Source organism: bacterium (assembly GCA_021372515.1).
Classification (GTDB): domain Bacteria; phylum Gemmatimonadota; class Glassbacteria; order GWA2-58-10; family GWA2-58-10; genus JAJFUG01.
Genome location: JAJFUG010000057.1, coordinates 1 through 56010 on the forward strand (window position 1 = coordinate 1; position 56010 = coordinate 56010).

Below are 56010 nucleotides of genomic sequence, written 5' to 3' on the forward strand. Positions count from 1 at the left end.
TTTCGCCCGCTGGGCCCTGCAGAAATACGAGCACCCGAAAAAGGTCCAGAGCCTGGGCGGTTTCTACGCTTTCGACAGCGAGCAGGAGACCCCCAACACCCAGATGTCGGTGCTGGAGTACGCGGACGGCAAGATCGTGCAACTCGAGGTGCGCGGCCTTTACACCAACAAGGAGGCCGAGGAGAACATGGGTGTGCTGTTTTTCGGCACCGAGGGCTGGATGAAGCTGGGACGGGGCGCCTGGAGCACCTATTTCGGCCGTAAGGATGAGCCGGGGCCGACCAGCGACAATTATAAAGAGGCCACCAGTGGGTACAAGGCGCATGATGTCCGCGCGGTGGAATACAGCCCGCATTTCGAGAATTTCATCCAGGCCGTGCGCTCGCACAGGCGCGAGGACCTGAACGCCGAGATTCTGGAAGGGCACCTTTCGGCCACGATGTGCCATCTGCCCAACATCGCCTACCGTCTGGGCCGCACGGTGGAGTTCGACTCGGCCACCGAGACTTTCCCGGGCGATGCCGAGGCGCAGGCCATGGTCAGCCGCGAGTACCGGTTCCCGTATGTGGTCCCGGAGAATGTCTGAGCCGCAGCATGATGATAGCATTTTTCCGGACCGGGAAGCTTGAACATATCGTTAGGAGCTCTTCGGTAATGCCAACAACATCAAGCTGGTTTATTTGGGCGTTTTTGTCTGCTGTATTCGCTGCGTTCACGGCTATTTTCGCAAAAATAGGGCTTTCCGGAGTAGACTCTGATCTCGCTACTCTAATTCGTACCATGGTCATCATGATCGTGCTTGCCGCATTCGTGTATTATGCAGGAAAGTGGAGCAATCCATTCAAACTTGCCTCTACTACATGGTTATTTTTGGTTCTCTCCGGTTTGGCGACAGGCGCGTCCTGGGTATGTTACTTTCGAGCACTGAAGATCGGCGACGCATCGAAAGTTGCCCCTGTAGACAAGTTAAGTCTGTTGCTCGTTGCGGTTTTCGCAGTTTTATTCCTCGGTGAACGGCCCTCGGTCAGAGAATGGTCTGGAATTCTCATGATAGGAGCAGGTGTTTTAGTACTGGCGCTCAAAAGGTGAATATATAAGAGATCAAGGCGGATATTTTGGTCTTGATTTTTAGCTGCCGGATAGTTAATTTATTAGCCTGTTTTTGAGACCGACGTGCGCCCGTAGCTCAATTGGATAGAGCATCTGACTACGGATCAGAAGGTTAGGGGTTCGACTCCCTTCGGGCGCACCACTTTACGCGACTGACACGGGATTTTGGATAATGAGTGTGTCAGCAGCGTGTCAACGAGACCCCGGATTGCCCTCCGGGGTTTCGCTTTTCTCACCCGATTCTGCATTGTTTCTCCAGCGCCTTGTGCCCCTTTTTCCGGGCGGTATAACGCTCAGTAACAACCACGCTCTGCTGTCCGAGCAGGGCCTGAACGTCTCGGATATCAGCGCCATTGTCGGTGAGCTGCGTAGCGAACACATGCCGCAGGTCGTGGAAAGTCAGCATCTTCCGCTGGCCGCTTTCGGTCAGGACGGTCAGTCCGAGCGCCTTGACCGCGGCTTTGAACTCACTCACCTTCCAATCAACCAGGTAACGTCCCCCGCTCGGCCCCTGAAACACCCACCCTTCGGTACGATCCCCGATAGCCTCCCGGAGGATCGAAACAGCCCACTCGCTGGCCGGAAAAGTGCGGGCAAGACCGCCCTTCGTGTGACGCACACTGTATTCCGCCCCTCCGATATCCCGCAGCCTGACATCCTCCACACGCAAGCCGAGTATTTCATCCTTCCGCCTGCCGCTCGCCAGTGCAAACCGCACCACCAGGCTTTGCACCGGCTGCTTGATCGCTCCGACCAATGCGGCTACCTGCTCGCTCGTCAGCCTGACCTCTCGGCGATTGCGGACTCGCGGACACTCCAGCCGTTGCAGGGGATGATTCGGCATCATCCCTTCGTTTACCGCCCAGGTGCACATCGCTGTCACCAGCATCACCTCGGTATGGATGGTCGAAGCCGCGGCCCCAGCCGCTTGACGAGACCTCATGTACTGCCTCATCCTCGGATGACCGACCTCGGACAACCGCAGTGCCGTTATTCCGTGCGCTTCAAGATGAGCCCTGCTGGTGCCATAACTGACGAGAGTTTTGCCTGATACCTCGCCGCGCTTGGCATCCAGGAACCGAGAGTAAAGCTCGGCCAGCGTAATGTCTCGCGCCTCTCGATCTTCTTTTTCTCTGACTTCGCGTATCAATTCTGTCTCGGGATCGAGTCCGCGAGATAGCCAATCGTTGAAACGGATCATCATGCGCTGAGCGTATTCGTCATAATTGCCGACCGACAACCGCCTCCGCCGCCTGTTCGGTCCCGGAGTGTAGTAGACAAGTTGCAAGCTATTGTCCCTTCGGACTATCCTGCACGGACCCTGCATGTCATTCCTCCCCGCAGGATGGCCCCGCAGGTGAAATATGTTGCCAGGAACGGCGAGAGGCAAGCGGATCAGCCCGCCATCCGTTGGATGAAATTACGCGGAACGCGCTGTTTGCGGGCATCGGTGCCGCCGCCAGCGATCCATGCTTCCAGATCGGATCGCCGCACCCGCGCCATCGGCTTCTTGCCGCGGCCGGGAATCCGCATCACGGGCAGGCCGTAAGCCTCCCACCGCTTGATGGTGGTGTTGCTGACATTGTACTCTCGCGTGATTTGCGCGAATGAGAGAAGTTCTGTCGGTTTCATGCGTTCACCACCTTCTTTCGTCCGTCTTTGAGCTGAGCCCTCCACATCAGAATATAGCGGAAGACTCCCTCGTCTATTCCTTGCATCGAGCAGGGCGTTTTTCTTATTCTCAAGCCCGACCCAGTACCGTTAACCTCTATCACGCCGGATTGTGCAGGAAGTCGGTTGATTTCGTCATCAGACAACAGGCCATTAGGGACAGCGAAGAAGAATTGATTACAGTAATGCCAGTAGTCCGGCCACTTATGATCGCCGAAGAAGTCACTCCGCGATACTTTGATCTCATAACAGATTGCACGTCCGTCCGTCCAACTCCTGCGCAGCACCCACACATCCATAATGGCCGCGGATTGTTTAAGCAGGTCTCTCAACATCCATTTATCGGCGTGTCCGCGCTCATAAACACCTTCCCACCTCGAACCAGAAACAAGTCTCGACAGGACGGGATTTCCTGGACTCATCAACCATTCGAGATAGGTCTGGTCCCAAGCGGAACCCCATGTCCCGCCCGTTTTGCACTGAGTCACGCAGAAATCTTTCCAGTGCTTGTCAAGAATGAGCTTTTCGATCTCGGGCGCTGTCATATGTCTACCTTGCTGCTGAACATCAACCGTAGTTGATCGCCCTGAATCTCGATCATCTCAACCCCTCCGGGTATTCTTTCGGCCAATCGCCCGGCCCGGCGTTGTCCTTCACGAAGAGGGGAACTCTATACGTCTTGGCTGTTTCCACCAAATCGGCAAGGTCTTCGGTGGGCGGTTGTATCGCCCGCGGCCCTGTCAGTCCACCGACAATCAACCAGTCTGCCGTGGCGATCCATGAATCAATCAACACATCCGCACCGGCATTGCTGAGGCGACCGAGCCAGGGTTCCAGGGAAATGAATTGTTGACCCGCCGGGGCTTTGTGCAGCCAATTAACCCGCTTAAGCTCGAAGTCGTGACCCTCCATCGTTCCGCCTGAAACGCTCGTTCCACACCAGCAATTGCTTGGTATGATCGGCGCGAACTGCCGATACCGAATCGGGTTTTTCGTCAGGAACAGGTACTTGTGCCAATGGGCCTCGCGGCAAATCGTCAGCACCTGCTCTATCCATTCTCTCGGCACCCACTCGCCCCACATGTCGCCGGTCGAGCCGACAAAGATCAAGCGACTCTGTCGGGTGGAGAAGGGTTCAGTCAGTCGCCCCTTGTGCAAGCGCGGCTCCATCGGGTTCTTCTCGAAGCGCCCCTTCACCCTGGGGACATAGCAGTACGGGCAGCCATGCTTGCAACCGGTGATCGGATTCCAGGTGAAATGACACCATTCGATTTTCCCTGCACCCTGGGGATTCATCCTTCGACCGCCTTTATCGAAAGAGCAACCCACCCCGGCTGGAGCCCCCACTTCGGCTCATCCAGGATGTGGGTCACCTGGACAATCAGTTGTCGCCCGGTGAATTTTTCTATCTCAGGGCTCCACTCCTGAAGGAGGAGATTATCGCCCACTCGATAATGCCGATCATCCTTCCGTAGATCGCAGGTCTTGCGGCCGTCGCGGATTTCCTCGAAAAACTCCGGCCAGCATTTCAGTTCATGAACGGCCATTAATCTCCTCCGTTTGGAGTTGTTCCATGACTTGTTCTCTGGTTCTCCGGTCGACAATCATCAGCTCTCGACCATCTTCAAGGGCGATATTGCCGGGGATACGGCCATGCCCACAGCATGAAGCCACGGTTTGGATGTTACCCTCATTGAGCGCCCTGACAAGCGGAGCAATACACGCATCAACTTCAACGTGCGTCGTTCCGCGGCTGGTCGTATGAGCAAGCATTACTACCACCACTTCGCCCTGCTTACACATCACCACCTCCAGTCCAGCAGTTGAGCGTTCATCGGCGCGTACAGCGGGTGCCGCGGCGCGCCGCACTTGGTCAGGCTCAGGCTCTTAACCGCGGGTGCTGCATGTTCCAGTTCCAAATCCCCGAATATCTGTTCGATTTCCTCTTTCCGGGCCTCGCACTCATTAGGTAGGTGCGCGCCCCAGGCCAGCACCAACAGTTCGGAATTCCGGGCCGCGAACTGAACCCAGTCGTCGTTCTTGTAGTGCGTGGTCACGCCCTCGATCTGGCCATCGTATGACTCCAAGTGCTTCTTCAACTCCCGCGGCGAGCTGGATCGGTAGGCGAACAGGTTGACCACGAACAACCGGCCGAATCCCCATTGCCGGGCGAATCCCAGGCATCGGCGGATGGTCGGATCGTCCTTGCTGGCGTTCGCCGTCGAGGGATTCAGCATCAACCAGGTGACCGTTTTCGGTGTTCTGGGAAACAAAACGTTCTGTTCCGGCAACTCAAGCCAGCGCCAGAGGAAGAAGCGATAAACTCCATCCTTCGAAATCACCGCTCCAAACGGCCTATGATCGGTTTCAGCGCATTGAATCATTGCCTATTCCCCGCATGGAAAAGCAACATCTGTCTTTCCGCGTCGCATTGCAGCCGCACGCTTTCCTCGGCCCTGCTTTCGGCTTCCCATCGGCTCAGGCCGCCGTCGTACTCCATGATCGCCGCGCGTTCCTTGTAGCGTTCGAGCACGTCCGGCGGCCAGTTGCCGATGAACTCCGGGAGCTTATTTTCGTCAGGTTTCCTCAACTTGACCTTCAAAAGCCATGATCATCTCGCCGATCATCCGTGTGATCTGCGGCACTACAGCGTTTCCCACCGCTCCGGCCCGATAGCGGTATACCCTACCTCGTATCCCATCATCCACTCCAATAAACTGATCGGCGGTCTCCATCCAAATCGGAGAGCATTGTCCCTGGTGCTTTTTGAGTATCGCTTCTGCGTAATACGAGAAATCCCCCAGCCACGTTTCCCCATGGACCTGGTTGGAGTGGGCAATGATATACAGTCTTTCTCTCTCATGGGGCGCTCCAAGTTCGTAAGCTGGTATAACACGCCAGAAAGCATCATACCCGCTTTCGGCAAAGCCCCTGAGAATCTCAGCCCCTCCTCGAACAAGCAGAGCTGCGGAGTTTTCAACAACAACCCATTGCGGTCGAAGCTCGCAAATGATTCGCAACATCTCAAACCATAAGCAGCTTCGCGCCCCCCAGATTCCGGTTTTAGGGCCAGCTTTGGAAATATCCTGGCAGGGCGGTCCTCCGCAGACAATCCCGACATGATCAAGGTTTCGCCGTCCGCATTTCCTGACATCGATCAATCTCCTCGCATCCGGATTATGCCTTTCGAGGACAGCCCTGCAAAATGGGTCGATTTCCACTTGCCACTTCACCGGGCCAAGCCCGGCCGCCAACAATCCCTTTTCCATACCTCCAATTCCGCTGAACAGACTGCCAATAGTCAGGTTCACTCAGATTTCCTCATACTTCGGCAGCAGCTTGTTCAGGCTCCCCTCGCTGAAGCTCTCGGCCAGGGTCTTGTCGCCGTTGACCATCAGGTACGGCAGGAAGACCTGCTCGGGCTTCACCTGTTCGGTGGCGATGATCGAAAGCTGACTGTGGAGCCAGTCGCGCAGGATGCGCCAGGCCACCCGGTACGCCTCGTTCTCGAAGTCCGCCCTGGTCTTCTGGTACCGGCTCCGGGTCTCTCGGTAGTCCTGCCATATGTACTCGTGGACCTTCTCCCACTTGAGCGGCAACCGGAAAGGCGTCGGGCCGTGGACGGTCTGCATGATGAAGCCGACTCCGACGGTTCTTTTCCCCTCGTTCATGAAGGCGATCCGATCCGCGCCGAAGTCCACCAGCATTTCGTGAACCTCGCCGATCGATTTCGAAGCCTCTACCGTTGTCGAATAGTTCCGGAGCTTCGGGTTAGGCATTCGACACTCTCCGGTCGAGAAGTTCTTCCGCCTTGAGCATCCGCACCGCGGCCAGTCCCATGCAAATTGCGTCAGCCGAGTCCTGGGTGAGCGGGCCGCCCTGGGTCTGGAGATCGAGCGCGGCCTGAGCGAGGATGAAGGCCCCGCGCTTGCGCTGCTTGCGCTTGCCCTTCAGCTTGAGCCGGGCCTGCCAGGTCTGAGCCAGGATGACCCTGACTCTGTCCGGCGGGATATGCCCGGCCACCATCCCGAGGATGCGGCCCTTGCTTTCGGCGACGCACAGCGCGGCGTGGGGGTCGTTCCCGACGTACTGATCTTCCACGGCGACCCACTGCGCACGCTCGGCCAGAGCGCGGATGGTCTCCGGGAAGTCCGGGGCCACCTGGCGCAGCACTCCGAATTCAACCACGCGCTCACTGGCGAGGTCGATCAGCGCCCAGCCGGTCTTGCACCCGGGGTCGATGGAAAGCAGCTTGCCGGTCATCGCACCCCCGCGAGCTCGGCCTCGGGAAGCAGGTCTTCGACGGCCTGGGGCTTGAACAGGTCAAGCTCCTGCTGCTTGAAAATCCTCCCGAGGTGCGCGTCTTCCTTGATCACGTCGTGGAACCGGGTCCACTCGGCCACGAAGCCCTCGAACTCGTGCCGCTCCAGGCACCAGACCAGGTTGTCGTTCTTCCCGATGTGGCAGAGCTGGTGATACACCTCGCGCTGGCGATGCACGATGTCCAGGAGCTTCCAGCGAGTCCAGTCGACCGTTATCACGAAGTCGTAGCGGATCAGGTCCTGGAGCCGCGGCATAATCCTGTAGCAGCTGGCCATCTTATCGCCGGACATCTCGTGCTGGAACTGGTAGTAGATGCGGGCCTCGCGGCGCCACTCCATTTCCTTGCAGAGCGAGAAGATGTCCTTCGCCAGGGCTTCGACTTCCGGCGCGGCCATGAACTTGACGTTCTCGTCCGGCCAGTTGGCGAGAGCCGCCTGACCGAACTTCGCCTTGTACTGGCAGGTCTGGCACACGCCGTTGACCATGTTGCCCTCTTCGCCGCACTGCGAGCAGCGGCGGCCTGTGTTGATCGGGGTTACGGGTGTCTCTTTCATGCTGTCCCCCTGGGATTTCGGTTATCGGTTCGCTCGACTGCCGCGCCGATAGGATTCGAGATTGAATTCGATCACGCTGCTGCCGCGATTCAGGTCGAATAGCCGGTCGACTATCCGCTCGTCCGCAAATTGCGGCAGGTCTTTCTTCCTGCAGTTGGTCGTCATGATCGTGGGCCGGTAGTGCTCGTAGCGATGGTTGACGATCCGGTACAGAAGCACTCTTTCGGCGTTGGTGTCGAACTGCACGCCGATCTCGTCCAGCACCAACAGGTCGGCCTTCCAGAGCTTTTCAAGGGTCTGCCGCTCGGTCTCTCCCTGGCCGCGCCAGCCGTCCTTGATTCTCGACACCACCTCGATGAACTGATCGAAGATCACCGTGGCCTGATATCGCTCCATGATCTCGTGAGCAATGGCCGCGGCGAGGTGTCCCTTGCCAGTCCCGCAGGGGCCGAAGAAGAGCAGGCTCGTTCCGCGCCTCTGTTGTTCCGGCCAAGATTCAGCGTAGTCGCGGCAGAACTGGTATATCTTTTCCGCTCGAGGACTGAGCCGTTCGAAGTTGTCGAACCGTGCATCGCGGAAGCATGGAGCTAACATCGCTTCGATTCGAGCCTGAAGCCTCTTCTGCTTTTCGCCTTGTTCTCTGGCTCTCAGAAATTCCGCTCGCTTCTCAGGCTCGCACACCGCGCAAGGAATCCGAGTGCCGTCGGGCATGAGATCATAAAGGCCGCAGCTGCACTCAGGCGCGTCAGACGAAAAGCTCTCGCGGGAGTTCCGAGGGGGCGTCATCGCCAGCACGTTGTTGATCGTTTCTCTGTCCACCGTTGCCCTCGTTCAGGCGTTCAAGGTCTCGGTCAAGCCAGGTCAGCAGGTCGTTGCGTGGTTCTGGCGGCAGGTTCTGACCCTTCCCCTGCCGCCTCTTTTCAGCCAGAGCATGACGGCTGTTCCTCCAGCGCTCAAGGCAGCTTGTCAGATCGAGCCGCTCGTATTTCGGGTTGGCTCGTATCCGGGTGCTGAACCACGCTCGTTCTTCTTGTTCGTTGACCGTCCAGTAGCGCACCGACCGGATCGCTTTCAGGTAAGCTTCCGTCAGTTCATCCCTGCCGTCGCTGCTGCCTGCGACCGGTGGCCTGGTAGTAGATGCTACAGACTGCGAGATTAGATTAGGGGTTGTAGAAGTCTCTGTCTTTGAAGATGAAGAAGAAGATGAAGATGAAGATACAGGCGTTACATCAGCGTTACAGTCGCGTTTCAATCCCTCTTCCTCTGCCTCTTTACCTCTGTGCCTCCTGACTCTAATCCTTGTCTTTTCAAGCTCTTGGGCTTCTCGATACATCCGGCGATTTATCAGCGTTACCTCACCGTTACACTTCGTTACAGCGTCGGAATTTTCGACCTTTCTGCCGTTAAGCATTGCATCGCAGACCTTCTTGTCGATAATCTCCGAGATCACTTTCTTGGCCTCTCGGACAGTAACCCCGAGCATGTGGCCGTATCCATCCCAGGTGATCGACAGACGGCCTCGAGGTGATGCGTCCCACATGAAGCAAAGGATATCCGACCAGGCACCCTTTGCCGCCAGTGACAGCGCCCGGGTGTCCTTGAGGTAATCGCCAACGTAGAACTGGAATGCCGGTGCCTTGCCCAAGATGCCCTCGACTACCTGGAATAGGTCTCTGCGTACTCGGCTTCCTTAGCCTCGATGAATTCCCGGATGGCCTCTTCCGTGATCACTCCACCCTCTGGCGACATCTGAGCAATGAACGCCCACTTGAAAACCTGATACCACCGCTCGGCTCGTTCTTCTCCCAGGTAGTCGGTCAGGATAGACAGCGCGCAGTCTGCCGGGCCGCTGCCCCCATATCCCCAATTCAGGCCGGTGGGGCTGTGCTTTACCACATGCCGGACAGTGTAGTGGTGCGGATCGCGAGTATCGTCTTCGCATATCACTGCGGGACCGTAACAATCTCGTAACAGTCTGTAGGATTTCATCGATTCCTCACGCCGCATCGTGCAGTTTGCGCATCTCGAAGAATCCCTTGTACTCGGGGTATTCCTCGATCAGCAGCCGCACGTAACGGCTCGTATAGCTGTTGTTGATCTTGAACCCTTCGCCGTTCCTGGACTTCATGTAGACTTCCCAGCGGACGCGCTCCATGATGGCTTTCGCTCCGATCCGCCGGCCAGAGTCCAAGGCGCGCCGGGCAAACTCTCGGAACAGAGCGTAGACTCGAGGATTGCGAGAATGAAATTCCTGAAACCGTTCCTCGATGGTCTTCGGGAAAAGCGACTTCTGTTTCTCCATGGTGACCTCGATTTCAAGGGGGCCAGGCTCCGGGCCGGATTGTCCGGCCGTTGTAGCTGAAAGGACTATCCCCCAGTGCTCACGCGCGAAGCCCGCCGGAACCTGGCTGTTTTCATTCCTCCGCCGCTACTTCTACCGTCTCAGTAAACGGCGCGGGAATCCCGACCTTCTCACAGAATGCCGCAGTCGGTTCGCCATACGCCTTGATGTAGAATTTCAGGGCGACCTCACTGTCTCCACTGGCGAGTTTCAGGTATTCGTCGAACCTATTGATGTCTCTTTCCAGGTTCCAGATGCGCCCGCTCGCGGCTTCCCTGTCCTCCACCATCCACTCGATAGCCCGTTCCCGTGCTGCATGCTGCTCGTCGAACTCCTTCTTGTCCTTTTCCCACTGCCGGATAGCTGCCTCAGAGGCTTCGATGGCTTGCTTGTGCTCGGCCGCTTCGTCTCTGGTCAGGATGCTTCTGATCTCCATCCGAACCTCAGAAGCCGGATCACCAATGACCCGAGTGTAAGAAGGCCCGCTGAGGTACCCCAAGTCTCTGCGCTTGGATTTGTTGATAAGCTCGACGACAGCCATCGCCTCATCCTTGTCCACGAATGTCTCTCCACAGACTTCGTAGAACGTGTGCTTAGGGTCCACCCGATACTTATCCGGCCTCGGGCCGGGATCGATGGGGCGCAACGGCGCTCCTGCCTCAGCGCAGGCGAGATCGCAGTAGTATTGAAACTGCTCATCCGTCAGGTCGTGCTTCTCCTGGTCGGTCAGTTCATCATAGGGTCTCATGACGATTCCTTATCTTTGACTTTTCAGAGGATGGGACGGACAGCTTTCGCCGCCGTCCCCCGCATTCAACTGAACCGCACTTTCTGGTTGACCTTCACGGCCACACCCGGGACTTTATCACTGGTCTTGATCCGCGTGTCCGGGTCTTCCTTGCCTTCCTTGTCGATGTCCTTCTTAGCCTGGACCTTGTCCACCTCGCGGTCGAAAGCGATGTGGTTCTCGGTCAGGAGAAGGACCACCTTGCCCCTGAACTCCGCGCCGCGCTCGTCGGATTCCGGCATCTTCACCGTCACCTGACGGATGTACTCTGGCGGGACGCGCCCAGGCTCCACGACCTCGGTCGACTTGCTCTCGCTGATGCGCGCCTTGTTCAGCCCGTCGCTCAGTTCCCTCACGTCCATCATGCGCATGGCCTGAAGCACGTAGTTCTCGAAGAACTCGTTGCTGCGTTCCAGGCGCTTGCGCCGGGCGGACAGTCCCTTGCCGATCTCGGTGATGCGGTCTTCCTCGCCCTTGATGGCCGCTATCTCCAGCGAGCGTTGGAGGCACAGGCGGGCGATGTTCAGAATCTTGGCGTCCGCCACGTCGATGATCTTGTCCAGTTCGTCCTTGATCTGGCCGAGAAGAGCTTCCTGCTCTTCGGAGATCACGCCTTCGGCTTCCTCGACGTCCTCGAGGATGGCATAGTGCTGGTTGGCGAGATTGGTGTAGGCATCCGTCAACTCGTAGAGTTTCGGCGCCGTGGCTTGGTTGGTCATGGTCATTTCCTCACTGTCTTCTCAGGCAGGGTTGCCTTGAAGTTGTTGGCAAATTCGAAGAATTCTTTCTGAAGATATTCAGGCAGAGACTTGATCGAAGCTCCGTATTGCGCCTTCCACTCGTTAACTTCCTCGACCGATCTGCATTCCTGGAGGCTGCTTTTCAGATCGTTGCAGCGGATATCCGCGGCGTCTCCCTGACTGTTCTCATTGACGACCTCGGCGGGGACTTCCTGGGGCCGCTCTCTCCGCCCGACCGTCGAGCGGTCCATGTCCTCGATATCCTGGGTGAACCGGTGGTGCAGCCGGGTAGCCGAGATCACCGCGGCCACGTAGGCCCTCTTGCGTGCCATCTTCAGGATGGTGTTGTCCAGTTCCCAGGCCGGCAGGGTGATCGGGACTTCCCAGGCGATATAGGTCTTGCCCTTTTTGGAGGTTTTCTCCACCCGCTGACCGGTGCGCTTCTGTTCCTCGGTCGCTTCCCAATCGACCACGGTGTCGACCTTGTTGAGCGTCTTGCGGTACTTTGACTCGGCGGAGTTGCAGGAGCCGATGCCCGACCCCATGAACTCGCCGTTGCGGTTCTGGAGAGCACACTTGACCACGTAGCGGATAAAGCCATCGGTCGTGGTCTCGGAGAGGATTTCGAAATCCGGGTAAATCCCGAACAGTCGGCAGAGCTTGTCGGCTCCGGGCTGAAGGAGAGTCGGCTTATCGCCGCACCCGGGGATCACTCCGAAATCGCCGTCCGCCTCTCCCTCTTTCGAGGCGACGAGGCAGCGTTCGACGAACTTGTTCATCTCCGCGATCTGCGTCTCGATCTGCTCGACGCTGCAGGCGAAGACCGGTTGAGCCTGAAGCTCTGTCGCTTCGGGCTGTTTCATCACTGCGGTTTTACTTGACATCATGCGCGTCTCCCTCTATTGTAGAAATGGATGTTGGAATCTGGCCCGGACCCAGGGGTGCCACCCTGCCGGGCCTTCTTTATGCTGCCGTGTCCTGCTCTACTTCCTGTTCCTGCTCCTGCTGCCGCTTCTTCAGGCCGTCTTTGATGCCTTCCTCGACAGCCTTTTCCGTCAGCGCCAGGACTTGATTGCAGTACTCCAGATAGTCCATAGCTCCCCTCGCTCTCCTTTCAGTTCAGGCTCACGACCGGCCGAAGGTTGTACGGCATGATCGGCCCTGGGAAATCGAGCAGATAACCGCCGAAGAAATGAATCATCAGCTGATGGCAGTTGTAGTCCGGGATGAACAGCGGTTGACACTTGCCCCTCTTGATCAGGCAAAGCACAGTTGCACCTCCTTGCCCCCGGCCACAGCCTCGCATGCCGCCATGACATCGAATCCGGCGGCGATGGCTTCCTCCCACTCCCGGCGAAGCGCCGCGGCTTCCCAGGGCGAGATTTGCCCGTCCCTGAGTGCGTCCATGAGCACGGCCCCGGCCTCGCCAGTCTCGCGGGCATGATTCGCGGCGGCGTCGTAGACGTTCGACACTCGCCCGGCGCGCGGAGGGACTACCAGCACCCCCTTCGGCACCAGGGCTTGGAGCACCCGGACATCACCAGTGGCGCGGTAGAGCAGTTCGGCGCGATGCGCAGGGAAATCCTGGCCTTCGATGTACTTGTACAGTGTCCAGAAGCTGAGGCCCATCGCCCGAGCGATTTCCTTCACGTCGCGCCCGGTCATGACCTGGACGACCATCTCATTGAGCCGCTTCTGGAAGTCGTCCTTCAGCTTATCCAAAGTCAGCCTCCTATTTGGATTGCGTAATGATTGACAATCCCTGATAATGGGGTAGAATTAAGAAGCTACAGCGATTTGCTCGTCGGTGACGCCGTACTTTCGGCAGACCCAATCGATGCCTTCACGGATGTAAGGAGCCATCTCGTTGTCCTGTCCGTTCGCTTTCTCGCGGGCCAGGTTTTCGAGCCTCTTCTTTAGTCCGTAGGGAATCGTGGTCGTGATCGGAACCAGGGTGTTTGCAAGCTCTTGGTTCATTTTTTCGGCCCTCGTGGTTAAGTATGTATGTGCGTCTGAGTCTATGTTAATAGCCGTTCGGCTAATTGTCAAGCCCATTGGTGTGATTTTATGGCAGAAGTTGAAAAAAGAATCCGATCAGTTGTCGGGGAACTGAATCTGAGAAGCGAAAAAGCTCTCGCTCGAAAGGCGGGTGTTCACCATACGACGTTGTCCAATTTCTTGTATAAGGGAACCGGGCACGTCGATACACGAAATAAGATTCAGGAAGCAATAAAACCGATAAATCTCGAATGGGTATTATCAGGAGAAGGCGATAAATATCTTGACAAGCCAACCGAGATAGCTGTAGAATCAAGCGAAAATCGTGGCGATGAACAGCAGCTTGAAGAAATCGTGCGTCGTGTAATCCGTCAGGAGATTCGCTACTTCCTTGAAGGCAAGGTCAAGCTGGCCGACAAGGATCACCTGAACAATCTCCTGGACCAAGCCATTGCACGAGAGCAGGAGCTTGAGCGCGAGCTCGAGCTTGAAAGGCGCCGCCGCATCCCTGACCTCGACCGTTACCGCAGAAACAAGGAGACCATCCAAGCGCTGAAGGAGAACCACCCGGAGTATTACATCTCCGAGGATGACGAGGAAGACTTCTGCATCAACCACCTCGGATTCTACGGTGGCGTACTCTCGACCAATGTGATGGGTGAGATCGAGCGGTTGAGAGAGAGAAGGCGGCTGGTTGACAATGTGAAGGACTTGTTCGGGCAACAGCCGGAGTTGGCGAAGAAACTGCTGGTATTATTAGAACAGACGGAAGGATTGGATCGCCTGAAGTATCTTTGATAACACCTGCTTTTTATCTCTGCACGCTGACCTGCATCATATTTTCTGGAGGCCCCATGCGTTATGCTGTTGCGGTCTTCGCTCTCGCCCTTCTCTGTGGATGTGTCTCGGCTCAGGTGACAATGCTCGGGGGAAATCAGAAGCTTGCTGCTATCGCTCCTGAGCAAGTACAGGTTTTTATGAGCCCCAATGACATTTCTGTACCATACGACAAGGTTGCGGTCATTCATGCCCAGGGAGGATCAGGTTTCACTACAGAACAGGGTATGATCAAGAAAGCGCAGAAGGAAGCTGCAAAGATCGGGGCTAACGGCATTATCGTAGAAACTATTAAAGAGCCATCTTCTGGAGCGAAAGTCGCAGGAGCAATTTTTGGAATCCAACCAGAACGCCGTGGTCAGATTACGGCGATAAGGCTTAAAGAGAAGCCGGCCGATCCTAAATAATCATTCTTCCCAGGCAGGATTAATCGGAATAGGCGATTTCCCGGAAATCGCCAGGATGGGTTCTCGATATGGGAATCAAAGAGTTCTTCTCAGCCAAACCTCCCAAGAAGCAGCCAAAGCCACCCATTCCACTTGATGATCAAAACCAGCCACCCGCTCAGATTAATGCGGCTCGCGTAGGCGACCGCACTGCCGATGAACTGCTCGGTATTTGTAAGGGGCTCATGGCCGACGGCGTAATCAATCAGCAGGAAGCTCTTTATCTAAAGACGTGGCTGACTTCCAATCGAGAGTATACTGATAGCTGGGTTGTCCGGCGCATTGATAGCCGAGTCTCACAAATGCTTGAAGACGGGAAGCTCGATTCATCAGAAAGCAAAGAGCTTTTCAGGCTGCTTGGGCAGATTACCGGAGAACAGAGCATCACCGAATCTGTAGCCAGCTTCACAACCTCTCTCCCGATAGACAACCCTCCCCCAATGATCGAGTATCCTGGGAAAATCTTTTGCCTCACCGGCAATTTCGCCTATGCCACTCGGCCGTTCTGCGAACAGGAAATCCTCGACAGGGGAGGCGAGACGAAAAACACGATCAGCAAGAAGGTCAATTATCTCGTGGTGGGTTGCATCGGTAGCCGAGACTGGATTCACTCGACGTACGGCAGGAAGATCGAGAAAGTCATCCAGCTTAAAGAAAGCGGTTGTAGGATTGCGGTCGTATGTGAAGATTACTGGGTTGACTCTCTGACTGATTATTTACCTAAATAAGCAACGGCGGCATTAAAAAAGGAATCCGAAAATGGCAACAACAAATTATTTAGCATCGTTTTCAATTGCTGTTATAGCTGGTATCGTTGCTATGATTATGTATCTATTATTGAAAGAGGTTTATATAAAAATAATTCGCCCTGAGATTGAAAATCTATCGTACAAAGGAGCGATGATAGAGGGCAAATGGTCAGCCAAGTGCAATTATGAAGCTGGACCAAGCGAAGAAACATGGGAAATAAAAAGAATGGGACACCACATTAAGGGCATTATAAACGTTATACAAGGAACCGATAAAGGCACCACATGGGATATTGAAGGCGACATATTTAACGATCTTGTTACAATTGTATATTCAGATCACAATAAAAGAAAGATAGATCGCGGGTGCTTTGCGTTGTATATTTCAGATTATGGTGACAAGTTGAAAGGGATTCAAACTTACTATGCCGGAAAAGAAGAGTTCAAATCTACTACATATGAATGTGTCCGATAATCAATTTTTACGTTCATTGATAAGATAACATGCATTGTTCCACAAGGTTCGAGACATAACCGAAGACCCACTCCGCCAGGCCGATGGAGAGATGCCTTTATATTTATGATACATCAGGATGATAGATGACAATCACAGAAAAAATAAGCATTGGATTGTTGATTATACAAATCATCACGTTTGTCGCTATCCTGGCGACATTAATCGTCTATTATCGTCAACTTCGTACTATGGAAGCACAGCTGAGAGCCTCTTCAGGAGCAAACTCCCGACTCTTGCATGTCGAACTAATCAAGTTGGCAATTGATAAACCTGATTTGCTCCGTGTTTGGCATGCAAATCACTCAGAGCTTTCATTGGAAGACTTCAGGGCACATCTCTTTGTAAATCTCCACCTTTCAAACCTCGAAGCTTTCTTAGCACAAAAGGCGTTCACGAAGGAAGAGGTGGAAATAGCACTGAAGCATCATTCAGCGAACCCATACTATCGTGCGTTTTGGCATAGAGTAAGTAAACAGCAATGCGGGTGGCGCGATTCAAAAGATGAGAACACGCAATGGTTTTGTCGTCTATGTGATCGTATTTTTGCAATCTGAGGGATTCAATAATATAAACAAGCGTTTAATCCAAAAGTCTACGAACTTAAAAATCAAATGCCCTTCCCTAAAGTCCGTGTCATAACCGCCGACCTCCTTACCCAGGCCGGAATCACCTCTCCACCGATAGACCCTGCTCAAGTCGCAGCGTTTTTAGGGATTTTGATTGAGACACGGCCCGGATATCCGGCTCTCTCCGGCATTGAGCAGGATGGGCCGCAGACTCGCATCATCATTCGTGCCGGACTGCGGCCCGAGCGGCAGCACTTCCTCGTGGCGCACGAGGTCGGGCATGTGTACTGGCAGGACAATGAGCATCATCGCGGTGATCCGTCTCTCGGCGGACGCCTCGAATACTTTTGCAACAAGTTCGCCAGCTTGATGCTGCTGCCTTTCGAATGGTTCAACGCGGACGCAGCCGAGACCGGCCATGATCTCTTCGCCCTGAAGCGCATCTATTCGACCGCCTCCAATCAGCTGATCGCGCGTCGGATCGTTAGCCTGCGCCCGGCTATCGCAACCGTGTTCGATGACGACGGCAAGGAGAAGCGAGTCACGGAGAGATTCAACGGCTCCGGCCCCCAGGACAAGAAGCTCACCAAAGCCGAGAGCCAGGTAATCAAGGAAGTCTGCGGGACAGGTTCGGTGATCGAGAACATCGGCACGATCAAAGAGAAGGGGCAGTTCGTCCGAGTGAAGGTCAAGGGCTACCCGATCTTCGAAAACGGCTGGAAGAGAGTTATCACGTTCATGGAGCCGGAAGAGACTGCCGGATTCGAAGACGGAGAGTTTGAAGGAGATATCTATCCGTTTCCGGAGTACTGATATTATCTGAGTCAACCATCAATTCTTCACCAAGTGGAGCGCTGCATATGAGAAAGGTTGAGTTGGATAAACAGTCTATACTTTATTACATCAGTCTTGTTGGTGGAATTGCATCTATATGTTCCCTCGTCTATTCCATTGCAAGTATTGCTGCTATCGACGAGCAAAGAAATGTCAGATATATGATTACCGCTTCAATTATTTACATTTTTGCTTTATTCTGTCTTCAGTTCTATATGATGTTTAAAATGAATAAATTGTCTTGTGAAAATTTAAAAGCCAAGAGCATTCTTTCGAAACTCGATTCATTAAAGAGAAGTTACCAAGAAATACACAGCATTAGCCATCAATTTAGAGACTGCATGATGGAAAATAAGACAACAGACGTTGAAGCATACAAGTCTTTTTGTATTAGCGTATTGGATAATACAAGAACTCTTTTTCAAGATGTGCATGGAGTGCGTTGCTCTACTTGTATTAAGATTTATTCTAAGAATGAAAACGCGCTTTGGACATTTGTCAGGGATTCAGGCAGCATAGCAAATAGATCGCTTTTTGATAACCAACATCCTGTCACTTTGGTTTCGGATAATACTGCTTCTATGCAGATTATAGAAGCACATCAGCCGCACTATCTTTCTAACGACTTAGAACAAGAAGTAGAGGCGGGTAGATATATTAATAATCGATCAGATTGGAAAAGGTATTATCTCAGTACTATTTGCTTGCCAATTAGATATTTTAACCCCAAAACAAAGGATATTAGCTTAATCGGGTTGTTGTGCATTGACTCGCATGAAAGGAATCATTTCGACGAAGACTATAGTATTCAAATGGGAGCTTGTATAACCGATATGATCTATCCTTATTTGCATCGGTTCGATTTTGAAAAGTATCATTCCTCTCAGGATGGAAATTCTCTGTGATATAAGATGTTTGAAAAGCATAAAAAATAATGGTTTGGACATGATGATTGATATTCCTTCTCCACCGGCCAATCTTTCGCCGACCGCCCTCTTCTTCTGGAAGAGGAACGCCGACCGGCTCCGGCGCTGGGCACAGACTCCGAAAGCTTTCCGCGCTCCGGCCTGGGCGTTGGAAAGATTCTGCCGTGAGCTGGTGCATATGCAGGAACACGAGGATATGACTGAGGTCGGAGGGCTACTGAGAGATTTCATGAAGGATGGGCGGAATGGCAGATCGTAACCAACTCTGAACTCAAGAGGATACCATGCCAGAAACAGAAGAAATTGCTAAAGCTGTACAAGAAGCTGCCAAGCTCGGAAATGTTTCCATCGACACAGTACAAAAAATTGGAGGATTTATTGCGAAAGTTTTCAAGGAACCTTTTGCTGAATTGTCAGGAATTGTTACAGATAGGCTCAAGTTTATTCGATGGCAGAGATTATTAAAGATGGTTGATGATGTTAATAGAAAATTGACAGAAAAAGGAATCACGAATACCCGCGCCGTTCCGCCGAAGCTTGCCCTCCCTATCTTTGAAGAAAGCAGCCTTGAAGAGGACGATAATCTTCACTCCCTTTGGAGTAATCTTCTTGCGAACGCGATGGACCCTAATTTTGATAACGAAATAAGATATGGGTATGTTGAAATGATAAAGAATATCACTCCTACCGAAGCGCAGATTTTAAAATGCATTTATGATCAATTGAATCTGCATGGATTGCTCGACGATACATTGTCTATTGTTAAAGATAACTGGATATCCAAATATGATTTATTAAAATTTGTAAATATAGACGATAATGCCTATGAAGTGAGCATGTCAAACCTAATGCGAATACAATGCATCAGCCTTTTAAAGCAAAGTACAAATGCTGGTCTTGGTCCTTTCATATCAAAAACTATGGAATTAGAGACGTTTGCTTTAACACCGTTAGGCTTAAAATTTATAGAAGCTTGTATTAATTAACATCATCAACTAATCTCCCATAGGTACTGCTCCTTCGCCTGGATGAAGCGATTCATCAGCTCCTGCTTCTGCTCTCCGGTCAGGCCGGACATGTCCTGAGCGTACTCGTGGCGCCACTGACGTATCTGTGCCTTGAGCGGATTCGTGGCGTACTCGGTGATCAGTTCATCCACGGTTTTCCCGGCATTGGTGGCCAGGCGGGCCAGCTCTGCTTCCTCCCAATCATCGAGTAGAATCGTATGATTAACAGGCATATTCCCCTCCATTACGTTTCAAGATTCTGGTACATCCCAACTGCTCCCGAAAAACTGATCGTTGTGGTATCCAGTTGTGCGGCCCTGATTGAAAGTCTTGTGCCACTCGCTACCTTGATCGGTATTGAACAGGGAAAAATAATCGGATAACTATCACCAGTAGCTGAATTTTTCTCTGTTCTGAACGAACACCTCATAATCGTCGTTTCTGCTCCTGCCCCCCCTTTTCCAAGCTCGACAACACATTGCGCTATCCAAGACGTGCCTGAAGAGAAAAGAGTAACCACAAGATGAGATATCCATGAATCGGCCGAAACTGAAGCATCGAGCTGTTGCCATGCAGAAAACGAACCACTCGTACCAACGTTTGCCGGAGACGTTATATTAGGCGTCCCGCTGGTCCCATCCTCTACAATAGTCCCATTCGCTGTAGCTGCTGATGCTGAGGACTTTACGGCAAAGGAGGTAGGCAGAGTATCGATTTTATCGCGTAATGCCTTGAGCGAATGTGAACCACTGCTAAAACCGCTGCCAGCCATACTATCCAGCAGAGCGCGCAGGAATCTCAGCGCGTCGGTGCCGCTGCTGAATCCGCTGCCAGACATGCTATCCAGCAAATCCCTGAGCGCCTCGAGTGAATCCGTCGCACGACTGAAGGTGCGGTTCGTGTCCTTGTTCAGGATGTCGCGCAGACTCCCGGCTGTGGGCGTAGCCGGCACCTGTGTATCGAGCAGGGCATCGAGCCGTTCGCGAAGCGCCTCAAGGCTGTCGGTGTCAGGGTTGTAGCTCGGCGCGGTTGTCTTCTGCATCAGCCGCCGGACGTTGCTCTGCAGCCAGGACAGGACTCCAAGACTCCCGATCATCGTTTCATCCTCAGGACAGGGTTCTCGCCACGGCAGTGATCTTGCCGCCGGTCCAGGTGTAGGTCTCGGTCAGGGTCTTCCCGAGCTTCCCGAAGACGGCCTGCACCTGGGTAAGCTGATCGTTTCCATCGTAGGTCAGGCTGATTGTACAGTCGATGTCCAGGCCCGCGTCGCCCTGGTTGTCCGTGATGACGATCTGGCTCAGGAGGTCGCCGCTGGAACCGCCTGCGTAGGTCATGGCGAAATCGACTTTGTCACCGAGCTGCAGGCCCTCGACCGCCGCCTTGACTTCGGCCCGCAGGTTGTTGTACTGCCAGTCGTGAGCGTCGTCGACGCCGTCTTGGACATTGGCTGTCTTCTGGTAATCCATCTCAACTTTCCTTGAACCGGATGGTGATCGACCCCGTCACCGTCATGGTGTAGGCGGCCGTCTTCGACACGTTGATCAGAGCGCGGTTGAACATGGTCCCGGACCCGGGCGTCCCGGTCGCGCCGTCCGCGAACACCGCGAACTCCTTCAGGTCGCCGTTGGCCTCCGAGGGCGAGAAGTAGGCCGAGTAGTTGACCCGGCTGCCGTCTCGGCTCAGGGTGGTCAAGGGCTTCCGAGCCAACTCGGCACCCAGGGTCGTGTCCCCCGCTGCCGGCGGCGTGGCGTCCGTCCCGACAGCCGCGTAGCCGACCGCGCAGTCGTTGCCCTCTCCGGCAAGCCGAGCGGCGATCAGTTCCAGGCCGCCGTTGACCACTCGGTTCCGGTAGCGCCGGACGATCTTCTCGCCGGTCTCGGCGTGCGTCAGGGTCACCTCGAGCTCGCCCACGATCTCGATTGCCTCTGTCACTCTCAGGCCCATGTGAAGAACCCCCACTTGGCCGAACCCCATTTCATGACCCGCGGATTGAGGACCACGGTCACGGTGTCCTCGAAGGTGATCACCTCGTCGATGTTCTCCACCAAGTCGATCACCTCGTCCTCGCGCAGTTCGATCCGGTTGAGCTTGGCGGCCAGGCCGCGCAGATAGTCCACGAGGTCGTACTGATTCGAAGCGAAGGACACCTCGTACTCGACAATCCCGCCCTGGCAGCCGATATCCACGGACTGGACCTGATAGTTGCCATTGAAGCTCTGACCGGCGCGGTTGACGACGACCGTCTGCCCGGCCCGGAAGCCGTGAACCAGCGTCTTGAACCCGCCCGAGAACACCGGCCTGGCGTAGGAGTTGAGTTCCACCATCGCGCGGTCGTGGGCCTCCTGAGTCGAGGACAACGTCTCGTCCTTGATGACGTGCTCGTACACGCCGTCGCCGCCTTCCACCGCCGCAATCGCCGCCTGTGACTCGTAGTCGTTCACGTACACGATGACGGGCCTCTGGTAACGGTAGGTGAAGGACATCACCGTGCCGGCCGCCGGGGTAGTAGTCTTTCCCGGGTGCTCGGAGCAGCGGACGGAAGCCTCCTGGTAGTTCATCATGTAGTCGAAAGCGCCGTCGTCCGCGTCCAGGTTTTCGACTCCGATCGACACCGGCGCGCCATCGACTTCAAGACTCAACTCGGACGGCTTGTAGCCGAGCTTCCAGATTCGTTGTACGCCGTCGGCCACCTGACTTTCCGGGTACGGGTCCGACAGGCTGTAGCCGCCCCGGACGGTGATCCGGTTTCGCACCTGCGAATAATCCGGCGTGATGTTGAATCCCTGGATCGCGTTGGCCAGGGCCGCGTCGCTCAACTCGACCGGGCCGAAGGACTTCTCGCGCTCGAAAAAGTGGATGTCCTTGTTCTCGTCGATGTACCACTCGTAGGACACCAGAGCCGCCAAGTCCTTGATGCACTGCGAGACCGGAACATAGTTGAAGTTGATCTTGTTGATCTTCCGGCCTTCCTCCACGTTCTCGGTCGTGAAGCCGAGGGCCGGATCGGTGAAGCTCGCCACCAGGTCTTCGATGATCTCACGGCAGGTCTTTTCCACGTATGAGCGCGCCACGAGCTTTCTGTCGAGCAGTCGCTGATAGTCCGAGCAGGTCACCAGGTATTGCGGCGTTTCGAGCGCAAAGGCGCTCTCCTGCACCGAGACGATTATCCCGCCGAAGAGCACCGCGCCGGTGGTGTCCAGGATCACCCGCACCTCCTGACCCACACCCGGGGCCGCGGCCGGAGCGATCAGGGTGAAGGTGGCCGAGTCCGGGTTGGAGTTTGCCACATTCGAGACGTGGATCCCGGTGGTCCGCACCTGCACCCCGTTCACTGTGACCGTCAGGCTCATGTGTAGACCCTTCCCCTGGCGCGCATCATCGCCATGATCTCTTCTCCGGCCAGCCGGGCCAACCGCTTCAGGTCAAGCTCGCTCGAGATGTTATTGCCGCTGATGTTCACCACCAGCCCTCCGCCCAGGTTGTCGCGGTGACGCGGGTCGCTGCGCGTCAGAACTTCCTCTCCGGCCAGGGCGCGGATGATCGTCTCTTGCCCGAGAACCCCCTCAACAACACCGCCCGTGTGATATTTCGACAGAACGTCTCTGAACTGAGTAAACATGTCCAGGTAGACATCGCCTACGTGCGGGATGTTTTTGAGGATCGCGTTGTAGTTTTTCGCAAGTTGCTGCCTCGCAAAGCTACCTTCGGTTTCGTCGAAGGTGGGGTAATTTCCCTGAGACGAAGACTGTGGTTCTGGCTGCTGTAAAGACACCGAGGGGAGGGTGTCTGTCGGGGTTGCTCCGGCGGCTCCGCTGACAGTATCCTCTGTCTGACTCTGGTGCTCATTGTAATTAGCCCCAGGCGTATTGCTCTGCGTCTCCCGGCCGGCCTCTATCCTCGCGTTGAGTTCTGCCTGCCTCTTCTGGTAATTCGCCAGACCTCCGGCATTGACCCATGCCGCTTCCAGGCCCTTTGCGAAACTTTTGTAAGCCCCCATCTGGACACCCTGGGAGGCGTGAACAAAGAGGTTTTCGGTCACACCGGACCAGTTCCCGGCCTCGACGCTTTCGGCCATCGCCTTCAGGCTGACGAAGGTCGCGTAGGTGTCCAGGATGTTCTGATAATCGGCCCATCCGTGGAGAGTGTCATTGCCGACCCTGCTGACAATTCCGGCGAAGTCGGGATTATCGAGGTCACCTATCGCCTCGATATACCCCTTCTTCGTGCCGTTGAACAGACTGAGTGCGTTGTTGAGAGTATCGCTGGCCTTTTGTCTGCGTTCGGCGTCTCTCTGCCCCTTCCAGGTGAACGCCTTGAAAGCCGCAACAAGAGGCAGGGCAAGCCCAGCAGCAATAGGGGCGATGGCTGCAATCGTTCCGAGCACCCCTCCCGTAGCGCCACCAGCCCCGAGAGTGGCAACAACATCCGCTTCACCGGCAACTCCACCCAGGCCCGCTATCGTACCGGCAGTACCACCCGAGACTGCGAGCGTCCCAGCCGCCGCGCCCTCAGCAGTGAAAATCCCACCCAGTGACGCGGCGGCCCCTCCACCAGCCGCAGCCGCTGTCCCTCCGCTTACCGCGGCGGCCGTCCCTCCGCCGAGAACACTTTTGAGAGCGCCGCCGATGGAGTCGAAGAACCCGCCGCTGCCGCCGCCGAGCATTTTCCAGAAGGCATCCGCGATGCTCTTGAGTCCGTTCTGAATCCAGTTGTTCAGGCCGTCGGCCAGGGCTTTGATCAGGTTGTCCCGGATGTTCGTGCCGACCTGCGCGAAAGCGTCCTTCATATTGTCCAGGGCGCCCCGGAAGTTGCCGTGAAGGATGTCATCGATGAAATCGGTGCCGATTCCTTTCAGGGCATTGACCGCCGCGGTGCGAGCATCCACGAACGCCGAGTGGATATTGAACATCATCACCTTGAGCGGGCCGCCCTCCTTGATGATGCCGTTGGCGTAGGTCTGAAAATCGCCGCCCATGAGGGCAAGCTGCTCGGCGGTCTTGAGCTGCATGTCGGAAAGGTATCCGCCGTAGCGTTCCTTCAGGTCTCCGACAATGCTCTTGGACTGCGCCCCTTGCACTCCGGCTACGCGCGCGGCGTAACCCTCCCAGTCAAGGCCCATCTGGTAGAGCTTGGTCGCGGTGTCGTTGACCTGGCCGGCCAGGGCAGCGCCGTAACGCGCACGCATTTCGGAGTAGATGAAGCCGAACTCGTCGAGCTTGTTGTACTCGGCCTGGGTCGCGGCAATATCCGCATCCGCCTTGGCCTGAAGCTCGGCCTCGATCCTCTGACGTGTGGCGTCTTCCTTTTGTTTTTCGGCCTTCACCTTTTCGGCGGCCGCTTTTTTCTCTTCCTCCGCCTGCTTGCGCGCCAGGTCGGCGGCGCGGGCGATGTCTGCCTCAGTCTTGCGCTGACGCTCTGCTTCGGCTGCATCTTCCAGTTCTTTCTTTTTCGCAAATTCATCGCGTTTCACCTGAACAGCCGCCCATGCCGCGTCTTCCTCTGCCTTTTGTCGCTTGACATTGATTTCCTGCATCTGGGCTTCTTCTTTGGTCTGGAACGCCTTCGACATCTGATCCCACCAATCAGAAACCCATTTCCCGAAAGTCTCGAATGTCGCTTTTAAGTCGTCCATATCGAACAGAAGCGCCGAGATCGCTGTCCCAACAGCCGCAATTGCAACCACTGCAATACCAACGGGACCGGTTAAAGCTGCCCAAGTAGTGGTGGCTGCAACCTTTAATGCCGACAAAGAAGTAGTCACGCTGGTTGAAGTGAGACCGAACAACTTGAGACCAGAAACGATGTTCGGCAGCACCAGGAGCAGCGGGCCGATGACGGAGGCCAGGACGCCGAAGGCCGCTCCCAGGGTGGTAATAGCCGTGGCCAGCGTCGAGTGCTCTTTTGCCAAGTCCTTGACCCAGGAAACCATGCCCGTCAGCACCTTGACGAGCGCGTTCAGAGCCGGGACAAGAGTCTGGCCGATCACCTGGAGCAGTACTTTGAACGACTCCCGCAGCTGGTCGAGAGAGTGGCCGGCCTTGTTCACCCCTTCGGTCTGAGCGAGAAAGGCTTCCTCCGTGGCGCCCGCGGCCTTTCTCATCTCGCCGAGCTTCTTTTCGTAGTCGGCGGACTGCTTACCGGCCAGAGAGAGCGCCAAAGTCTGGCCCTCGATGGAACTGATGTAAAGCTGAAGCGGCTTGCCGCTGGCTTCCGCGGCCTGCTTGATGATCTCGATGGACCCCTTGAGTCCGTTGGCCTCCAGCATGGCCTTACCGTTCTCGTACCCCAGGCCCTTGATAAGGCCGGTCATGTCCTTGGTCGGAGACATCAGGGCTTGCAGAACGCCGCGCAGCTGTGTCGAGACTTCAGCCGCATTGCCGGTGACACCGGTCCCGGTGGCCATCACCGCGAAAAGCTCCTCCTGGCTCACCTTCAACTCGGAGGCCAACGGCACCACGCGCCCGATACTCGCGGCCAGTTCCGGGAAGGTGGTCTGACCGAGCTTGACCGTCTGGAACGACAGGTCGGAGACCTTCTTCACCGACTCTTCGGACACGTCGCCGTAGCCCTTGGTCACGGCAGAGAGCAGGTTGATCGACTCGGTGGTGGTGGCAAGCCCGGCCGTGGCCGCTTTCGCGGAAGCCTCCAGGATCGCCACAGTGTCGCCGGTGTCGCCGAAGGCCGAGATGACCTGATAGGCCCCCTGGGTCAGGTCGGTGGTGCTCTTGCCGGTCTTGATCGCCATGTCCTGGATGGCGTCCCGAAGCTCCTCGATGCGCTTCGTGTTCCCCGGGATGAGAGTCTGGACGTTACCGAGTTCACGGTTGAAATCGACGGCCGCCTTCGATGCACCGCCCAGGGCAACGCTCAGCGTCGCCCCGACGGTGGTCATGATTGCCCCGACTTCGCGCAGGTTCTTCTTGTTCTTCTCGATGCTGTAGACCATCGCATCGAAAGAAGTCGCGCCCTCTTTGTTCTTCTTGATGAAGGTCTCGTAGTCCGCGGTCAGCTTGACCACCAGATTCCGAGCCACAAGGTCTTTTGAAGCCATCGATCACTCAGTTCCGAGAAGGTGTCATTCCCATATTGAAAGCCTTCAATGCCGCTATGCCGGACTTGCGTTGCCGGATGGCGTCGTCGATGTCCGCCGGCTCGCCGCGTTCGTGGCGGTCGGCGATGACCGACACTGCGATATCGAGGTCAAGCGCCAGCAGCCGGTTCCTCACCCCCAGCATCGTTGACGGTCTCTGTCCGTACCTCTGCGCCGTCCGGTCGAGGGCCAGCACCAGGCTTTTGTTTCGGATGAAAGGGAAGCATCTCTATGGCTCCCTCCTTCACCGCCGCCCGGAAGATCACGGCCAGGTCTTCGAAATCGATCAGCGTCACATCCCCCGCTTCCTCGCCAACTGGCTGGAACGACAGCCGCGGCTCGACCACTGCCGCGACCGCCGTCTTCCGGAACAGAGTCAGCATGTCCTCGATCTGCTTTTCCGTCACCCGCGCCCAGGCGAAGTTGACGTCTTTCGGGTCGACCGGCTGCAGGAACGTGTTGGCCGATTTGAGGACTTCCCCCACGAGCGACATCGGGATGTGGCCGGTCGAGGCCAGGTCGAAAAGGCTCATCACCTTGACCTTGACCACGGCTCCGGAAGGCAGTTCGACGGTCTTGATCTGCTGGTTCTTCCGGGTCCACTCCGCCGCCGTGGTGATTCTCTCTTTCTTCTGTCTCAAGTCATCCTCCTGTTGAGGTTGCGCTCAGGCCGTGGTTACGCGGCGCTCACGTCGCCCAGGACGAACAGCTGCTTGCCGGCCGCCTTGGTCGTGTCCATCATGCCGTGGAACTCCACCGGCACGACCTTGATGTCGTCCAGGCTGTAGGTTTTGCTGAACTGCGGGCGCGGGAATGCCTTGTATACGGTGATCTTCTCGTTGGCATCGTCCGACAGCGTCCCGGCTCCATCCGCGCAGGGAGTAAGCACCAGCTCGCCCGCCGCGTCGAAGGACACCTGCTTGCCGCCGAACTCGACCTTGATTTTCTGGCCGTCCACCGTCTTGGTGCCGGTCGGGAACAGATCGGCCAGTTTGGACAGCGCGGCCTCGGCCATCGGCACCGTGACCACGATCCGCTCGCTCTGGACTTTGTTGTCCACCAGAAGAGGACTCTGGTCGACCTCGATGTCCTTCCAGTTCGTCGCGTAATCCACCTTGACCCCGCCCTTGGTGAAGCCGAGGTCCACCCCCTTGAAAGTGACCTGGCAGGGGCCGTACTCGAAGTTCAAACGATCTCCTTGCATCTGAGACATCTCAGGCTCCTTTCTTTCCGAAGAGTTTCGCCGCGATCATTCCAACGACCGCGTCTGTCGATTTGTCCAAGCCCGTCCGCATGAATGGCCGGGCCTTGATTCTCGTGAATCCTTCCTCGTCCTCGGTGCCGTACTCGAGGAAGATCGGGTAGGGTGCTCCCTTGTTCTCCTTGCCCTTCTCCTTTCGCCTGGTGCGCGCCTCGCTCACCACGGCGGTTTCAATGTAGCCCTCACCTTTGCCGACATATTTGCTGGCCTGGGTCTTCTCCAGAAGCTGGCCGCTGTGCTGCTCGACGAGCTTCGGTATCTCGGCCCGGATGTTCTCGGCGGTGAGTTCAGCCGCATCCAGCATCACGTCCTGGAACTCCGGCGAATCGCCGATCAGGCTCATCTCCACCAGTTCGGCCAGGAGGCCCTCGACTCCCTCGATGTCCAGCCCGATCTCGTCAGCCATCGTCAGCCTCGCCGCAGGTCCATCTCGTAGGTGCAGATGTAGCGCACCAGGTCGTTGTTCTCCGAGTCGAGGGGTATCGGCCCGCTCGACCGCTGGCAGCCCAGGCAGAAGACTTCCGCGTTGAGCGCCTTCCGGCAAAGCCCATCCAGCAGAGTGTCCAGGTTCTGCATCAGCCGCAGGGCATCCGGCCAGTGCTCATGCCGGGCCCACACGTCCACCGAGGCAAGGTCGCGGTCAGGCAGGTCGGCGTCACCGTTACCACCCACGCGCGCGATCATCACGGCCACCGGCTTGCACCCCTGCGGAAACCGCCCTCGATACACCGGGACTTCGGCGTTGCCATGCCCCACGACCCGCACCATGTTCTGGAGCAGGTAGTCGGAGAGAGCGGTTTCCACGTCAAGGATCATGGCTGCCTCACGAGGTCTTCTTGTACACGATGACGAAGGTCAGGCCCTTCACCGTGGGCGCCGTGCCGTTGCAGACGTACTCGGCCTGCAGCTGGCCGGTCGAGGTGATTGCCGCGTACTTCTCGTTCACCTCGCCCATGTCGTAGAGCATACCCTTCACCATGTCCTGGCCGCCGCCGTTCGGCCCGTTCACGAAGCCGTCCACGATGACGTTGCCGCTGCCGTCCTTCACCAGCACCTGAGTGAAGTCGGTGTCGCTGTCGGCGGCCACGGTCTCGGTCTGGCCGAAGAAGACCTTCTTCACCTCGATGTCGCAGTGCGGTTGCAGGAGCGGACTCTTCTTCGCCCCGCCGTCCGCGTCGGCGATGTCGCCCACGTTGAGCACGGCGTAGTGGTACTGGTCTGGCGCGGACCCGCTGATCTTACCGTCCACGTCCACGTTGAAGGTCTCTTTGCCGCGGTACCGGACACTCAGGTGATCGCGCTTCTCGTGGTCGGACTCGATCAGGCCGTCCGTCCCGGCGTCTCCGGCGATGAAGCGGAAGACGTTGTCCTCGGGGTCACCGCTGGCCGGCCTGGGCTGGTCGATCTCGAAGGTGATCGAGACCACCACGCCGGAGAGGGCCACCCCGTTGCCTGTCTTGGTGAGCTTCAGGTACAGACTCTGCCCGGCGGCCAGCTTCTTGAGCGTGGCGTCCAGGCCGGAGAAGTCGCGCGGGACGTGCTTGCTGAAGCCCTGGGTGGCCGTGCTCAGCGTGGCGACCGGCGTCGAGGACTGCGAGTTGTAGACCCCGATGGTCTGATAGTGCGAGGCGTTGGCCGCGACCGTTGTATCCGTTCCGACGGATATGTTGGTGATCGTCAGGTCGTGCAGCCCACGCAGCAGCGGCAGACTGAGAAGATCGCTGTCGGCGGCCAGATCGCCCAGGGGGACCGGGACGTAACGCTTCGCCCAGCCGGACACGGTCCGGATGAAGCCGTCCCTTGTCAGGGCGATCTTCTCTTCTCCGTTCCGGTAGTGAGCGAAAACGTCACGGTCGTTGTGCACGTCGATCACGGCGGCCGGGTCGTTCCCCAGGAAGTTTTCGAATTTCAGTGCAGGCATCTCTTTCTACCTCCTTGACCTTTCAGGCCGATGTCACTCGGCGTGCTGGTACTCGATCTCGAACGTCAGGCCGGACAGAGCCAAGCCCCCCGCCGTCTTGGTGAAGGCGGCGTAGAGATAATCCCCGGCGGCGAGCGTGGCGTTGGTGATCGCGCCCATGTCCGTCCAGATGTTTTGCGCCAGGCCGGGATTCTCGGCCGGAGTCTGATACTCGGCCACCGTCGCCCCGTCCGAACCGCGCTTGACCGTGATGGTCTGACGGTTGGTCGTGCCGTCCGCCGTGGCCGTGTCCACCGCCAGCTTGATCCCGGTGATGGTCACGCCCTTGACGAACTTGTTCAGGAACGGCTCGATCAGGTCCGAGTCAGCCACCACGTCGCCGTAGGGGACCGGCACTTTCCGCTTGGCGTCGCCGCCGCCGGGGTCCGGCAGGCCGTTCTTGTCCACCGAGAAGACTTCCGCGCCGCCTTTCTTGAAGACGATGAAGTCACGGTCGGCACCGGCACCGGCCCCCTGGTCGGAGCGGATCACCGGCCCGGACCCCACCGGCGCGACAAGTTTCAGGTTCGATACGTTCATCCCTTCCTCTCCTTTCGCTTCTTCGATTTCTCGGACTGGACTCGCTTCTCGCGGTCCAGCCGGGCAGCCTCGGCCGCCACCAGAGGATTGGCGCGAGCTTCCGCCTCATCGCGTCCGGTCAGCCTTCCGGCAGCCAGGGCTTCAGCTGATCGTAACCGGCTCTTCATCGTAGGGTCTCCTTCTCACGGCTTGAATCCGATAGTAGGCCGTTCGGCCTGTCAGGAAGTCCGTCAACGGCTCATACGCGATGATCTCGTATTCGTACCCCTGGTAGATCAGCCGGTCCTCGATTGGCACATCCTCGTGCATCCAGAACTCACCATCGATGATCACTTCCTTGCCAGTCTGGTCTTTTACCACTCGGCCAGCGGACGGGACAAACACACAGGGCAGGGCCGGAAGCTGCATTTCGAACGAATATTCGCCGTGAGCATTCGGCATCTCAGACCGGCGAAGCCGGATACAGTTGAACACCATCAAGCTTTCCAGCATCAAATCCCCCGCGGCGTGGGTATCAGAGACAGATAGAACGGAATGCCGGTGCCGTACTCGATATCCACTCCACCTTGCCCGCCGAAGTTGACTGTCTTGACCATCATCGGATTACGAGCCAGATACAGAGCTATTGTCGCCTCGACCATGCGTATCAGACCGCACGCCTCATGCTCGGAGTCGTATCCGTATTTGTAGGCGCACTCGATGTTGTCCTGGCCTTTCGGCAGGCCGTTGAACACCATCACTCGGCCGATGTCCTTCGACACTTGGAAGTCCTCTCCCTCTGTCTGAGCAACCCCGTCGATCATCAGCGATGTGATCTCGATCACCGGAAAGCGGATGAAAAACGAATCCGACTCTCCGTCGCCGGAAAGCCTATCCGTGCGGACGGTCTCTTCCCAGCGGAACTCGCTGTGATTGTCGATCATCGACCTGGCCGCATTGAGGTTTTCTTGACTTACTTCAATGCCGCCGAGCAGAGTCTTTGCCGATTCGAGAGAGTTGTAGGACACGGCATCCTATCCTTTTTTTTTGCCTGGCGCTTTGCCGGTCTGCCTGGCCGCGTTTTCCGGCGCCACCAATGCGACAGTCTCGACCTTCTCGGCATGGCCGCCGTCGATCAGCGTCTTGGCCGTCGCCGGGTCGACTTCGACCATCTTGCCGGCAGGGCAGTTATAACGAGGGCCCGCCAGTGTAGTTCTCATCCGAATCAACACGATGCCTCCTATCTGACAAGCAGGCGGACTTTCACTTTCTTCTTGGCTCCTGCGTTTTTCACCAGTAGGCGAAGAGTAGAATTCCGCACTGCTCCGAGATTCGCTTCCGTTCCGAAGTTGACCGCGGAACTATCGAGGTCCGCACCCTGTCCCATCAGGACATCGTAACCGCGTTCATCGAGTACCTGCACATCGAAGCTGTCCGGCGGCGGAGTACTCGCGTTGGCAGTCGGGTCGACATGCAGGCTCACCACTCGCCCGATGAATCTGTTGCTCGTGGTGTCGTAGGCCGTGCCACCCGCCGAGGTCCAGGCGTCGAACTCCACTTCTTGAGTGGAAGTGCTGGTGATCTCGAATTTCACCACCGTGCCATTCGTGCTCTGCGCGGGCAAAGGAAGCGGCAGCGCCGACAACACCGCCAGAACCAGAACGAGCAAGACCGTTCGCCTCATGATGCCTTCCTTTCGATAGGGGCGGGGTTATTCGCCCCGCCCCCTGTTCATGGTCAGGCTTCATCCGGGCTGACGAGCATGTCCGCGTTCATCGCGCCGTGAGCGGGCGGAACGACCTTGCCGCTGTACTGGATCGCCACGACAGCACCGATCACGGCGTTGGACACGCCAATGTCGATGCTGGCCCGCAAGTACCTTTTCTGCGGCTTGTAGACATCCAGCACAAGACCGGTCTGCCCGGTGGCCGCAGCCTCGGCCGCCGAAATCGTGTGCGGAGTGGAGCCGGAAAGCTCCTTCATGCCGGTCCCGCTGTTCACGTCGTTCTGATCCGCAGACAGCTTCAGCGTACCGTTCTCGATCAGGGTGTCGAACAGAGCGATGAACATCACTCCCTCGAAGCCCTGCATGTCGATGATCGCGCTGTCTCGGGTGGTCTGGCCCGCGGCGTAGTAGCCGAGGACTTGGGTTACTTTCGTGTTCTTCGAGAGGTTCATCTGTTTATCCTCCAAGATGGAGTTGTAGATTCATGTCAGAAGCGAGTTATGGCCGCCGTCAGGAGGCCAGCTTGACCCGAACGAAGGCTTCCGACAGGACCGGCATACCGTCGGTTTCGCCCCGTCCAATCAGGCCGGTCTGGTTGGTGGTTGCGTACAGCTCCACCAGGCGCTGAACCTCCATGTCCAGAGCATCGGCGATCCAGTAGAACGACCAGTCGGAGAGCAGCCCGACATACTGGCCGCTCGTGAAGGTGTTCGGCATGTACTCGCTGATGTCCATCGGCAGATTCAACAGACGGTCCGGCTGGCCCACCACGGTGGAAGGCTGCCACTGATAGCGGTCCTCCTTGTCCTTGATCTTGTCGATCTGCTTCAGAGCATCGCGGTGGAAAGTCCAGCGGGCCTTCGCCCAATACTGGCTCTTCAGCGCGTACTTGGCCTCCTTCAGCCCGTCGAAAGTGATCGCCGTCTGTTCGTTGTCGGTCGAGACGTCGCGGCTCGTCGGAATACCGAGAGGCGAGGCGACCATCACGCCCAGCGGCTCGTTCGTGCCGGAACCGTTGAAGAAGGCGTTTTCCTGGACCGTCGAGAACTTGTACTTCAGCCGGTCGATCACCAAGCCCTCGACGTTGAAGAAGGACGCCCTGAGCAGCTTGTTGCTGATCTTGACCAGCCGGGCCAGCGGATGTGGATGCAGTTCGCGCTTGCCGAAGGACAGTCCGTTGTCCTCGTTGCCGGTCTTGAGTTCACTGGTCCAGGTGGGATCGCCCATGTCGGTTTCGAGCACCGGCACACCCAGGCTCTCGGCTTTCGGGACTGTGTACTTGGTCGCGTACCGGCGCACGAAGACCTCATTGTCCACGGCCTTGATCAGGTTCTGGATCATCTGCTGCGGCATGACCAGGAACCCGCCGAACACGTCGGCGTCCATCTGCAGCGCGCGCTTCTCCGCATCGGATACCGGCTCGCCCAGCACCATCCGGGCAAAGATGTCCGACTGCATTTCGACGAACTCGGCCGGAAGCACCTCTCCGCGCGACACAACAGCATGCACGGCGGCCAAGGTGCGAAGCTCCGTCTCGCCGGAGTTGAATCGGCGGATCGCCTCGGACACTCGCTGCTGCCTCGTGCGGTTCTGTAGAGTGCCGTTGTTGCCCGGATCAGGGCCGGGGGGAGTCGCGCCGACAGGAGTGTGCATTTCGCCCTCGAGCTTTCCGAGCCGCTGCTCAAGCTCGATTTCCGTGGTGAGAACAGCGATGCGAGCCTCGATCTTGTTGATCTCGGCCTGATCGTCCGCGGTCAGATCCCGCTTCTCGGCATCGGCCTTGTCCACCAGTTCACGCATCCGCGCAACGATCCTGGCGCGCTCCTCGCGCAGCCTTCTTTCTCTCTCGTTCATGGCTCTTTCCTTTCTCAGAAGTTGTTGAGTTCATGGCACCGGACTTTTGTACGCCAGACGTTGGACAGCCGACCCTTCGACTGTTCTCCGTCCGGACCGCCCCCGCTCTCCTGAGCGGTTCGCTCGGCCTTGTACTGTTCCAGTGACCGCAAGGCTACAGTAGTATCGGGATAGGCGGGGACCGCCACCGGACCCACTTCGATCAAGTCGACCTCAATCAGAGTGCGCTCGGCGATCTGGTTGCCGCCCTTGTCAGGCTCCTTCCATGCCTGAGCGACTACACGAAACTGAAAGCTCTGCCCGGTGATGTCTCCGCGCTCGATGGACACGGCCAGATCGCGCGCCCATTGCGTGTCGGGAAGCTCGGCCTCCATGAATAAACCCTCGACATCCTCGAGCAGACTGAGCGTCCCGGCGGACATTCTCCCGATGACGAAGTTGGGATCGTGGTTGAAAAAGCTCCGCACATCATTCGCCTTGAGAGAATTGGCGAAAGCTCCGGGCTGAATCTTCTCGCGATACCAGCCACCCAGGGTTTCGCTCCAGGCGTTGAACTTCGCTGCGTATCCACGAACGACTCGTTTCCCTGTGTCGTTCTGCCGAATCTCAAGCTGCAGGGGTATCTCACGGCGTTCGATCTGATTCTTTTCCTCGTTCGGCTTCGGCATGATCACCTCTTTTCAGTGGCGACAAAAAAGGACGGCATGCGCAGAGGTGTGGCTCCACACAGCCGTCCTTTTTGTCTTCGCCCGGGTTGATCAGACCCTGGCGCTTTCAATTTTCTGAAGCTTCTACCGGCTCGCCGCCGTAATGCAATCACAGCCCTGGTGTAGCTGCGGATGAGTCTTCGGCCCGCTTATAACCAGCTTGCCCTCGCCAGCGTCCAGAGATTCCCCCTCCTTCAGGTAATAGCCGCCCCGCTCAATCACCCGCCCGTCCATCTGCTTGCAGTAGGGGCATTCCTCCGAACCTTGATTGATCCAGATAACTCTGTATCCGGCTGCGAAAAAGACCACGTTCGCAAAAGCCGAACGACCGTCTACCGTCTCACGAGCCGCCACCTTGCCAGCTCTGGTTTTATCCCACTCGTCAAGCCGCTGCTCGATGGCGGCCGCCGGGTCTTCCGACTCGTTCAGAAGTTGATTGATCTGCCCTTGAGAGCTTCCAGCCCATCGAGCCGCGGTCGTTCCGATGTAATCCGCCACGAACTTCTCGAAGCTCTTCACGTCGCTTTCGGACCCGATTTCATCTCTGGCGGCGTCACGGATCGATTCGGCGTAGGCCGTGATGACCGGCGCCATGTTCTCTTTAACTCGTTCGGGCAGATCGTCATAGTAGGCCCGCAACCATCGCTCGAACTCGGACGCGCTTCTCTGGCTCAGGTATTTCCTCACGGCCTGGCGCACGTCGTTGACCTCGCGCCGCACCATTCGCCCTGCGGCATCCTCGAGCAGCCTACGATACTGCTTGCTCAGACGATTGCGAGCCATGACCGCCCGACGCTTGTCCTCGTTGGTGCGATGCTCGTGAGCAGGGTCTTCAATCATGCGTTCCGCCACCGCCGCCGCGGGCGGCAGTTCACTTCCGACCTCGATCATGTTGACCGGCATCCAGAATTTATCTCCGTCCGGCCCGATGGTCTGCTCGTTCTCCTTCCGCAAGACCATGTTGGTATTCAAAAATCCCCACTGTTTTCCAACGGCGTAAGCGTCATACCGGGCCTTGATGTCGCCTCGAAGCAGTCCGTTCAGGTCGAACTCGATGAAGTACCCGGCATCAATCTCATCCTGGCGCAGCAGCCCATAAGTCAGTTCGGTTTCGAACAGCGTTATCCAGGGGCCCATGTGAATGGTCAAAAGCTCAATACTCTGTTGCTCGATGTTGCTCTTGATCGTACCATCCATCTCTTTCAGCAGATAGGCGGGCAAATTGAACCACCGAGCGATCTCGATCACCTGGAATTTTCGCGTTTCAAGAAACTGCGAATCTTCCGGCGATACGCTGATCGGGATGGGCTTCATGTCCTCTTCGAGCAGTAGCAGCCGATGACTCTTGCCGAGGCCCGCGTATTTGTCCGAAAGCTGCTTCTTCAGCGCATCACGCGTATCCTTTTTCAGCGCTTTCGGTGTGCTGACCACGATCCCCGGGTGTGTTCCACTGCCGAACCAGCGTGCTCCGAATTCCTCGGTGGCGAGCGAAAGACCGATGCCCTCGCGCGCGAGCGTGACCACCGAGTAACCCTGAATGCCGTCGAATCCGAAGCCCGGAATGTGCAACATGTTCTCATGCGGAATCTCGACCGGCCCGCCCTGCCGAGGCGTGTACTCATAGACTATTCGCCCATCGCGCTCTTCAAGCCTCATCCGGTCCGGGCGAATCGGGTGTATCTCCGCGATCTGTCCCGCTCCGTTGAACACTCGAAAATTATAACTGTTTCCCCAAGTGCAAACGTGCCCCGCCGCTGCCTGAATCCAGCGGGCCGCAGTCATTCCGGGCATCCCCGCCCGCGGTGGCCGGACTCGTCCGTGGACCACTTGGTACAGAGGGTGACTTGTCGCCTTTTCCTTGCCGTTGTCCGTGGTCCGTCGATACAGATGAAGCGGCAGTTGCATCAGGATACCGCTGATTATAGTCACAGCGTTGAACACCGCCGAATTGTTCATGGCTGAAATTTCATTGACCGTCCGGCCAGCGGCGGTCTCCGATCCGCCACGCACCCAGTCAACAAGCCATTTCTCCGGAGTGGCGATACTCGACCTGATCTCCTGCAGCGTCGGGAAAAGGCTCATCTCTACCCCTTATTTCACGGTCCTGGACAGCCCGGTAATAACCAGCACCAGACCGACAAAGATCAGGGCGGCCCACGGTTTCAGGAGCCAAAGGCCCGCGCCAATCATCGCGATTCCAGTGCCGATTATCGCGTCTCTCTGCACACTTTTCATGCGACAAAAACCTCGTTGCTGTCGTAGGTGCTTTCGGTTTCGTCTTCATTTATCACGGCTCGCCAGAGCGCCATGATCGAGGCGACCACTCCGTCGATCCGTTTGCTCGATGTCATTCGGTCGGGTTTCACCGGCTTGATGTTGCCCGCAGGGTCGGTTGCGATTGTGGCGCAATTCACCATCCAATTCATCACCGGGTTTCCGCCGTGCGCGATCTCAGCCGCCAGCACGCGCCGCTCAAAGTCTTTAGATGCCGGACTCATGCTGAGAAATCCCTGCCGAAACTCAATCATCTTCAGGCCCTGGTCCTGCAGATTGAGCACCACCTGAGAAGCGTTGTACGGGTCGTAGGCTATCTCCTTCAGGTCGTATCGCGCCGCGTCTTCCAACACCTGCGCCTCGATGAACGAGTAGTCGATAACGTTGCCGGGCGTCGCCATGACAAAGCCCTTGTTGATCCAGAGGTCATAAGGCACTCTGTCATGAAGGCATCGCTCGCGAAGCCCATCCTGCGGCAGGAAGAAACGATACAAAAACTGATACAGCCGATCATCGCCCTGGGGTGGAAAGCAGAGCACCCAGGCTGTCAGGTCGTTGACCGTGGACAGGTCCAGACCGCCGTAGCAGGTCCGGCCCCGCAGACCTTCCGCGTTCACCGGGAAGGCGCAGGCATTCCAGCTTTTCTGCGTGATCCATGCGATGACAGCCTCGGTCCACAGATTGAGTCGCTTGGTCTTGAACTCGTTTTGCTTTGTTGGCGACTGGATCGCCTCTCTGCACATCTCCCGAAGGTCACTGAGCTTCAGAGAAACATTCAGATTCGGGTTCGCCTTTATCCAGGTCCGCTCGTCAGTCCAGTCATCGGCCGGCCTGATCGCGTTGCCCTTCTCGTCCTTCTCTTCCTCGTCCAGGGTGTAGATGATTCCGAAGACAGAATCGTCTTCGAACACGCCTTCCAAAATGCTTGTCACGTACTCCCGCTGGATATAGCAGGGACATTGTTTTTCGTAACCGGCGGTCGTGATGACGAACATCATCGGCTGGCGGCGCGAACCCATCGCCGTCCTCAGCACGTCATAAAGCCCACTGTCCGGGTGAGCGTGATACTCGTCGATGATCGCACCGTGGACGTTCAGACCGTCCTCGGTCTTGGAGTCGCGGCCCAACGGCTCGAACTTCGAAGCCGTGTCGATGACATGCAGGTTATCTCGGACAATCCCGATCCGCCGCCGCAGGAAGGGCGAGGACTTCACCATCCGCTCGGCTTCCGCATGAACGATTTTCGCCTGCTTATACTTCGTGGCCGCAGTGTATATCTGAGCGCCAGGCTCTCCGTCAGCATCGAACAGATACAGCCCGACTCCACTTGCCATGCTGCTCTTCCCATTCTTTCGAGCCATGTCGATGTAGACGACCTTGAAGCGCCGAGTCTCTTCCTCTTTCTTCAACCAGCCGAATATCGACCACAGAATGAATTGCTGCCACGGCGAAAGCTCGAACAAACGTCCGGCCCACTCCCCGATGGAGTGATGCAGATACTTGTGGAAGAAATCGATCACATGCCAGGCGGCATCCTCGCTGAAGAAATACGGATACTCCGGATCATTTTCCGCTCTCTCCAGGTCTCGGACATGGCGCTCGACCGCAAGTTTGGTCCACTTGCAGGCCGGGATTCTGCCTGACAGGATGTTCTCGGCGTACTGCATCGCTGGCGCGATGTCATGCTCTCGTTTTCTTCCCACGATACGCCTCGTAAGAGTCGGTCCGTTCCTGCTCAAGCTCCACCTTCAGCCGCGCTCTGGAACTCGGGGTCATTCCGAAGTCGGCCAGTATCCGGCTGGCGATAGCCCAGGCCGCATCTCTCGCCGCGGCCACCGGGCTTCTCTGCACGATGAACCGGTCGACTTCCTTGCTGATCTTCTCTCCGGTCGCCTCATCGACAAAGGTCTTGGTCTCCTTGCCGTTCTTCACCTTGATGAAAACGCCAGCCTTCTTCGTCTGGTCTGAAAGCTTGCGATACTCGCTGAAATACTCGCAGAACACCGACAAAGAGAGATCGTCAACCTCGGTAAGGATGCCAGCATCGAACAGCTTGTGCGAAACCCGCTCCCATATCTCGCGCTCATCCTTCGCAAGGTGAGAAGGACACTCCGGGATCGTTCTCGGCGGCTGTGGCTCATCGTGGTTGATCGGCCTGTGGCCTGGATTTCCGCGAAGAACCTTCAGCTTTGTCGGTACTGGAGGTCTGCCCTTCATCGTTTATTCCTCACCCTGATAAGGGGGGGGGTGCTATTTTTGCGACTCGCAAAGGTCAATTGCCCGCTCGGTCTGGAGCGGCAAACTTCGAGGATTTTTACCCCCCTATCCCCTCAGCTTGCCTTACGCTCCTGCTGCTGTCTGCACAGACTGACGATTCGTTGTGCCGGTTCGTCTCCCAGGACTGACTTCACCAGATCGGCTTCCTCGCCACTGAAGATGAGAGACAACCTGAACAGCTTGTTCTCTCTCATCTTCATGTTGCGTTCTTCGGTTGTCTTGGCCTCCTGAATGATCTTCTCGCGCTCTCGTATGTCCTGGGCCGCTCTCTTACTCATGGCCGAGACATGGACCGTGCCGTCCTCATGCGTCTTGATCTCGTAGGCGGCTGTCTTTCCCTGCTTGGCTCTGTCGAGGTCTTCTTCCGCGATCTCATCCGGTCGCCAGCTGTCGTTGAAGTCATCGCCCGCCAGGTCTTCCGGTGCGGCTATGTCCTCGAGTAGGCGTTGCATCTCGACCTCGCTCATCATCAGGCTGTCCATCGCCCAATCGATGGCGCCAAGCTCTTGAAGGTCTCGGATGACATCGGCGGTGAGGTTGATGTCCTCGCTGCCTCTGGCTCGGTTATGCCTGAGCGTTGCGATGCGCATCTGCTCGGGCGTCATGTCCGTGAAGACCACCGGAATCTGATCGTATCCGAGCGTGCGCGCCGCTCTCCAGCGATGTTCTCCGTCAACGATGGTCCCGTCCTGGAGCGCGACTATCGGCTGCGTGAAGCCGTCCTCTTCCATCGACTTCAAGAGCAGTTCGAAGTCGTGCTCGCTCTGGCGATTCGGGTTGTAGTCGTTGGGCTTGAGGTCGTTCACACCCACGTACTCGACAACCAATCGCTTCAGGACCTTGTTTTTCTTTTCAATGATCTTGCGGCCTTTGGCCTTGATCTTGTCCGATACTCTGCGCTGCGTCTCTTCCGGAGTGGTGTTGAAGTCCTTCTCGTTCATGCTGTCCCCCAACCGCGCTTCTGCCCCGGCTTGACAGCGTCACGGAGTCTGTGGTAGACTTCCGCGTTCCATTGCGGACGCTGTCCGCGCCGGGAAGCGCAGACCTTGTGTCTGGTCTGATGGTCGCACATCAGACGGTTAGGGGGATTCGCACTCCCCCGGCTCGCTTCCCTGGTTTTGTTTTCAGAACGTCGGTTTACCGCCGCCCCACGTGCCGGAACCCGGACGGAAGAACTCCGGCTCCACCGGCGGCAGGCGGTCGTACTTCATCGAAAACGGGTCTCCCATGTACATGACGTTTGCCATCATCTTCCACGAATTCAGCATCCCGCACTTGGCGCAAGCCGTGTTCTGAGGAAACGGCTCGGTCGAGTGGCGGGCGTGCTCCTTCAGGTGCCGCTCCATGACCTGGCGCGCGCGGTCGGCGATCCAGGCCGGAGCATCCTCGATGCACGTCCTTCTGAAACAGGCTTCCCAGGTCTCACCCATGCGGCGGATCGGCTCGAGCGCGCGTCTGCCGTACATGGCCACCGTGCGCACTCCGGGCAGCCGCTTGTTCACCTTGTCGAACCATTTCGGCCAGGCACGCATCGCCATGTTGAGCGTCTCGGCTCCGGCTGCCGTCAGAGTGGGCGGCGCGATTCTCAGGTTCTGGCGCGGCACTCCGAGCCGGTTCATGGTGTCGTAGGCATGGTTGTAGTCCCACTTGTTGTCGGCTATCGCCTTCCAGACGTCGCCGTCCGACCAGTCGTAAATCGGGCGTACGCGCCGCGTCCCCCAGGAGTCCTTGTTGGTCAGATGCCCCTTGCTGCTGAACACTCCGAGCGAGCGCTGGATGCTCTCGGCGGCTCTCAGGCCGATCACGCAGAAGAGGTCCTTGCCTTCAGGAGGCGGGAACCGGCCCGGATAGCAAATCCCCTGGATGTACTTCTCCGGGATGTACTGCGCGTACTCCGGCGGCCGGCGCACCCACTGTTCGGGGTCGAGCAGCGGGTCGAAGGTCCAGAAGTACGGCATCTCGCGGTTGAAAACGTTCACCACCGGCTGATTGGCGATGAGCCAGTGAAAAGAGACGTCCGGCCTGGCCGCCACGCGCTCGGCGTACTCGAACGTGCCGGGAAACATGATTTCCTCGTCGCGCATCACCACCTCGACCGGCAGCCGCCCGGTAAGGTTCGCCGCGATCAGGCAGATTTCCAGGCAGACGCCGGAGTCCTTTCCGGCGGAGAACGAGACCACGATCCGGTGGCCTTCCTCGTAGAGCTCGGTCATGCGGTCGATGGCCGCGTCGAACACGTTCTTTTTTTCATAGCGCCGTGGCATCTTTTTCTCCGACGTAGACCTGGAAGAAGCATCTGTCCGGCCAGACCCGGCCGAGGGTGTCCGCCTCCAGGACGAGTTGATGCGACAGAGAAGCGTTCGGGTTCGGAGACATCTTCTCTTGACAGCAGCTGAAGCCGAACGAGTCCAGCATGCGGAACCCCTGAAACAGGTCTTGGAACTCTCGGTTGGTCCAGCAGCGTTTCGGCACCCTGAAGCCGTGAGCGGCGGTGATGTCTTGCCGGGTGGACTCGTAGCGCGGCCCGAACCCCATCACGAAGACCTTGCCGCCGGGCCGCAGCACGCGGAACATCTCGGCCACGGCCAGGGGCGGATACTCGCAGTAGGAAAGGCTGCCGAACAGGCTCGCCACCAGGTCGAACGACTCTGCGGGCGCCTGGATGTTCTCCATGCGGCCCTTCTCGAAGCAGTGCTCAGGGAACTTCGCTCGGGCCTGTTCCAGCATGGCCGCCGAGATGTCGATGCCGAGGAAGCATGCCGGACGCAGATCGACGTACTCGAGGAAAAGGCCGGTCCCGCAACCGAGATCGAGGACGCATCTGTCGCCCACGCTCTTGTCGCCCAGGTAGCGAATGTGCTTCCTGAGCAGTTCGAAGATCGCCGCGTTCTCGGCCAGGTCGATCTCGCGCCGGAAACTCGCGTCGTAGACCTCTCCCAGGGCGTCGAAAGCCACCTCCGCCTCAATCGTTCGAGTCTGTGTCATCGTCTCAGCCATTTCCGAACCCGCCGTCCTCTCTCGCGGTCTTTCGATCATGACAGGGCTTGCAGAGCGGTTGCCAGTTCGATTGATCCCAAAACAGCTTCTGATTTCCCTTGTGCGGAACGATGTGATCCGTGACCGTGGCCTTGGTCAGTCGGTCTTGCCGCTCGCACTCGGCACAGAGCTTGTTTTTCTCCAGGAACCGCTTGCTGGCTCTCTGCCATCGACTGCCGTAGCCGCGTTCAGCCGCGGTGCCGCGGGCTTCGTCACTGCGCTGCCGCTCCTGGCGCTGATGCTTCGGGCAGTACCGTCGACCTCTCTCGACCAGCGCCGGACACCCGGGATGAGCGCAGGGTTTCGGCGGGGCGCAGGGCATCACGGCCTCGCTTTCAGGATCATCTCGTCCAGCCGGGCGTGAATCTTCGACACTCCGGCCTTCAACTCCTGGATGTCCTCGTCGAGCCGTTGATGCCGCAGCAGACAGATGTCTTCCGAGACCGCGCGCCTGCCGTTCCCGTTTCCGTTCCTGGACGGCCCGAAGCGCAGGACCGCCGCCGCAAGCGTGGTGCCGCCGCCGATACATGCGCTGCAGATTACCGTTGCCGTGGGCCAGTCCATGACTCTGTCTCCGCTCAGAACGTTATCCCGACTCCGGCTTCCCAGCGTGGGATGCTGACCTCGGGCCGCTTGATGTTGTATCGCCCCCACACGTCCACCCGGCCCTTCGAGAACGCCCCGCTCACTCCGTACTCGTTCAGGCCGAGGTTCAGCCCGCCGGTCTGGAGGCGGGGGCCGATCAGTTTTTTACGACGTCCGCCTTGCTCGCCTCGATGATCTTGGCGGCGTTCGAGCTGGTCAGGCCGCCGGTCTTGCCGTCGGCGTATCCCTGGGCGGCGATCTGGACACCGAACAGGCCGGCCACCGCCGTCATCAGGGTGATGAGGATGTCCTGGGGGATGGCGATGTTGAAATGCCCCAGGCCCTGGTTGACCAGCAGAATCACCACCTGAACCAGCGCCCCGATCAGGGCCGATTTGAATTTCTTGCTCTCAAGCATTTTCCCCTCCTGTGAGTTGACTGCGGAAAAGGGCCAGATCGAATTTCCGGCCCGGACAAGTCTTGTCGGAATAGTCACGGTGGCCCTGGACGTTCTCGTGAGGGATGCCGAAGACTCGGCACAGTGAGCTCACCAAGCGGACCCCGGCATCCCAGGACTCTTTCGGCGGCGCGGCCAGGTCGAAGTTTCCGACGAAGCACACCCCAAGCGACTTGGAGTTCATCCCGACGCAGTGGGCCCCGACCTCGTCCATCATTCGGCCAACGAGGATCACGGTCTCGGCTTCCACCTGCTCGATGCCGAAGTGATAGCCGATGTCCTTCCAGCCGTTCGTCTGGATGTGGTAACGCTTGATGTCGTCCCAGGAGAGCGTTCTGCCGTCCTGGGTGGCGCTGTGGTGAAGGATGATGTGAGTCGGGCGCATGGCAGACCCCCAAGAAAGGATGGGCTTATTAATCTGCCATACGATGCATGATGTGCAATGCATTATCCAGCGGAGATGGCGGAAATAACGGAAATGGTGGGAACGAAGGCAGGATTATTCATTTCTGCCAGGTAAACTATCGGCCCAGATCATCACCCTCTTACGTACTCGATATCCTTTGATCACGCCTTCATCCAGCCAGCGCCGAATTGTGCTTTCGGACCAGATTGTCCCGGTAGTATTTTGGAGCCGCTTGATTGTCTGGGTCACTGTCAATGCCTCTCTGGTTTTAGGCTCGGCAATCATACGCTCCCTCCTTGTTTTCTCTCGATCCGTCCCGATTCAAAACGTGTCAGCAGCGTGTCAGGCTCAGGATAAAAGTGGATCATTGCGGGCATCACTTCAGCGAAATTGCTTGCGGGGCCATCCCGCCAGATGCATTATTTTATTGCAGTTACTGGTATTCTATCCGATAACGCCACCGACTACGGATCAGAAGGTTAGGGGTTCGACTCCCTTCGGGCGCACCATAAGTTACAAGGGGCTGGGAGATATCTCCCAGCCCCTTGAGCTTTTTCGGACGTTTGTGTCCCGGCACAAGTTCAGCAAGGGTTCCCGCGTTTTGCGGCACGCCGGCCGGACAGCGGCGCGACCCCTCCCGCCCGTTCTTGCCTAAACCACCCTGCCCCCCCTGATACCAGCCCTGATACCAAGTGTGCAGGGGCTTTTTTATGCGATACGCGGTTGCAGCTTCAAAGCCTCGGCCTAACCACATAAGCCGGGCTGTCTTCGCATTTCACTTCAGCAGGACCATTTTGCGAGTCCGGGTGAATTCGCCGGCGCTCAGGCGATAGAAATACACCCCGCTGCCCAGGCGCCGCCCGGAGTCGTCATCTCCAGACCAAAGCACGCTGTACGCCCCCGGAGCGAACAGCCTGTCGAGCAGGGTGCGGACGAGCCGCCCGCGCAGGTCGTACACCTTGAGACACACCCGCTCCGGATTGTACCCGGCCAGGGAAAAGCCGATCGTGGTCGAGGGATTGAACGGGTTGGGGACATTCTGCCCGAGAGAAAAGGCTCTCGGCAGCGAGGGCGTTGCGTTGACAATGGGGGTTATCCCCTCGTTCCCGTTCGGCAGAGGCGAATCCGCCCGCTTCACGCCCCGGACCGGGTTGAAACTGCGCAGACCGTCGTTCGTGGCCAGCCAGAGATGGTTGTGGGAATCGAGCATAAGCGTATTGATCGAATTGAGAAAACCGGAGTTGTCCTCCTGCGGCACCCATTTGCGGCCGTCCCACTTCGACAGACCGCTGTAATTGCCGGCCCAGAGGCCGTCCAGCGAATCCAGAGCTAAGTGGATCGACCAGGTCGAGGAAATTCCGCTCATGGTGGTCCAGCCGTTCCCATCGAACTTTTTTACCCCCACATTGGATTCGGCCGCATAAACGTTTCCCATTCTGTCCGTTGCGATATTTCCAATCTCGTGTGGAGTGGCGAAGTTGGAGAGGGTATAACTCGTCCACTTTTGGCCGTCGAACCGGCTCATCTTCCCGGAGGAGCCGCCGAACCACATGTCGCCGTGTGAATCCTGGGCGATTGAATAGACCGCGTTGCTTGCCAGGCCATTACTGGCATCGTACAACCGCCACTGACCGCCGTCCCATCTCCTTACACCCGCATAGGTGCCAACCCAGAGGTTGTTGCTGGAATCCAGGTATAAAGCGTTAACCCAGCTTGTCGGGTCGGTAGACCAGTTCTGGAAGACAAGCTCCCACTTTTCTCCGTCATATTTCAGCAATCCGGCACTGGTGCCACACCACAGGTTGTCGGAGGAATCCGTGGCGAGATGATATACGCGTGGCGGATCCACATTTTTGTAACCGGGGACGCCGGCGGAATCAGTAGGAACAGTGGCCGCGGGAGGAACAGTGGGCGGCTCAAGATCGACCGGATTGGGTAAGGGAACGGATTTCCACCGGGTCCCGTCGAACCCGAGGATCGAATCGTGCTCGGATGATCCGAACCAGAGCCTGCCTTTGGAATCCTCGGCAACCGCATTGAACTGATTGTAAGGCAGCCCCTGCTCCGTGCCGTACACTTTCAGGCCGTCCAACTCGCCCAGCTTGCGCACCCCGGAGCCGAGGGTGGCGAACCACAGGTTGCCCGTGCTGTCCACAGCCGCATCCGTGACCGTGCTGCTGCTGTCGCGGTCCGGGTAGGCGTACTTGTGCCATCTGTTCCCGTCGAAAGTGCTGTAGCCTTTCCCGTCCTCGCCGTACCTGTAGCTGCCGCAAACCCAGGGGTGACCGTACCGGTCGACAGTCAGGCAGAGGCTCTTGCCGGGTGGTACGCCCTGCTCCCACCAGTACTGCCCGATCTGGTAGGTAATTACTTTCTCCGGGCTGATCTGGACGATTTTTTCATCCGCCGTGACCGACCAGACACTGCCGTCCGGCCCGGCGGCGATAAGATCGTAGCCGCCCCCCGGCAAACCGTCCGCCGCGGTGAGGGACAGCCAGCCGGCGCCGGCGAACACCGCCAGGCACGAATCGGTGGCGCACCAGACCAGGCCGCTGTAATCCAGGCATATATCGTGCACGTTCGAGGATAGCAGGCCGTCCTGGTCGGAGAACCTCGTCCAGCCCAGGCCGTCGTACCGGATCACCCCGTAGCCGCTGGCCAGCCAGATCGAGCCTGGCCGGTCGGTGATAAGCTTTCTGAACCGGATGGCCTGATAGCCCACCTCGACCTGCACCTCGCTCCATTCCGAGCCTTTGTACAGCAGCAGACGGCCCTCATCGGTCAGGCACCAGACCGCTCCGGTGGTGTCGACAGCCAGGTCCTCCACGTGGCAGCCCTCGAACGGGCACGGGAGCGGGGCCACGGCCTGGGCCTGACGGTCGTAGAGGGCGATGCCGTTCCAGTCCGCGCCGAAACCGAAGAACACATTCCCCCGGCGGTCGGCGGCCACGGCGTGCACGTTCAGCACCGGCAGCCCGTCATCCAAGGTGTAGGTGCTCCACTGGTCGACAGCGGCCAGGGCGGCGCAGGGACCGAGTAGAGCCAGCAACAGCAGCGTTATCGTTCTCATCTTATCGACCCGCCCGTGGTAAGCGTTCATTTTAGCAGCACCATTTTTCGGGTGCAGACATAAGCGCCGGCCTGCAAACGGTAGAAATAGACCCCGCTGGGCAGTGACTCCCCCCGGCCGTTCCGTCCCTCCCAGAACACGGTGTAGGTCCCCGGTTTTCTCTCCCCGTCCACCAGCGAGCCGACCAGGGCGCCGCGCAGGTCGAATACGCGGAGTTGCACCCGTACCGAACCCGCCTCCTCAGGCACCGAAAAAACGATGGCGGTAGAGGGGTTGAACGGGTTGGGACAGTTCTGGGCCAGGCTGTAGCTGCGCGGCAACGCAGCGGGCACGGGGCTGTTGCCGGCCAGGGCGGTGAAAGTCTCTTTCTCCTGCGCGCTCAGGCCCAGACGGTCAAGCTGGGAATCGACATAGGCCATATCCTCCGCACTCAGGGGCCGCGGGGCCGGCTGGACGGCCGCGGCGAGCGCGGTCCGGCTCTCCGGGCATCCGCCGTGGCGCAGGGCATCGAGCAGGGTCCGGGCGTCCAGCAGGTCGAAACGCCCATCTCCGTTGAGGTCGCCGCGCATGTCGGCCGGGCGGTCGCGCAGGGCCAGGACCAGGGCGATCAGGTCGTCCAGGTAGCTCCGGCCGTCCGCGTTGAAATCGCAGCCTGTCACAGGCGGGTAGACCCGCAGCCGCAGCGAGTCCCGCCCGCCGTCCGGGTTGACCGCCACCAGCCCGACATCGGTCAGGCCCCTCACTTCCGGCCCCAAGTCGAACGACAGCAGCGCCAGGGTGTCGCAGACCCGGTTCACTCCGGTCACCACGGCCAGGTTGCTGTCGAACAGGAAACTCACCCCCGGCTGGAGGAAATCGCCCCGCACCGCCAGACGGCCGTCCCGCAGCGGAGGGAAAAGGCCATCGGGCCAGGTCGCCCGGAGCCGCGGCGTGCCGTTCTCGATGTAGAAAGCCAGCGAGTCCCGGAACCCCAGGTTGTTGAAAATATGGATGAAATGCTGTCCACGCGCGGTGCCGGCTGGCGGGTTCAACGGTATCTGGAGTGTATGGGGCGGACTGTAATACTGCCAGTAGGGGACCTCGCCCCAACCCGGTTTCACCAGAATGGACAGGTTGCTTTCCCACCAGGAGTAGGAAATCCCTTGCACCGTCACAAACTGCTGGCCGCTGTTGCTGTGAACGGTGTCCGGCGAGGCGCTGAGTGCGCCGAAGCCGGTGGCGTTGACACTCCAGGGCAGGGCCAGACGGGGCGTGCGCGGGTCGTTGCTCACGATGCGCAGCGAGTCCGTCACTTTCAGGGGGCAATTGGTGGCGAAAGTCAGCTCGACCTTCTTCTTCCCGCCGGGCTTGATTGTCGCAGTGCCGGGCCGGACCGACAGGAACGGGCTGTGTATCGAGCGGACAGTCAACTCCTGCCCGCCGGTGTTGGAAAGGGTTATGGTCCGGCTGACCGGATTGCCCGCCAGGACAGTGCCGAACCCGAAGCGGGTGGAGTCGACCGCGATTGCGGGGGGCTGCCCGCCCGGCGCCCCCGGGCTGAGGTCCCGGCAACTGAAAGCGGCCGGCAGGTCGAACGTGGGCCGCAGCGGGTCGTTGGTAGTAAAGCGGATGTAGCTGCTGTCCGACTCCCCGGTCCGGGAGGGCTTGATCGAGAAAGTGACTGTCAGGTACTTGCCCGGATCGATCGTGGCCACGTAACGGCTGGCCTTGAAGGCGGCGTAATCCGGCAGTACAGTCTGGATATTGTTCAGCCGCAGGGCTCCGCTGCCGAGGTTGGCGATACGCAGGCTGCGGGTGGCCGAGTCGCCGGGGGCGAGGATGCCGAAATCCAGGGGCGAGTCAAACACCGCCAGCAGCGGGCCGCTCAGGTAGCGGCTCTCCTCGACGCACATGGCGGTGACATAGACCGGCAGACGGGGGTTGTCCGGGTCGTTGCTGCTGATAATCAGCGGCGCCCGGTCGTACCAGTATTCGTTCCCGCAACCGTCGAACACGTTGAGCTTGTAGCTCCCGCCCGGAGGGAGTGTTTCGCGCCACATGTTGGTCCCGATGCCGAGCCAGGGGGAAAGCATGCCGGTGATGATAAGGTCCGCCTCGCCGGCGTTACGCAGAAGCTGTGTGTGTATCACGCCCCCGCAGTCGGTGCTTTTCTTGATTATCCCCAGGTCCAGGGAGAGGCTTTCCAGCGCCAGCTTCGGCAGTTTCGCCTGGTTGCGCCAGCCCTGGCCCTCTCCGGTCAGAATTATGTACTCCACACCGATTTGCATGTCCATGGAAAAGTATCTCGCCTCGGTGGGGGCGAAAACCACCCAGACTTGGTATATCTGGCCGGGTTGAAGGGTCAACTCAAGCCATGAGCCCTCACGTCTGTCCAGGGAATCCGGCTCGTACCTGAAATAGTCGGCGATGGAGTGGAGGATGCCTGTGGATATGGGACGGTTCGAGATGTTCCTCAGGACAAAGCCCTTGCGCGAGGTGCTTTTCAGCGGCACCTCACCGAAATAGAGCTCGGTCGTGGAAAGTGTGATCCCGCCCAGGTCACGCCAGACACCGTTGCCCAGTTCCACGGCCTTGGCCTCGAACCGCAGGGGCAGGTAGAGGTGCGGCCGGTCCGGGTCGTTGCTGACAAACTCCACGGCCAGGCTGTCCCGTTTCGGAGTATGGGGCCGCACCTGAAGACGGACCTCGAGGCTGTCCCCAGGGGCCAGCGTGGCGGAATGGGGCTGGGCGATGAATTCACCGTTGCGGTAGTCGGCGGTTATGGCGAGGTTAAGCTCCGCGGACCCGCTGTTGACAACCCGGGCCGTGGTTTCGAGCAGGGAGTCCATGATGGCATCCGGCAGGTCGGGGGCCGGGGGCCTCAGCTCCAGCCGCGGGGCGCTTTTCTCCACCACCTCGGCCGTGACCGTGGCGACCGCGGTGTCAGCGCCGCAGACCGCGAGCACGCGCCCCAGGTACGGCCCGGCCTCGGGCGGGGCCTGGAAAGTCAGCCCGAGCACCAGGCTGTTGAAAGGATGGAGCACCACCGGCCAGGACTGCGCCGGATCGAACCGCAGGCCGAGGCTGTCGCTGGACAGGACCGTATCCACGTACACGGTGGTGTCGGTGTTGTTGAAAATGGCAATCCTTTCTTTAATCACACTGCCGAACGGCGCCTGCCCGAAATTCAGATAGCGCGTGGAAAAGCCCACCGGGTCGTATTCCAGGCGAAGGCACCGGCCCAGGACAAAGGTGTTGACCCCGTTGCTGACAGAAAGCGAATAATCCCCCTCCGCGATCCGTCCCTGCGCCGAGAGCACCAGACGGGCCAGCGAGTCGTTCAGCACTTCCGAGCCCAGTATCCCTATCTCGCTTCCCGGCAGCGCAAAGGTCAGCGGGGGGAAAAAATCCCGCCCCTGCACCAGGAACGTGTCCGCCGCCGAGGGCACATGCCAGACAGCCGGGCTGACCGAAAGCAGCTCCTGGCTGGCCTCCACGATCCGGCAGAACACCCCCGCCACCGGGATGTCGTCCTTGAGAAACCTGATCTGATACGTACCGGTCGGCGTCTGGGGCCGGCACCGCAGCGCCACCACCACCGAGTCAGCGCCGCGGCTTAGCACCCGCATCTCCACCGCGTCGCTGTCGGTGATAGTGACCGGGTTGAAAGCCAGGACACCCAGCAGCGTGCCCTTTATGGTGAGGGACTGGCTGTGGGTGCTTTTCGGGATCGAGTCGGGCGTCAGGCTCAGTGACGCGGCCCCGGCGACCGTGAAGATATAATCGGGTCCAATCTGCAAGCTGAGGGGCACTATGTTGGTCTGAATCTTGATCCGTTCAGCTCCGGCGTGCGGCAGCCAGGAGATGCGCGTGCACTTGATCTGAAGGCTGTCGCCGGGCTTGACCGTCCCGCCGGCCGGCTCGAAGGAAAGGGAATCCAGGGGTGACCAACTGCCCCAACTGAGGGACGAGACAACGAGGTCGGAGTCGCTACGGTTGTAGATCTTGAAATAACGCACCGCCGGGATGCCCACCTGCATGACGCCGAAATCCAGTTTCTTCGGCGAGAAATCAAAGACCGGCGCGGCTGTCAGCGGCGCTGCGGACAGAAGGAGCGACAGAACGAGCGCAACCGGGGTGCTTGAGCGGAACGGGTATGTAACCGAACGAAGTCTGTCTCGCATAAGCTCTTTCCTTCTGGGTCCGCACAGCGCCACGACGCTGTCGAGCAGGAGGTTGTACGAACCGCTAACTGTCTGAAAAGACAGCCACAGGGCTTAAAACAAAGGAACAATAAACTCGGAATTGTTTGAAACGGTTTACAACAACTATCCCTATTGCAAGCTTGATGCCAGAAAAGCATGATTTATCTAACTCGATTACTTTTAAGCGATAGATAGAACACGGAGGGCGGAAACAACCGATTAGAGGAAGTAAAACGATTACCTCGCGGGTGCCGCTGTTACTCGGCTGGATACGGCTTTACAAAGTGAAAACAAAAACGCCATAACCATCCTTCAGGGGGAGGATGGTCGGCGTGAACCACCACCAGAGAGCGGACCGGCCGGAACATACTCATTTTCCCTTTCCCTGACCGGCGTTAACGTTCCAGCCGCGATACCGGAAAGCCGGCTTTTCGCCATTCAACCCGTCCATGGGAAAGCGGGCCCGGACCGCCTTGACCTCTCCCGGCAGCAGGGAAACGTAGTTATCGTCCCAGAAAACCGGCAGGACCGTATTGCCGCTTTTCTTACCGTAAACATCCAGCTCGATGAAAAAGGCTATCACCTCGGTGGGATTATTCAGGGTGACCTGCATTTCCCACTCTTTGCCCCGCTCCACAAACAGATATTCCGCATCGATCTCAACCGGTGGCAGAGCGTTCAGGGCCGTAAAGTCGGCATAGGACTTGTTCGGGGTCACGAACCACAGGGTGCCGCTTTCATCCAGCACATCCTCCCGGGTCGACAGCCAGTAGAAATTGGCTCCAAGCTTTTTCCCACTCGCTTCGAATAATTTCAGATCAACGAAATAAACCGGGGCCAGGGCGTCGCCGGCAGGCAACTGAAAAATCTTCCTGGACGTGTTCTCTTCAAGTCCAACATGCAAATCCTTTGCGAAAACAACCTTCGACTGCATGTTCAGGACACGGATTTCCGCCCGTAAATCCTTGAAGGCGGAATAAGTGTCGTTGCTCAGGTAAATGCCGTGGTCTCCATAATCATAGATGATGTTGAGCGGCTGCGAACCCGCCCGTGTCCCGTAAAAGGCGCCGTTGGGCATCAGGTAGTAATCGTAGAGCTGCCAGTACATTTCCGGCCAGGCCGAATTGAGCATCCATTGAATCACGCCCGTGGAGTTGAATTTATTGACGGAAAAAGCCTCGAACATGGCCCGGATCGCCTCATAGCTGGCCACCTGGGCTTTGCGGACAAACTCCTCCACCGAGCCCGCGGGGCCATAGCGTCGGTCGAGGGCGTTCCGATACCGGTCCAGGTTGTTGAACTGGCCCCGGCCGCAATGATATTCCCAGAGACTGTCAATCGGCCACAGATGGTCCTCCGGAAGCATCCTTCTCAGACTTTCCAGCGGCGGAGGCTGCGGTCCGGGACCGGTTTCAGTGTTGAAACCGAAAGCCCCGCCGTTGTTCCGGTCGAGGTACCAATAGTTGGGGGTTACATAATCGTAGGGCCCCGCCATTTTGACTCCGGTCGGACCGGTTATCTCGCTCACCGCGGCCCGGCACGCGGCCAGGCTCGGCCGGGTCGGATCGACACAGGCAAGCATGTCCCGGTATTTCGTTTCCAGTTCGGGCCGCGGCAGCTTGTCGCTCCCGTACACCCAGACTAAGATACTGGGATGGTTGCGCAGCCAGGTCACCTGGTCCTTCAGCGAGCGGGAAATGAGAGCGATGTCCTCCGGGCTGCTTACGCCCTCGAATTCATCCATGGCCCCGCCGTACAGGAAAGCCCATTCCCACTGGCAGCTCCAGCCTGCCATGAGCATTATCCCATACCGGTCGGCCAGATCGTACAGTCTCTGACTGCTGCCCCAGAACCCCTCCAGCCGGATGGTGTTCAGGTTCATGTGCCGGGCGTACCGGACCTGGGCTTCGACCTTATCCGGGTCCTCCGCCAGCAGCATATCATCCGTCCAGCCCGCCCCGCGGATCAGCACTTTTTTCCCGTTGATCCTGTAGCCCCGGCAGCCCTCCTCGCTGAGGTAGTCGGAAACCTCCCGGATTCCAAAGACAACCCTCTGCTCATCCGAGATTTCTCCATCCGCCAGAGCGTTCAGCCGAAGCTCGTACAGATTGGGTTCCCCCAGGTTGTTGGGCCACCACAGGCGCGGGTTGGTTAGATTCAACTGCGGGTATTGGTCCGGGCTGAAAACGAGCCGCAGCCTCTGGCGGGGCTCCAGGCTGAAAGGCATGTCCAACCTTATGTTTTCGATCTCACCCCGGACAGCCCCCGACACAGGCCGGTCGCTGTGGTTGATCAGGTCCGCGCTTACGGTGAGGGCCGCTTTGTCCAGGGTCTCCAGGTTCACTTTGCTCCGGACGAACACATCGCGCAGGGAGACAGCGCCGGTCAGACGCAGCTTGACCTCCCGCCACAACCCCAGGTTCTGGTCTGGCGGCTTGGGATTCCAATCGACAAACCCGATTGTGAAATCACCCGGCCGGGGCGGATAAACCTTTACGGCGAGAATGTTTTTACCGGCGGCGATATAGTTCGTAATATCCAGCTCGTGAATCCGGAAGGGACCGAAAAAGCTTTCGCAGGAACCGGCTTTCTGTCCGTTGACCCAGATGTCGGCGCTGTAATTGATCCCCTCGAAAACAAGGCGGACATTCCCGGAAGACTCGTCTTCATTCAGGAGGAACTCCGTCCGGTACCACCAGGGATGCAGGAACGGCTCGGCCGGGACTTTCTCCAGATTCCGGCCGAAATAGAGATTACGATACACCCCGTTCCTGACAAGCGCGGCCAACACGGTCGAGGGCACGGAGGTCTGATACCAGCCCAGTGAGGAGCAGCCGCCACCCGACACCTCACTGTCGCTTTCCTCCACCTCGGCGGAGCAACGGACAGACCAGCCCGATTCAAGCAGACGGGTGTGCTCGCATGTCATCAGGGCGGAATTTCTGCAACAGACTGAAAGCAAAAGGGAAAGTGCGGATAGTGCAATCAGCCGCCTCTTGTCGAAACTGCGATGAACTTTCATCAAATCACTCCGGCCGTTGAACTGTCTTTCGTTGGGAAGCCCGCCAGTATTCCCCTGTCAGGATCACTTTTCACCGGCCAGAGGAAATCTCTTTTCCGCAAACCGGGAATCCATCCGCTCCTCAGCCTTAGCTCCCGTCCTGATCCGGAGACTCCCCATCCGGTTCCGCTCAGGCCGGGAACAATTCGGACTGCCTTGACCTCAGAATAGCAGACAGTCAGAAACCGAACTGCACCGTGAAGAGATTGTCTGCGCTCAGCCGTCTCTTGTTGCGGTAGGCATAGCCGAACTCGACCACGCGGCCGGCGAAATCCAGTTTCTGTCCGCCGCCGGAACTCAGGCCCCGGAGCGTCGGGGCATCGTACAGATATTCATAGCCGTAGTCATCCGCGCCCTTGGTGTACTCGTCGGTCTGGACCTGCAAGCCCAGGCGCAGAGCCCCGTACATGAACGGAGTGAAACTGAAGCTCAGCCCGGTGGCGGTGGAATAGCTGGTCGGAATGTTGCTGTTGCGCCAGATTTCCCCGCAGACCAGCCAGTTGAGCTTGTCCGTGGTCATGAGGCTGTAGCTCAGGGGCCAGCTTGACCGCGGTGGGCAGACGGTGGGTGTGAGTGCGGTGGAACGCCTCACGGGTGCTCCGGCGCGAGACGACATAGTCATCGCTGGAAAAATCGCCGTAACCGTCCGGAATGTCCCCGTCACGGTCCTCGGGCCCCACCTCGTACGGGAGGTTGGGACTCTGCATGGTGATATTGGGTCCCAGGTTCTGGATGGAGAAGGCGAACCTGATCTCACGCTCCAGGAACTCGGTGTGGTAGATCGCCCCGGCGCCGATGGCGAAAGCGTTGCCGCCGATGCTGGAGAACATGTCCGGGTGGATGTGCTTGACATTCAGGCCGCCGTTGAACTTCTATGTTTCTCTAAATAACAAGAACGGTGCCAGCGGGCGGGAAACGGAATGCCTCGCCCAAACCCTTGCTTAACAAGAAAGAAAAAGAGGGCAGGAAGCAGACGGGATGGAATGTGAGTGTATAATAATTATACACCCACTTGACAGGCGTATAAGAAACATACATAAAAACACTGTTTGTGCGGTTCGGTCGGTGCGGCCCGAAAGGACCACCGGGGAAGAGTCGAGGCTCAGGAAATGAAAATCGCACCACGCCCATCGCCGGTTCCCGAAGCGCCGATAATCCGGTGGAGCGGATGAATCCGGTCACGAATTGCCGCTGAATGGTCCAAGGATACTCTGGATGATCGACTGTTTTGGCGGTTAGGCGTACGGCAGGAAAGGATTAGACGGCCTTGTCGTCAAGTTTGTTATAGAGAGTGGCGCGGTTGATTCCCAGATACCTGGCCACCCGACTTTTGTTACCGTCGAACATGAACAGCGCCTTTTTGATGATCTCTTTCTCTATTGTTTCCAGGTTCAAGCCTCCAGGCAAGAACCTGACAACCAGATAATCCTCATCGTTTTCCTCGGCCAGCCGGTCCAAACCCAGGCCCTCGTTCTTCTTTAAAACCCTCAGATGGCAGGGCTTGATTTCCACATCATCGTACAGCAGCACAACGCGTTCGATCAGGTTTTGAAGTTCGCGCACGTTGCCGGGCCAGGGATATTCCTCCAGAATGCCGATCGCCTCCTCGCTGAAAGATTTGAAATTGCTCTTTTTCTGCTCCGCGAAATACTCGAGGAACATCTGGGCCAGAGGGCGGATTTCCTCTTTTCTCTCCCGCAACGCCGGGAGGTGGATCCGGCCCGTATTGAGCCGGTAATAGAGGTCGCTGCGGAAAGCGCCCGCCTGCGAGAGCTTCTCCAGGTTCTTGTTGGTCGAGCAGATGATCCTGACATCCACTGTCAGCTTCCTTATCCCGCCGACCCTGAAATACTCTTTTTCCTGCAGCACGCGCAGCAGCTTGGGCTGCATCTCCAGTGGCATGTCGCCTATTTCATCCAGAAACAGGGTCCCCCCCTGGGCCAGCTCGAACTTGCCTTTCTGCCCGGCCCTCTTCGCACCGGAGAAAGCTCCGCCCTCATAACCGAACAGCTCACTTTCAAACAGGTTGGGAGCGATAGCCGAACAGTTTATGGAGACGAAAGGAGTGGTGACCGTGTGGGGACCGTAATTAACCAGCTTGGCGATAAACTCTTTGCCGGTGCCGGTTTCCCCTTCG

67 protein-coding genes and 1 tRNA gene (1 of these 68 only partly in view) are annotated in these 56010 nt (G+C 57.9%); 11 read left to right on the forward strand and 57 right to left on the reverse strand.

The features are described from left to right. From LLH00_05780 to LLH00_05790, 3 genes are all read left to right on the forward strand, one after another. Nucleotides 1-586: gfo/Idh/MocA family oxidoreductase (locus tag LLH00_05780; GenBank protein MCE5270777.1), on the forward strand; the 586-nt coding region annotated here is incomplete at its 5' end. A 68-nt stretch (nt 587-654) separates the two neighbouring features. Then, nucleotides 655-1089: an EamA family transporter gene (locus tag LLH00_05785; protein MCE5270778.1), complete on the forward strand. Its 435-nt coding sequence runs from the start codon at nt 655-657 to the stop codon at nt 1087-1089. An 86-nt stretch (nt 1090-1175) separates the two neighbouring features. After that, nucleotides 1176-1252: transfer RNA gene (locus LLH00_05790), tRNA-Arg, on the forward strand. A 90-nt stretch (nt 1253-1342) separates the two neighbouring features. On the opposite strand, the gene LLH00_05795 is transcribed toward LLH00_05790, so the two are convergent. The 22 genes from LLH00_05795 to LLH00_05900 all read right to left on the reverse strand — a co-directional run bounded on the left by LLH00_05795 (nt 1343) and on the right by LLH00_05900 (nt 13503). Continuing rightward, nucleotides 1343-2350 carry a site-specific integrase gene (locus LLH00_05795; protein ID MCE5270779.1) on the reverse strand — a complete coding sequence of 336 codons (1008 nt, stop codon included), beginning with the start codon at nt 2348-2350 and terminating at the stop codon, nt 1343-1345. Nucleotides 2351-2505: 155 nt separating this feature from the next. After that, complete coding sequence (locus LLH00_05800; GenBank protein MCE5270780.1) at nt 2506-2742, reverse strand: helix-turn-helix domain-containing protein; 237 nt, start codon at nt 2740-2742, stop codon at nt 2506-2508. Beyond that, a complete protein-coding gene (locus tag LLH00_05805; protein ID MCE5270781.1) occupies nt 2739-3326 on the reverse strand; it encodes an MmcB family DNA repair protein in 588 nt (195 codons plus the stop codon). The genes LLH00_05800 and LLH00_05805 overlap by 4 nt, the downstream gene beginning before the upstream one ends. A 52-nt stretch (nt 3327-3378) precedes the next feature. Next, nucleotides 3379-4077, reverse strand: a complete 699-nt coding sequence (locus LLH00_05810; protein MCE5270782.1) for a phage Gp37/Gp68 family protein — start codon at nt 4075-4077, stop codon at nt 3379-3381. Beyond that, nucleotides 4074-4328 (reverse strand): DUF3850 domain-containing protein, encoded by a 255-nt coding sequence (locus LLH00_05815; protein MCE5270783.1) that lies wholly within the window; start codon nt 4326-4328, stop codon nt 4074-4076. The genes LLH00_05810 and LLH00_05815 overlap by 4 nt, the downstream gene beginning before the upstream one ends. Next, on the reverse strand, nt 4315-4584 hold the full coding sequence (locus tag LLH00_05820) for a hypothetical protein (protein MCE5270784.1): 270 nt from the start codon (nt 4582-4584) through the stop codon (nt 4315-4317). Before LLH00_05820 ends, LLH00_05815 begins: the two co-directional genes overlap by 14 nt. Continuing rightward, nucleotides 4584-5165, reverse strand: coding sequence for a DUF1643 domain-containing protein (locus LLH00_05825; GenBank protein MCE5270785.1), 582 nt, complete (start codon nt 5163-5165; stop codon nt 4584-4586). The genes LLH00_05820 and LLH00_05825 overlap by 1 nt, the downstream gene beginning before the upstream one ends. Further along, a complete protein-coding gene (locus tag LLH00_05830; GenBank protein ID MCE5270786.1) occupies nt 5162-5371 on the reverse strand; it encodes a hypothetical protein in 210 nt (69 codons plus the stop codon). Before LLH00_05830 ends, LLH00_05825 begins: the two co-directional genes overlap by 4 nt. Continuing rightward, nucleotides 5358-6092 carry a DNA cytosine methyltransferase gene (locus LLH00_05835; protein ID MCE5270787.1) on the reverse strand — a complete coding sequence of 245 codons (735 nt, stop codon included), beginning with the start codon at nt 6090-6092 and terminating at the stop codon, nt 5358-5360. Before LLH00_05835 ends, LLH00_05830 begins: the two co-directional genes overlap by 14 nt. Continuing rightward, nucleotides 6093-6452: a hypothetical protein gene (locus LLH00_05840; GenBank protein MCE5270788.1), complete on the reverse strand. Its 360-nt coding sequence runs from the start codon at nt 6450-6452 to the stop codon at nt 6093-6095. 100 nt (nt 6453-6552) lie between these two features. After that, the gene (locus LLH00_05845; GenBank protein ID MCE5270789.1) at nt 6553-7044 is read right to left on the reverse strand and encodes a hypothetical protein; all 492 of its coding nucleotides are present in this window, start codon (nt 7042-7044) and stop codon (nt 6553-6555) included. After that, nucleotides 7041-7658: a hypothetical protein gene (locus tag LLH00_05850; GenBank protein ID MCE5270790.1), complete on the reverse strand. Its 618-nt coding sequence runs from the start codon at nt 7656-7658 to the stop codon at nt 7041-7043. Before LLH00_05850 ends, LLH00_05845 begins: the two co-directional genes overlap by 4 nt. 21 nt (nt 7659-7679) lie before the next feature. Then, nucleotides 7680-8252: an ATP-binding protein gene (locus tag LLH00_05855; GenBank protein MCE5270791.1), complete on the reverse strand. Its 573-nt coding sequence runs from the start codon at nt 8250-8252 to the stop codon at nt 7680-7682. Nucleotides 8253-8403: 151 nt separating this feature from the next. Next, nucleotides 8404-9303, reverse strand: coding sequence for a YdaU family protein (locus LLH00_05860; GenBank protein MCE5270792.1), 900 nt, complete (start codon nt 9301-9303; stop codon nt 8404-8406). Nucleotides 9304-9314: 11 nt separating this feature from the next. Then, nucleotides 9315-9647: a DUF6166 domain-containing protein gene (locus LLH00_05865; protein ID MCE5270793.1), complete on the reverse strand. Its 333-nt coding sequence runs from the start codon at nt 9645-9647 to the stop codon at nt 9315-9317. Between the two features lie 7 nt (nt 9648-9654). Further along, entirely contained in the window at nt 9655-9960 is a 306-nt protein-coding gene (locus LLH00_05870) for a hypothetical protein (protein MCE5270794.1), read from the reverse strand. 112 nt (nt 9961-10072) lie between these two features. Continuing rightward, nucleotides 10073-10747, reverse strand: a complete 675-nt coding sequence (locus LLH00_05875; protein ID MCE5270795.1) for a hypothetical protein — start codon at nt 10745-10747, stop codon at nt 10073-10075. Nucleotides 10748-10812: 65 nt separating this feature from the next. Then, nucleotides 10813-11505, reverse strand: coding sequence for a siphovirus Gp157 family protein (locus tag LLH00_05880; GenBank protein MCE5270796.1), 693 nt, complete (start codon nt 11503-11505; stop codon nt 10813-10815). 2 nt (nt 11506-11507) lie between these two features. Beyond that, nucleotides 11508-12413, reverse strand: coding sequence for a hypothetical protein (locus LLH00_05885; GenBank protein ID MCE5270797.1), 906 nt, complete (start codon nt 12411-12413; stop codon nt 11508-11510). Nucleotides 12414-12640: 227 nt separating this feature from the next. Then, nucleotides 12641-12796, reverse strand: coding sequence for a hypothetical protein (locus LLH00_05890; GenBank protein MCE5270798.1), 156 nt, complete (start codon nt 12794-12796; stop codon nt 12641-12643). Then, nucleotides 12784-13248, reverse strand: a complete 465-nt coding sequence (locus LLH00_05895) for a hypothetical protein (GenBank protein MCE5270799.1) — start codon at nt 13246-13248, stop codon at nt 12784-12786. Before LLH00_05895 ends, LLH00_05890 begins: the two co-directional genes overlap by 13 nt. 57 nt (nt 13249-13305) lie before the next feature. Beyond that, nucleotides 13306-13503, reverse strand: a complete 198-nt coding sequence (locus LLH00_05900; protein MCE5270800.1) for a hypothetical protein — start codon at nt 13501-13503, stop codon at nt 13306-13308. Between the two features lie 90 nt (nt 13504-13593). Here LLH00_05900 and LLH00_05905 point away from each other — a divergent pair, with 90 nt between their 5' ends. The 8 genes from LLH00_05905 to LLH00_05940 all read left to right on the forward strand — a co-directional run bounded on the left by LLH00_05905 (nt 13594) and on the right by LLH00_05940 (nt 19385). After that, nucleotides 13594-14322 (forward strand): hypothetical protein, encoded by a 729-nt coding sequence (locus LLH00_05905; protein MCE5270801.1) that lies wholly within the window; start codon nt 13594-13596, stop codon nt 14320-14322. Between the two features lie 56 nt (nt 14323-14378). Beyond that, a complete protein-coding gene (locus LLH00_05910; GenBank protein ID MCE5270802.1) occupies nt 14379-14768 on the forward strand; it encodes a hypothetical protein in 390 nt (129 codons plus the stop codon). A gap of 68 nt (nt 14769-14836) precedes the next feature. Then, nucleotides 14837-15535: a BRCT domain-containing protein gene (locus tag LLH00_05915; GenBank protein MCE5270803.1), complete on the forward strand. Its 699-nt coding sequence runs from the start codon at nt 14837-14839 to the stop codon at nt 15533-15535. A gap of 31 nt (nt 15536-15566) precedes the next feature. Next, nucleotides 15567-16031 (forward strand): hypothetical protein, encoded by a 465-nt coding sequence (locus tag LLH00_05920; protein ID MCE5270804.1) that lies wholly within the window; start codon nt 15567-15569, stop codon nt 16029-16031. A gap of 125 nt (nt 16032-16156) precedes the next feature. Continuing rightward, the gene (locus tag LLH00_05925; protein ID MCE5270805.1) at nt 16157-16627 is read left to right on the forward strand and encodes a DUF6082 family protein; all 471 of its coding nucleotides are present in this window, start codon (nt 16157-16159) and stop codon (nt 16625-16627) included. A gap of 57 nt (nt 16628-16684) precedes the next feature. After that, a complete protein-coding gene (locus LLH00_05930; protein MCE5270806.1) occupies nt 16685-17452 on the forward strand; it encodes an ImmA/IrrE family metallo-endopeptidase in 768 nt (255 codons plus the stop codon). A 47-nt stretch (nt 17453-17499) separates the two neighbouring features. Continuing rightward, entirely contained in the window at nt 17500-18378 is an 879-nt protein-coding gene (locus LLH00_05935) for a hypothetical protein (protein ID MCE5270807.1), read from the forward strand. A 305-nt stretch (nt 18379-18683) separates the two neighbouring features. After that, nucleotides 18684-19385, forward strand: coding sequence for a DUF4393 domain-containing protein (locus LLH00_05940; protein MCE5270808.1), 702 nt, complete (start codon nt 18684-18686; stop codon nt 19383-19385). Nucleotides 19386-19390: 5 nt separating this feature from the next. Here the strand turns inward: LLH00_05940 and LLH00_05945 are convergent, their stop codons facing one another. The 35 genes from LLH00_05945 to LLH00_06115 all read right to left on the reverse strand — a co-directional run. Further along, nucleotides 19391-19639, reverse strand: coding sequence for a hypothetical protein (locus tag LLH00_05945; GenBank protein MCE5270809.1), 249 nt, complete (start codon nt 19637-19639; stop codon nt 19391-19393). A gap of 11 nt (nt 19640-19650) precedes the next feature. Further along, a complete protein-coding gene (locus tag LLH00_05950) occupies nt 19651-20502 on the reverse strand; it encodes a hypothetical protein (protein ID MCE5270810.1) in 852 nt (283 codons plus the stop codon). Nucleotides 20503-20512: 10 nt separating this feature from the next. Beyond that, a complete protein-coding gene (locus LLH00_05955) occupies nt 20513-20872 on the reverse strand; it encodes a hypothetical protein (protein ID MCE5270811.1) in 360 nt (119 codons plus the stop codon). Nucleotide 20873: 1 nt separating this feature from the next. Further along, a complete protein-coding gene (locus tag LLH00_05960; protein ID MCE5270812.1) occupies nt 20874-21365 on the reverse strand; it encodes a hypothetical protein in 492 nt (163 codons plus the stop codon). After that, on the reverse strand, nt 21341-22756 hold the full coding sequence (locus LLH00_05965; protein ID MCE5270813.1) for a hypothetical protein: 1416 nt from the start codon (nt 22754-22756) through the stop codon (nt 21341-21343). The genes LLH00_05960 and LLH00_05965 overlap by 25 nt, the downstream gene beginning before the upstream one ends. After that, nucleotides 22753-26457 carry a phage tail tape measure protein gene (locus LLH00_05970; protein ID MCE5270814.1) on the reverse strand — a complete coding sequence of 1235 codons (3705 nt, stop codon included), beginning with the start codon at nt 26455-26457 and terminating at the stop codon, nt 22753-22755. The genes LLH00_05965 and LLH00_05970 overlap by 4 nt, the downstream gene beginning before the upstream one ends. Nucleotides 26458-26464: 7 nt before the next feature. Next, complete coding sequence (locus LLH00_05975) at nt 26465-26641, reverse strand: hypothetical protein (GenBank protein ID MCE5270815.1); 177 nt, start codon at nt 26639-26641, stop codon at nt 26465-26467. After that, complete coding sequence (locus LLH00_05980) at nt 26607-27137, reverse strand: hypothetical protein (GenBank protein ID MCE5270816.1); 531 nt, start codon at nt 27135-27137, stop codon at nt 26607-26609. The genes LLH00_05975 and LLH00_05980 overlap by 35 nt, the downstream gene beginning before the upstream one ends. Nucleotides 27138-27172: 35 nt before the next feature. Next, nucleotides 27173-27685, reverse strand: coding sequence for a hypothetical protein (locus tag LLH00_05985; protein MCE5270817.1), 513 nt, complete (start codon nt 27683-27685; stop codon nt 27173-27175). 25 nt (nt 27686-27710) lie between these two features. Next, complete coding sequence (locus LLH00_05990) at nt 27711-28163, reverse strand: hypothetical protein (protein ID MCE5270818.1); 453 nt, start codon at nt 28161-28163, stop codon at nt 27711-27713. 2 nt (nt 28164-28165) lie between these two features. Continuing rightward, nucleotides 28166-28573, reverse strand: a complete 408-nt coding sequence (locus LLH00_05995) for a hypothetical protein (protein ID MCE5270819.1) — start codon at nt 28571-28573, stop codon at nt 28166-28168. A gap of 7 nt (nt 28574-28580) precedes the next feature. Beyond that, nucleotides 28581-29678, reverse strand: coding sequence for a hypothetical protein (locus LLH00_06000; GenBank protein ID MCE5270820.1), 1098 nt, complete (start codon nt 29676-29678; stop codon nt 28581-28583). Nucleotides 29679-29711: 33 nt separating this feature from the next. Then, nucleotides 29712-30257: a hypothetical protein gene (locus tag LLH00_06005; GenBank protein MCE5270821.1), complete on the reverse strand. Its 546-nt coding sequence runs from the start codon at nt 30255-30257 to the stop codon at nt 29712-29714. 141 nt (nt 30258-30398) lie between these two features. Beyond that, on the reverse strand, nt 30399-30749 hold the full coding sequence (locus tag LLH00_06010; protein ID MCE5270822.1) for a hypothetical protein: 351 nt from the start codon (nt 30747-30749) through the stop codon (nt 30399-30401). Further along, a complete protein-coding gene (locus LLH00_06015; protein MCE5270823.1) occupies nt 30749-31264 on the reverse strand; it encodes a hypothetical protein in 516 nt (171 codons plus the stop codon). Before LLH00_06015 ends, LLH00_06010 begins: the two co-directional genes overlap by 1 nt. 6 nt (nt 31265-31270) lie before the next feature. Continuing rightward, a complete protein-coding gene (locus tag LLH00_06020) occupies nt 31271-31408 on the reverse strand; it encodes a hypothetical protein (GenBank protein MCE5270824.1) in 138 nt (45 codons plus the stop codon). Between the two features lie 68 nt (nt 31409-31476). Then, on the reverse strand, nt 31477-31905 hold the full coding sequence (locus LLH00_06025) for a hypothetical protein (protein ID MCE5270825.1): 429 nt from the start codon (nt 31903-31905) through the stop codon (nt 31477-31479). 68 nt (nt 31906-31973) lie between these two features. Continuing rightward, entirely contained in the window at nt 31974-32414 is a 441-nt protein-coding gene (locus LLH00_06030; GenBank protein ID MCE5270826.1) for a hypothetical protein, read from the reverse strand. 58 nt (nt 32415-32472) lie between these two features. Next, complete coding sequence (locus LLH00_06035) at nt 32473-33816, reverse strand: phage major capsid protein (protein MCE5270827.1); 1344 nt, start codon at nt 33814-33816, stop codon at nt 32473-32475. Nucleotides 33817-33830: 14 nt separating this feature from the next. Beyond that, nucleotides 33831-34484 (reverse strand): HK97 family phage prohead protease, encoded by a 654-nt coding sequence (locus tag LLH00_06040; GenBank protein MCE5270828.1) that lies wholly within the window; start codon nt 34482-34484, stop codon nt 33831-33833. A 123-nt stretch (nt 34485-34607) separates the two neighbouring features. Further along, entirely contained in the window at nt 34608-36605 is a 1998-nt protein-coding gene (locus LLH00_06045) for a phage portal protein (protein MCE5270829.1), read from the reverse strand. A gap of 149 nt (nt 36606-36754) precedes the next feature. Beyond that, nucleotides 36755-38500, reverse strand: a complete 1746-nt coding sequence (locus LLH00_06050) for a terminase large subunit (protein MCE5270830.1) — start codon at nt 38498-38500, stop codon at nt 36755-36757. After that, nucleotides 38478-39014, reverse strand: coding sequence for a phage terminase small subunit P27 family (locus LLH00_06055; GenBank protein MCE5270831.1), 537 nt, complete (start codon nt 39012-39014; stop codon nt 38478-38480). Before LLH00_06055 ends, LLH00_06050 begins: the two co-directional genes overlap by 23 nt. Before the next feature lie 113 nt (nt 39015-39127). After that, a complete protein-coding gene (locus LLH00_06060; GenBank protein ID MCE5270832.1) occupies nt 39128-40015 on the reverse strand; it encodes a ParB N-terminal domain-containing protein in 888 nt (295 codons plus the stop codon). A gap of 183 nt (nt 40016-40198) precedes the next feature. Then, entirely contained in the window at nt 40199-41338 is a 1140-nt protein-coding gene (locus LLH00_06065) for a hypothetical protein (GenBank protein ID MCE5270833.1), read from the reverse strand. Beyond that, on the reverse strand, nt 41322-42059 hold the full coding sequence (locus LLH00_06070; protein MCE5270834.1) for a methyltransferase domain-containing protein: 738 nt from the start codon (nt 42057-42059) through the stop codon (nt 41322-41324). Before LLH00_06070 ends, LLH00_06065 begins: the two co-directional genes overlap by 17 nt. A gap of 4 nt (nt 42060-42063) precedes the next feature. Then, complete coding sequence (locus LLH00_06075; protein ID MCE5270835.1) at nt 42064-42432, reverse strand: HNH endonuclease; 369 nt, start codon at nt 42430-42432, stop codon at nt 42064-42066. Next, nucleotides 42432-42674, reverse strand: coding sequence for a hypothetical protein (locus LLH00_06080; protein ID MCE5270836.1), 243 nt, complete (start codon nt 42672-42674; stop codon nt 42432-42434). Before LLH00_06080 ends, LLH00_06075 begins: the two co-directional genes overlap by 1 nt. A 178-nt stretch (nt 42675-42852) precedes the next feature. Next, nucleotides 42853-43113: a hypothetical protein gene (locus tag LLH00_06085; GenBank protein MCE5270837.1), complete on the reverse strand. Its 261-nt coding sequence runs from the start codon at nt 43111-43113 to the stop codon at nt 42853-42855. After that, nucleotides 43106-43537: a peptidoglycan recognition protein family protein gene (locus LLH00_06090; protein MCE5270838.1), complete on the reverse strand. Its 432-nt coding sequence runs from the start codon at nt 43535-43537 to the stop codon at nt 43106-43108. The genes LLH00_06085 and LLH00_06090 overlap by 8 nt, the downstream gene beginning before the upstream one ends. Nucleotides 43538-44333: 796 nt before the next feature. Next, nucleotides 44334-46628 (reverse strand): T9SS type A sorting domain-containing protein, encoded by a 2295-nt coding sequence (locus LLH00_06095; GenBank protein MCE5270839.1) that lies wholly within the window; start codon nt 46626-46628, stop codon nt 44334-44336. A gap of 26 nt (nt 46629-46654) precedes the next feature. Next, nucleotides 46655-50791, reverse strand: a complete 4137-nt coding sequence (locus LLH00_06100; protein MCE5270840.1) for a choice-of-anchor D domain-containing protein — start codon at nt 50789-50791, stop codon at nt 46655-46657. A gap of 391 nt (nt 50792-51182) precedes the next feature. Then, a complete protein-coding gene (locus LLH00_06105; GenBank protein MCE5270841.1) occupies nt 51183-53741 on the reverse strand; it encodes a glycoside hydrolase family 2 in 2559 nt (852 codons plus the stop codon). A 310-nt stretch (nt 53742-54051) separates the two neighbouring features. Further along, complete coding sequence (locus LLH00_06110; GenBank protein ID MCE5270842.1) at nt 54052-54465, reverse strand: hypothetical protein; 414 nt, start codon at nt 54463-54465, stop codon at nt 54052-54054. Nucleotides 54466-55130: 665 nt separating this feature from the next. Further along, nucleotides 55131-56010, reverse strand: the 3' portion of a protein-coding gene (locus LLH00_06115) for a sigma-54 dependent transcriptional regulator (GenBank protein ID MCE5270843.1). Its footprint extends 578 nt past the window's final position; only the last 880 of its 1458 coding nucleotides appear in the window; its start codon lies beyond the right edge, outside the window; its stop codon occupies nt 55131-55133.

Coding starts and splice junctions, on each gene's coding strand:
- LLH00_05785 (MCE5270778.1), top strand. CDS start 655: ATGCCAACAACATCAAGCTGGTTTATTTGGGCGTTTTTGTCTGCTGTA.
- LLH00_05800 (MCE5270780.1), bottom strand. CDS start 2,742: ATGAAACCGACAGAACTTCTCTCATTCGCGCAAATCACGCGAGAGTAC.
- LLH00_05805 (MCE5270781.1), bottom strand. CDS start 3,326: ATGACAGCGCCCGAGATCGAAAAGCTCATTCTTGACAAGCACTGGAAA.
- LLH00_05810 (MCE5270782.1), bottom strand. CDS start 4,077: ATGAATCCCCAGGGTGCAGGGAAAATCGAATGGTGTCATTTCACCTGG.
- LLH00_05815 (MCE5270783.1), bottom strand. CDS start 4,328: ATGGCCGTTCATGAACTGAAATGCTGGCCGGAGTTTTTCGAGGAAATC.
- LLH00_05820 (MCE5270784.1), bottom strand. CDS start 4,584: ATGTGTAAGCAGGGCGAAGTGGTGGTAGTAATGCTTGCTCATACGACC.
- LLH00_05825 (MCE5270785.1), bottom strand. CDS start 5,165: ATGATTCAATGCGCTGAAACCGATCATAGGCCGTTTGGAGCGGTGATT.
- LLH00_05840 (MCE5270788.1), bottom strand. CDS start 6,452: ATGAACGAGGGGAAAAGAACCGTCGGAGTCGGCTTCATCATGCAGACC.
- LLH00_05845 (MCE5270789.1), bottom strand. CDS start 7,044: ATGACCGGCAAGCTGCTTTCCATCGACCCCGGGTGCAAGACCGGCTGG.
- LLH00_05850 (MCE5270790.1), bottom strand. CDS start 7,658: ATGAAAGAGACACCCGTAACCCCGATCAACACAGGCCGCCGCTGCTCG.
- LLH00_05855 (MCE5270791.1), bottom strand. CDS start 8,252: ATGTTAGCTCCATGCTTCCGCGATGCACGGTTCGACAACTTCGAACGG.
- LLH00_05865 (MCE5270793.1), bottom strand. CDS start 9,647: ATGAAATCCTACAGACTGTTACGAGATTGTTACGGTCCCGCAGTGATA.
- LLH00_05870 (MCE5270794.1), bottom strand. CDS start 9,960: ATGGAGAAACAGAAGTCGCTTTTCCCGAAGACCATCGAGGAACGGTTT.
- LLH00_05875 (MCE5270795.1), bottom strand. CDS start 10,747: ATGAGACCCTATGATGAACTGACCGACCAGGAGAAGCACGACCTGACG.
- LLH00_05880 (MCE5270796.1), bottom strand. CDS start 11,505: ATGACCAACCAAGCCACGGCGCCGAAACTCTACGAGTTGACGGATGCC.
- LLH00_05885 (MCE5270797.1), bottom strand. CDS start 12,413: ATGATGTCAAGTAAAACCGCAGTGATGAAACAGCCCGAAGCGACAGAG.
- LLH00_05900 (MCE5270800.1), bottom strand. CDS start 13,503: ATGAACCAAGAGCTTGCAAACACCCTGGTTCCGATCACGACCACGATT.
- LLH00_05905 (MCE5270801.1), top strand. CDS start 13,594: ATGGCAGAAGTTGAAAAAAGAATCCGATCAGTTGTCGGGGAACTGAAT.
- LLH00_05910 (MCE5270802.1), top strand. CDS start 14,379: ATGCGTTATGCTGTTGCGGTCTTCGCTCTCGCCCTTCTCTGTGGATGT.
- LLH00_05915 (MCE5270803.1), top strand. CDS start 14,837: ATGGGAATCAAAGAGTTCTTCTCAGCCAAACCTCCCAAGAAGCAGCCA.
- LLH00_05920 (MCE5270804.1), top strand. CDS start 15,567: ATGGCAACAACAAATTATTTAGCATCGTTTTCAATTGCTGTTATAGCT.
- LLH00_05925 (MCE5270805.1), top strand. CDS start 16,157: ATGACAATCACAGAAAAAATAAGCATTGGATTGTTGATTATACAAATC.
- LLH00_05930 (MCE5270806.1), top strand. CDS start 16,685: ATGCCCTTCCCTAAAGTCCGTGTCATAACCGCCGACCTCCTTACCCAG.
- LLH00_05935 (MCE5270807.1), top strand. CDS start 17,500: ATGAGAAAGGTTGAGTTGGATAAACAGTCTATACTTTATTACATCAGT.
- LLH00_05940 (MCE5270808.1), top strand. CDS start 18,684: ATGCCAGAAACAGAAGAAATTGCTAAAGCTGTACAAGAAGCTGCCAAG.
- LLH00_05945 (MCE5270809.1), bottom strand. CDS start 19,639: ATGCCTGTTAATCATACGATTCTACTCGATGATTGGGAGGAAGCAGAG.
- LLH00_05950 (MCE5270810.1), bottom strand. CDS start 20,502: ATGATCGGGAGTCTTGGAGTCCTGTCCTGGCTGCAGAGCAACGTCCGG.
- LLH00_05955 (MCE5270811.1), bottom strand. CDS start 20,872: ATGGATTACCAGAAGACAGCCAATGTCCAAGACGGCGTCGACGACGCT.
- LLH00_05965 (MCE5270813.1), bottom strand. CDS start 22,756: ATGAGCCTGACGGTCACAGTGAACGGGGTGCAGGTGCGGACCACCGGG.
- LLH00_05970 (MCE5270814.1), bottom strand. CDS start 26,457: ATGGCTTCAAAAGACCTTGTGGCTCGGAATCTGGTGGTCAAGCTGACC.
- LLH00_05975 (MCE5270815.1), bottom strand. CDS start 26,641: ATGCTGGGGGTGAGGAACCGGCTGCTGGCGCTTGACCTCGATATCGCA.
- LLH00_05990 (MCE5270818.1), bottom strand. CDS start 28,163: ATGGCTGACGAGATCGGGCTGGACATCGAGGGAGTCGAGGGCCTCCTG.
- LLH00_05995 (MCE5270819.1), bottom strand. CDS start 28,573: ATGATCCTTGACGTGGAAACCGCTCTCTCCGACTACCTGCTCCAGAAC.
- LLH00_06000 (MCE5270820.1), bottom strand. CDS start 29,678: ATGCCTGCACTGAAATTCGAAAACTTCCTGGGGAACGACCCGGCCGCC.
- LLH00_06005 (MCE5270821.1), bottom strand. CDS start 30,257: ATGAACGTATCGAACCTGAAACTTGTCGCGCCGGTGGGGTCCGGGCCG.
- LLH00_06010 (MCE5270822.1), bottom strand. CDS start 30,749: ATGCTGGAAAGCTTGATGGTGTTCAACTGTATCCGGCTTCGCCGGTCT.
- LLH00_06020 (MCE5270824.1), bottom strand. CDS start 31,408: ATGGTCGAAGTCGACCCGGCGACGGCCAAGACGCTGATCGACGGCGGC.
- LLH00_06030 (MCE5270826.1), bottom strand. CDS start 32,414: ATGAACCTCTCGAAGAACACGAAAGTAACCCAAGTCCTCGGCTACTAC.
- LLH00_06035 (MCE5270827.1), bottom strand. CDS start 33,816: ATGAACGAGAGAGAAAGAAGGCTGCGCGAGGAGCGCGCCAGGATCGTT.
- LLH00_06040 (MCE5270828.1), bottom strand. CDS start 34,484: ATGCCGAAGCCGAACGAGGAAAAGAATCAGATCGAACGCCGTGAGATA.
- LLH00_06045 (MCE5270829.1), bottom strand. CDS start 36,605: ATGAGCCTTTTCCCGACGCTGCAGGAGATCAGGTCGAGTATCGCCACT.
- LLH00_06055 (MCE5270831.1), bottom strand. CDS start 39,014: ATGAAGGGCAGACCTCCAGTACCGACAAAGCTGAAGGTTCTTCGCGGA.
- LLH00_06060 (MCE5270832.1), bottom strand. CDS start 40,015: ATGAACGAGAAGGACTTCAACACCACTCCGGAAGAGACGCAGCGCAGA.
- LLH00_06065 (MCE5270833.1), bottom strand. CDS start 41,338: ATGCCACGGCGCTATGAAAAAAAGAACGTGTTCGACGCGGCCATCGAC.
- LLH00_06070 (MCE5270834.1), bottom strand. CDS start 42,059: ATGACACAGACTCGAACGATTGAGGCGGAGGTGGCTTTCGACGCCCTG.
- LLH00_06075 (MCE5270835.1), bottom strand. CDS start 42,432: ATGCCCTGCGCCCCGCCGAAACCCTGCGCTCATCCCGGGTGTCCGGCG.
- LLH00_06080 (MCE5270836.1), bottom strand. CDS start 42,674: ATGGACTGGCCCACGGCAACGGTAATCTGCAGCGCATGTATCGGCGGC.
- LLH00_06085 (MCE5270837.1), bottom strand. CDS start 43,113: ATGCTTGAGAGCAAGAAATTCAAATCGGCCCTGATCGGGGCGCTGGTT.
- LLH00_06090 (MCE5270838.1), bottom strand. CDS start 43,537: ATGCGCCCGACTCACATCATCCTTCACCACAGCGCCACCCAGGACGGC.
- LLH00_06095 (MCE5270839.1), bottom strand. CDS start 46,628: ATGAGAACGATAACGCTGCTGTTGCTGGCTCTACTCGGTCCCTGCGCC.
- LLH00_06100 (MCE5270840.1), bottom strand. CDS start 50,791: ATGCGAGACAGACTTCGTTCGGTTACATACCCGTTCCGCTCAAGCACC.
- LLH00_06105 (MCE5270841.1), bottom strand. CDS start 53,741: ATGACATGCGAGCACACCCGTCTGCTTGAATCGGGCTGGTCTGTCCGT.